Raw genomic sequence first — 55558 nt, forward strand, 5'->3', positions numbered from 1 at the left:
GCGATCTTTTGATCTTGATCTTAAAAACAAGATCAAAAGATCGCAGCCTGCGGCAGCTCCTACAAAGGAACGCAGCGCATGCTCAACTATCGACAATTGCATTACTTCTGGGTGGTGGCCAAGACGGGCAGCATCGTGCGCGCTTGCGAGCAACTGAACCTGACGCCACAAACCATCAGTGGGCAGATCTCGCTGCTCGAACAAACCTATGGCATTGAATTGTTCCGCCGGGTGGGTCGGCAGCTTGAGTTGACGGAGGCAGGCCGGCAAACCTTGCCTTACGCCGAGCAAATGTTTCAGTTGGGGGGCGAACTGGAATTGATGCTGCGCGCGCAGCCCAACGAGCAGCAGATCCTGTTTCGCGTGGGCGTGGCCGACGTGGTGCCCAAATCCATCGTCTATCGACTGATCGCGCCAACCATGGAGTTGAGTGAGCCACTGCGCATCACCTGCCGCGAAGACAAGCTTGAACGGCTGTTGGCCGACCTGGCCATCCAGCGCCTGGACCTGGTGATCTCCGACAGCCCGATGCCCTCACACCTGGATATCAAGGGCTACAGCCAGAAACTCGGCGAATGCGGGATCAGTTTCTTCGCCACTGCCGAATTGGCGGCGCGCTATGGCCAGGACTTCCCCCGTAGCCTGCACGGCGCACCCCTGCTGATTCCCGGGCCGGAAACCGTGGTGCGCAGCCGCTTGCAACGCTGGTTCGCCGAGCAGCAGATCCAGCCGCAGATCGTCGGCGAGTTCGACGACAGTGCCTTGATGCAGGCGTTCGGCCAATCCGGCAGCGGAATCTTCATCGGCCCGAGCGTGATCGCCGACGAAGTACAGCGCCAGTACGGCGTGCAAGTGATTGGCCAGACCGACGCGGTCAGCGAGTCGTTCTACGCCATTTCAGTGGAGCGCAAGGTCAAGCACCCCGGCATTGTCGCCATTACCGAAGGTGCCCGACGCGAGTTGTTTACCGAACTGTAAGGCCTCAGGCGCAGACTTCCCGGGGCTTGAACGTCATCAGGGCGATGGCCAGCAGGATCGAGGCGAGGATAAAAGCCGCCGCCGCGAAGCCAAGGCCTTGCAGCCCAACGCTGTCGATCACCCGCCCGCCAATCATCGCGCCCAGGCCAATACCCAGGTTGGCACCGGCAATGTTCAGCGAAGCGGCGAACGCTGGCGCTTCAGGCGCGGCCTTCATCAGGCGCACGTGACTGACCAGGAACATCGCCGCCTGGGTCACGCCCCAAATGCCCATCGCCGCGGCCAGACCGAGGGGCGAATGAATGTTCGGCACCAATGCCACCAGGCCGGCAATCATGAACGCACAGAACATCATCGACGCCATCAGCGGGTGACGATCCACCGCACGACCGCCCAGCGAGTTGCCGATCAACCCGACCGCGCCGAAACCCATCAGGCACCAGCCAACCACGGTGCCGTTGAACCCGGCCAAGCGCTCAAGGATATCGGCCAGATAGGTGTAGGCCGTGAACATGCCGCTGAACACAATCACCGAGAGCAACACATGACCCAGCATCAGCGGGCTACGCAGGATCTTCAATTGCGACAGCAAGCTCACCTGATGCTGGTGCAGGTTGGTTTTCGGCAAGTAGATAAACAGCAGCAGTGCCTTGGCAAAGGCGATGACCGCCAGAATGGCGAAAGCACTGCGCCAGCCGAACGCATCGGAAATCAACGTGCCCACGGGAATGCCGAACACCGTGGCACAGACAATGCCGAAGCCGATCTTGGCGATGGCGCGGCCGGCGTAATCGGGACCGACGATGTCCACCGCGGTCTCACTGGCCAGCGCCCAGAACACCGGCAACCCCAGCGCCGGAATCAGCCGGGCAAGCGCCATGACCCAGATGTTCGGCGCCAGTGCGGCCAGGGTGTTGGCCAGGCCAAACATGATCAACACCGAGATAAACAGCTTGCGCCGCTCGAAGCGGGCGAAGTATGCCGTGAGGAACGGTCCGAATGCGGCGACAGTGAAGGCGAACAGGGTGACCAGCAAACCAGCTTGCGGGATGCTGACGTCCAGGTCCCGGGCAATGGCCGGTAACAGGCCGACGATAACGAATTCCGTGGTCAGCACCGTGAAGCCGGCGGCAGACAACAGAAGAATGGGCAACAACATGTACAACTCCAGAAAACGACGACACCAGCGATAGCCCGAAGGCCCGCTGGCAGACATGAAAATGAGGATGGCGAATATTAACAGAGTGATAACGCACGCGGTTGCACGAACCTGCAAATCGCGTTGCGTAGCCGAGCGGCAGTTCGTCACAGGCCTGAAGGATTCTTCCTACGCTGTGATAAAGTCCGCGCCCTGCAAAACGTACACCCAGCGTTCATCGACCTTTCATGAAGTCGATGGCGCGACCCTCTTCGGTTTCCTGCCTGAAGCTGCTCAACAGCAGCGGTGAAACCTTGCACTTATAAAAATCCGAGATGCCGTTTTATGACTGCTTCAGCCCCTTCTATATTGCAACCCTTGAAACGCCTGAGCCTGGTCACGCAAATCGTGATCGGCCTGATCGCCGGTATCGCCCTGGCCTCGTTCGCGCCTGAAGCGGCGAAATCCACGGCGTTCATCGGCAAAGTCTTCGTCAGCGCGCTCAAAGCGGTCGCGCCGATTCTGGTGTTCGTATTGGTCATGGCATCGATCGCCAACCATAAGCACGGCCAGGAAACCCATATCCGGCCGATTCTGTTCTTGTATCTGCTGGGGACTTTCGCTGCCGCCGTGGTCGCGGTGGTTGCCAGCATGATGTTCCCGTCCAGCCTGGTGCTGTCGACCCATGACGTTGCAGTGACCGCGCCGGGCGGGATTGGTGAAGTGCTGCAAAGCTTGCTGCTGAGCGTGGTCGACAATCCGGTCAGCGCCTTGATGAACGCCAACTTCATCGGCATCCTGGCGTGGGCCATCGGCATGGGCATCGCCATTCGCCATGCGGGCGACACCACCCGTGAAGTGCTTGGGGACCTGTCCAATGGTGTGACCGTGATCGTGCGCCTGGTGATCTGCTTCGCGCCGCTGGGGATCTTCGGCCTGGTGGCCTCGACCCTGGCCACCTCCGGTTTCGGCGCCTTGATCGGCTATGCGCACCTGCTGGCCGTGTTGCTGGGCTGCATGCTGTTCGTGGCGCTGGTGATGAACCCGCTCATCGTGTTCTGGAAACTGCGCCGCAACCCGTATCCGCTGGTGCTGACCTGCCTGCGCGAAAGCGGCATAACCGCGTTCTTCACCCGCAGCTCGGCGGCGAACATTCCGGTCAACCTGGAACTGAGCAAGCGCCTAGGCTTGCACGAAGACACCTATTCGGTGTCGATCCCGCTCGGCGCCACCATCAACATGGCCGGCGCGGCGATCACCATCACCGTGCTGACCCTGGCGGCCGTGCACACCCTGGGCATCGCCGTGGACATCCCGACCGCCATCCTGCTGAGCGTTGTTGCGGCAATCTGCGCCTGTGGCGCCTCGGGCGTGGCCGGTGGTTCGTTGCTACTGATCCCGCTGGCGTGCAGTCTGTTTGGCATCCCGAGCGAAATCGCCATGCAGGTGGTGGCGGTCGGCTTCATCATTGGCGTGCTGCAGGACTCGGCCGAGACTGCGCTTAACTCGTCCACTGATGTGCTGTTCACCGCGGCGGCTTGCCTGGGCGAAGAACAGAAAGCCCAAAGATTGGCGTAACGCTGCAGATTCTGTGGGAGCGGGCTTGCTCGCGAAGGGGCCGTCAGCTTCAACATAAACGTTGCCTGACACACCGCCTTCGCGAGCAAGCCCGCTCCCACAGGTCCGGTGGTGAGCATGAAAAATGATCGCCCACGAAAAAGCCCGCCCAGGCGCAAACCTGGGCGGGCTTTTTTTGCAGCTGGACGGTTTAGAACGCGCCCATGTAGTCGCGCTTGCCCACTTCCACACCGTTATGACGCAGCAGCGCGTAGGCGGTGGTGACGTGGAAGAAGAACTGCGGCAGGCCGTAGGTCAGCAGGTAAGCCTGGCCGGAGAAACGCTTCTCTTTCGGCGTGCCTGGGCGGGTCACGATCTCGATGCCTTCCTTGCCGTTGATCTGCTCGGGCGTGAACTCGCCGATGTAGGCCAGGACCTTGGCGATCAGTGCTTGCAGTTCGGCGAAGGTGGTTTCGCTGTCGTCGTACTTCGGCAGTTCGACTTCAGCCAGACGGGAAGTCACGCCTTTGGCGAAATCAACGGCGATCTGCACCTGACGCACCAGTGGGAACATGTCCGGGTACAGGCGCGCTTGCAGGAAAGCGTTCGGGTCGATGTTTTTCGCAGTGGCGTGGGCCTCGGCTTTTTTCAGCACGTCGCTCAGGGCGTTGAGCATTTGCTGGAAAACAGGAACGGAGGCGTCGTACAGGGAAATGGTCATGGCAGTCTCGTGTGATGACAGGAGGAAAACGTCGGCCGATTATAGCCGTGCGCGGTCCTCCCGAGATCGCTCTTTTTGTTACTTGCCCGCACGCGCCTCCCTGGGCATGCCCAAGGCGCGCTCGGCAATGATGTTGCGCTGGATCTCGTTGCTGCCGCCATAGAGGGTGTCGGCGCGGCTGAACAGGTACAGGGACTGCAGCCGAGTCAGTTGATAAGGCGCGGCCTCGAGCAGTTCCGCCTCGGCGCCCAGTACGTCCATCGCCAGCTTGCCGAGGCTGGCATGCCAGGTCGACCAGAACAGCTTGTAGATGGTCGCCTCCTTGCGCAGAGAACCGTCCTGGCTACCCGAGAGCATGCGCAGCGAGTTGTAGCGCATGATGCGCAACCCGCTCCAGGCCTCGGCCAGGCGTTGGCGCAGGATCGGATCGCGGGCAGCCCCGTTGCGCTTGGCGATGGCGATGATTTCGTTGAGTTCGTTCTGGAACTGCATCTGTTGGCCGAGGGTCGACACACCGCGCTCGAACCCCAGCAACGCCATGGCGATTTTCCAGCCGTCGCCCGGCGCGCCGATAATATTGGCGGCGTCGGTGCGGGCGTCATCGAAGAACACTTCGTTGAACTCCGAGGTGCCGGTCAGTTGCTCGATCGGTCGCACGGTGATTGAAGCCTGGGCCATCGGAACCAGCAGGAAAGACAAACCGCGATGGCCGCCGCTGCCCGGTTCAGTGCGAGCAATCACAAAGCACCAATCCGATTCATGGGCCAGGGAGGTCCAGACTTTCTGCCCGTTGATCACCCAACTGCCGGTCGCTTCGTCCAGGGTTGCGCGGGTCTTGACGTTGGCCAGGTCGGAGCCTGCCCCAGGCTCGGAATAGCCCTGGCACCAGAAGCTCGTGCCGTTGACGATCCCTGGCAGAAAACGCTGTTGCTGCTCGACCGTGCCGAACGCGGCGATAGTCGGCCCGGCCAGGCCTTCGCCGATATGCCCCATGCGCCCTGGGCCGCCAGCGCGGGCGTACTCTTCGTGAAAAATCACCTGCCGGGTGATCGACAGCCCACGCCCGCCATGCTCTGGCGCCCAGCCAACACATGTCCAGCCGCCCTCGGCCAGTTTGCGCTCCCAGGCTTTGCGCTCCTGGGGAAACATGTGCTCATCGCCCGGGCCGCCGCGAAAGCGCAGGGACTCGAATTCACCGCAGAGGTTGACGCTCATCCAGTCGGCGACTTCCTGGCGAAAGCACTCGTCTTGCTCGCTGAAACTGATTTTCATGGTTGCTCTCCAAGAATTACCGCGGCGATCCGCTCGCGATGCCAGGCCGGCAGCCCGAGGAAGCTCTCGCTGGCGCGGGCGCGCTTGAAGTAGAGGTGTGGGTCATATTCCCAAGTGAAACCGACGCCGCCATGCAGCTGGATCGACTCGGACGCGCAGTGGAAAAAGGTTTCCGAGCACTGCGCCTTGGCCAGCGCTGCGGCCAGCGGCAGTTCGCCCGCCACGTCGGCATCGCCCCGGGGATCAAGGGCTTCCTGAGCGACGCACGCCGCGTAGTAGCAGGCCGAACGTGCGCATTCGACTTGCAGCATCATGTCGGCGGCACGGTGCTTGAGGGCCTGGAAACTGGCGATGGGGCGACCGAACTGCTGGCGTTCCTGCATGTAGGCCACGCTGAGGTCGAGCACCTGCTGCGCGCCGCCGGTCTGTTCGGCAGCCAGGCCGATGCAGGCCAGTTGCAGGACCTGCTCCAGGTGCGTCCAGCCGTTGCCGAATGTACCCAGCAGGCAGTCGGCTTCGAGGTACAGGCCCTTGAGCTCGATGCGAGCCTGGCGCCGGGTCTGGTCCATGGTCGGCAGCATTTGCCGCTCGATGCCCGCTCGCGCGCCGTCAACGGCGAACAGACTGATGCCCGCCGCGCCGGTCGATCCGGGTTGCCGTGCGGCAATGATCAAGAGGTCGGCACCATGGCCATCCAGTACATGCTTGAGCGTGCCGTCGAGGACAAAACCGTCGCCCTCAGCCACCGCCGTGGCCTGGACGTCGCCAGCCGACCAACCATTGGCACTGCTGAACGCCAGGGTCGCGGTCAGGCTGCCGTCAGCAATCGAAGGCAACCAACGCTGCTTCTGTTGATCGTTGGCAGCCAGCAATAACGCAGGTGTGGCCATGCAAGCCGTGGCGAAAAACGGCGAGCACAACAATCGCCGCCCCATCTGCTCCAGCAGGATTGCCAGCTCGACGAAGCCCAGCCCGAGGCCGCCATAGGCTTCGGGAATATGGATCGCCGGCCAGCACATTTCCTGGCATAACCGCTGCCAGAGGGCCTCGTCGAAACCCCGTTCGCTGACCATCGCCGCGCGCACGGCGGCCGAATCCGACACATCGGCGAGCAAGCCCTCGGCCGATGCGCGGATCATTTCCTGTTCGTCGCTGAATGCAAACTCCATCGCGGCGCCTTCTGTTCGTCTGGTGGGGCACGCGTGGCGCAACACCCCTTTGAACATGAAGTCTGCCGCTGTGCGGACGCGGTGAAATCGTCAGCCTTGCCTAGTCCGAACGAGCGATGCCGTGGACAATGAAGCGCTGCACGCAGGCAAGGCTCGACTAACCTCCATCAACGAGGTCTTATAAGCCGAGAAAATCCAGACCAACCCTTAGCGAGGTTCCAGACACTGTGAGTACTGAGCAAGAAACGACTTTCGACGAACCACGCCTGAACAGTACGGAAATCCGCATTCTGGGTTCCCTGATCGAAAAACAGGCCACCAGCCCGGAAACCTACCCGCTGACCCTCAATGCCCTGGTGATTGCCTGCAATCAGAAAACCAGCCGCGAGCCGGTGATGAACCTCACCCAGGGCCAGGTCGGCCAGAGCCTGCGCGCCCTCGAAGGACGCGGCTTCGCCCGACTGGTGATGGGCAGCCGTGCCGATCGCTGGGAGCACAAGGTCGACAAGGCACTGGAACTGGTGCCAGCGCAGGTGATCCTGACCGGGCTGATGTTTCTGAGGGGGCCGCAGACGGTCAACGAACTGCTGACCCGCAGCGGGCGCATGCATGATTTCGAGGATGCCGAGCAGGTCGTGCATCAGCTGGAACGCCTGATCGCCCGTGGCCTGGCAGTGCTGATCCCGCGTCAGGCCGGACAGCGCGAAGATCGTTATACCCATGCACTGGGCGATCCGGCAGATATCGAAGCGATCCTCGCGGCCCGCCAAAACTCGCCGGAGCGTGGTGCTGGCGGCGCTGTGTCGGTGGAGCGTATCGAGGAGCTCGAAGCACGAATTGCCGCGCTGGAAGAGCGCTTGGCACGCCTCGAATAAAGGGGCGAGCCTTTGCGGGCGGCGATTGCGGCTGCCCGTCAATCAATAGGCAAGGCTGCTGCGGGCAAATTCCACGGCTTTTTGAAACTGCTCATCGGTCGGGCGCACACCGGTATAAAGCACGAATTGCTCCAGTGCCTGGATCGCAATCACTTCGAGCCCGGTGATGACATGTTTGCCCTCGGTACGAGCGCGCACGATCAGCGGAGTTTCCGCAGGGACTGCGACGACATCGAAGACGATATCCGCAGCCGCAACGGCATGGGCATCGAACGCCAACTGCTCGGCATGTGGGCCGGTCATGCCGATGGGCGTGACGTTGATGAGCATTTGCGGACGTTGCTCACCGAGCTCGGCTTGCCACGGGTAACCCAGCGACTGGGCCAATGCCTGGCCCGCGCGCTCATTACGCGCCACGATCAAGCCGTTGCGGTAACCGCCATCGCGCAAGGCGCTGGCCACTGCCTTGGCCATGCCGCCACTGCCAAGCAACGCAAACGTGGTGTCCTTGGACACCTGGTGGGTCTGCAGCAACTGGGCAATGGCGATGTAGTCGGTGTTGAAGGCCTTGAGATGGCCGTCGGTATTGACGATGGTATTGATCGACTGGATGGCTGCGGCAGAAGGGTCCAGTTCATCGACCAGGGCTATGCAGGCTTCCTTGAACGGCATCGATACACCGCAACCGCGAATTCCCAGGGCGCGAATGCCGCCAACGGCGCCCGGCAGATCCTGACTGGAAAACGCCTTGTAGTAGAAATTCAGCCCCAACTGCTCATACAGGTGATTGTGAAATCGCAGGCCAAAGTTCCCAGGGTGTCCGGAGAGGGACATGCACAGCTGGGTGTCTCTGTTGGGGTTCATCTGCATATGAATCTCCTTGTGCTGCACTTTCGGATGGACGGGATTAGCCTGCCCATCGGGTTCTGATCAATCATATTTGCGTGCACTGGCGGACGCCGCGTGACCGTAAGGATGACGACACAGACCTTACACAAAATTTACCCGGCGGCTGTGCTGATTTTTAAAAAAAAGCTGTCTTAGAAGTATCCCCGCGACATTCCTTGAGTCTATTGCTGACACAAGCGCCGGGGCGAAGCACCGAGGAATCATCATGATCCGTAGAATCCCCACAGTGGCTTTGCTGATCGGCGCCTTCGCGGTCGCAGGCCAGGCAGAGGCCCATGGCGGTGGCGGTTGGGAAGGTCCGGCGGTATTTGGCGCGATCGTCGGCTCTGCCATCGTTGGCTCGGCAATCATCAACAGCAACCGGCCTGTGTACGTGACGCCGCAACCGGTCTACGCCCAGCCGGTTTATGCGCAACCGCAGCCGGTTTACATGGCGCCGCCCCCACCGGTCTACTACCAACCCGCACCGGTGTATGTGGGGCAACCGATCTACTACCGCCCGGCACCGGTCTACTACGGCCCACCCCGTGGTTACTACGGCCCACCTCGCGGCTACTACGGTCCGCCCCACGGTTACGGCCGCTGGTAATCCCGCGCGCGCAATCCGCCGTTCGTCGCCACAGGTCTGGAAAGATCCTGTCGGCGTCGTTCTCGGGACAGTGTCGACCGGTGAAGTCGGCAAGATTGACTCGCCCTTCCCTTTTGCGCCAGCAACAGCAATAACGGCGCCTGCAACGGGTCAATAACAACAAGGACGAGCTCATGCCCACGCAAAACCCGCACCGCATCAATGGCCTGTGCACTTGCAGCAAGGTCTACAACGCCCTGACGGAACTCAAGCAGCTCGAAGGTCATCGCAGCGCCAAGTTCCTTTCGCTGCTGACGCAGAACCTGGTGAGAAAGGGGCTGCTCAGCGAGCAGGAAGTGGTTCATATGCTCGACCAGGTGGTCGTCTGAGCGTCAGCCGGTGATCTGACCTCACTGGCATCAATGACCACTATTGAAAACGTTGATTTTCCCTCGACGCATGCGGACCGTAAGGTGACTCCACAGATTGATGGAGGTCCCTATGATGTCTCAGATTCAGATCATGTCCGTTATCGGCAGCGCCGTTCCCGCACCGCTCAGAGCGCTTGGGTTGCTCGCCTGCTGGTACCTGGTCCAGGACGGCGAACAAATCAGCGGCCCGCTGACCTCACTACCGGACGCCCAGGCGTTGTCCCTGCAAATCGGCACGGGACAGCCAGGCAAGCTCAGTGCCTAAGGCAACTGAACCCGCGGTTTTGTCTCGATGAAAATGGCCCAGCTCGACATGAACAGGGCCGCGATCAACGGACCGATGACAAACCCGTTGAGCCCGAACAACGCCAGGCCGCCCAGGGTCGAGATCAGGATCATGTAGTCCGGCATCTTCGTGTCCTTGCCCACCAGGATCGGGCGCAGCACATTATCCACCAGGCCGATCACGAACACCCCGAACAACCCCAGCACCACGCCTTGCCAGACTGCGCCGGTCAACAGGAAAAACGCCGCCACCGGCGCCCAGACAATCCCTGCCCCGACCGCCGGCAACAAGGACAGAAGCGCCATCAACACCGCCCAGACCAACGCGCTCGGAATGTCGAGAAACCAGAAAATTATTCCGCCCAATGCACCCTGGGTAATCGCTACCAACAGGTTGCCCTTCACCGTGGCTCGCACCACGCGATTGAACTTGAGCTGCAAACGGCGTTTCTGGTGTTCCTCCAGTGGCACGGCCATGCGTACCTTGCGCGCGAGTTCAGCGCCGTCGCGCAGGAAGAAAAACAACAGGTAGAGCATGATGAAAAAGCTGACGATGAACTCGAATGTACCCTGGCCAAGACTGAACACCCGATTTGTCACCTCGCCGCCTGCCATCGCGCTCTTGACGATTTTCTCCCGAAGCCCGTTCAACTCACCCACGCCGAACCGATCGAGCAAATGCTGGAAATACGGTGGCAAGTGATGCTTGAACTGCGTTACATACGCGGCAATGTCCAGCTCACCGCTCTCGATACTCTTGTACAGCGCCGTGCCTTCCTGAACCAGCAGGAAGCTGATGATGATCACCGGCAGGATCGCACTCACCAGGCAGATGCTTAACGTACAGAACGAAGTCAGGTTGCGCTCCCAGCCGAACTTTAGCTGCAGCCGGCGCTGCATGGGCGCAAAGACAATCCCCAGGATCACCGCCCAGAACACCGCACCGTAGAAAGGCAGCAGGATCCAGATGAACGCGATGCTCACCAACACCAGCAAAACCGCCAGCGATTTATCTTTTAGCGTCTCTTCGTTCATATCCGATCCTGGCCAGTCACCGGACGCAACGTTGCGCCCTGATGCTTAGGCCATCACAGCTCGCGCGAGTGCCGTAGGTTGTTCAAAAACATTGGAGGAAGGTGCCCAAGGGACCAATGGTAAATGTCCGGGCAAAAAAAAAGGGGAGCACATGCCCCCCCGAGGTTTAAAGCGTTGTATCGCGGCCGTTAACTCAGCCTTCGATCTCGATCAGGATCTCGCCCGGATTCACCCGGTCGCCCTTGGCCACGTGAATGGCGGTGACTTTGCCGGCGATGGCGGCCTGGACTTCGGTTTCCATCTTCATCGCTTCGGTGATCAGCACAGCCTGGCCCGCCTTGACGCTGTCGCCTTCCTTGACCAGCACATCGACGATGTTGCCCGGCATGGTGGTGCTGACGTGGCCTGGTGCGCTGGCCTGCTTGCGCTTGCTGCTGCCGCCGCCGACGAATTCGTTGAGCGGCTCGAACACCACTTCTTCCGGCATGCCGTCGATGGACAGGTAGAAGTGACGCTTGCCTTCAGCCTTGACGCCCACACCGGTGATGTCGACGCGGTAGGTTTCGCCGTGGACGTCGATGACGAACTCGGTCGGCACGCCTTCGCCGCCAGCCGAAGCGACGCCACCGGCTTCCGGAATCGGCAACAGCACTTCCGGGGTCAGGGTGCCCGCTGCACGCTCTTCGAGGAACTTGCGCCCGATGTCCGGGAACATGGCGTAGGTCAGCACGTCTTCTTCAGACTTGGCCAGGGCACCGATGTCGGCACGCAGCTTGGCCATTTCCGGCTTGAGCAGGTCGGCTGGGCGCACGTCGATCACTTCTTCGCTGCCGATAGCCTGGCGACGCAGTTGCTCGTTCACCGGGGCCGGCGCCTTGCCGTAGCCACCTTGCAGGTACAGCTTCACTTCGTTGGTGATGGTCTTGTAGCGCTCGCCTGCCAGCACGTTGAAAAACGCCTGGGTGCCGACGATTTGCGAAGTCGGGGTCACCAGTGGCGGGAAGCCGAGGTCTTCGCGAACCCGCGGGATCTCTGCCAGCACTTCGCTCATGCGGTTCAGGGCGCCCTGCTCTTTCAACTGGTTGGCCAGGTTGGAAATCATCCCGCCCGGCACCTGGTTGACTTGAACACGGGTGTCGACCGCGGTGAATTCGCTTTCGAACTGGTGGTACTTCTTGCGCACGGCGTAGAAGTACAGGCCGATTTCCTGGATCAGCTCGAGATTCAGGCCAGTGTCGTACTCGGTGCCTTTGAGGGCCGCGACCATCGACTCGGTGCCTGGGTGGCTGGTACCGGAGGCAAAGCTGGAGATTGCGGTGTCGATGTGGTCGGCGCCGTTTTCAATCGCCTTGAGCTGGCACATGGTTGCCAGGCCGGCGGTGTCGTGCGAGTGAATGAACACTGGCAGCGATTGCTCGGCCTTCAACGCCCTGACCAGTTCACCGGTGGCGTAGGGGGTCAGCAAACCAGCCATGTCCTTGATCGCCACCGAGTCGCAACCCATGGCTTCCATCTGCTTGGCCTGTGCCACGAACGCGTCGATGGTGTGCACCGGACTGGTGGTGTAGGCGATGGTGCCCTGGGCGTGCTTGCCGGCGGCTTTCACCGCTTCGATGGCGGTACGCAGGTTACGCACGTCGTTCATGGCGTCGAAGATGCGGAACACGTCGATGCCATTGACCGCTGCCTTGGCGACGAAAGCCCTGACCACGTCGTCGCTGTAGTGGCGATAGCCCAGCAGGTTCTGGCCGCGCAGGAGCATTTGCAGGCGAGTGTTAGGCAGCGCGGCGCGCAGTTGGCGCAGACGCTCCCACGGGTCTTCCTTGAGGAAGCGTACGCAGGCGTCGAACGTTGCGCCGCCCCAGCATTCCAGCGACCAATAGCCGACCTTGTCGAGCTTGTCGCAGATCGGCAGCATGTCTTCAGTGCGCATGCGGGTCGCGAGCAGCGATTGGTGGGCGTCGCGCAGGATGGTGTCGGTTACGAAAATCTTCTTGGACATTGTTCTATTCCTCACAGGCCTGCGTGGGCGGCAATGGCGGCGGCGATGGCCAGGGCCAGCTCTTCGGGTTTGCGCTTGATCGAGTAGTTGGTCAGTTCAGGGTGGCTTTCGACGAAGCTGGTGTTGAACTGGCCGCTACGGAATTCCGGGTTACGCAGGATTTCCTGGTAGTAGGCCGCGGTGGTCTTGACCCCTTGCACGCGCATGTCGTCCAGCGCGCGCAGGCCGCGGTCCATCGCTTCTTCCCAGGTCAACGCCCAGACCACCAGTTTCAGGCACATGGAATCGTAGAACGGTGGAATGGTATAGCCGGTGTAGATCGCCGTGTCGGTCCGTACGCCCGGGCCGCCGGGTGCGTAATAACGAGTGATCTTGCCGAAGCTGGGCAAAAAGTTGTTTTTCGGGTCTTCGGCGTTGATCCGGAACTGCAGCGCGAAACCGCGATGCTGGATGTCTTCCTGTTTCACCGAGAGCGGCAGGCCGGATGCAATGCGGATTTGCTCGCGGACGATGTCGATGCCAGTGATTTCTTCGGTGATGGTGTGTTCCACCTGCACCCGGGTGTTCATTTCCATGAAGTACACCTCGCCCTCGGCGAGCAGGAACTCCACGGTACCGGCGTTCTCGTAACCCACGGCCTTGGCTGCGCGCACCGACAGGTCGCCGATGTAGGCGCGCTGTTCCGGGGTCAGTTGCGGGCTCGGCGCGATTTCGATGAGCTTCTGGTTGCGGCGCTGGATCGAGCAGTCACGCTCGAACAGGTGCACAACGTTGCCAAAGCTGTCGCCGAGGATCTGCGCTTCAATGTGCTTGGGGTTGACGATGCACTTTTCCAGGAACACTTCCGCGGAACCGAACGCCTTGGTGGCTTCGGAAATGACGCGCGGGAACGCTTGTTCAAGTTCTTCACGGCTGTTGCAGCGACGGATACCGCGACCGCCACCACCGGAGGTAGCCTTGAGCATCACCGGGTAGCCGATACGGTCACCCTCGGTCAGGGCTTCTTCGATGCCCGAAACGTTGCCTTCGGTACCCGGGGTGACTGGGACACCCGCCTTGATCATGCTGCGGCGAGCTTCGGTCTTGTCACCCATGCGGCGAATGACTTCAGCCGATGGACCGATGAATTTGATCCCGCGTTCGGCGCAGATGTCGGCCAGTTCAGCGTTTTCCGAGAGGAATCCGTAACCGGGGTGCAAGGCATCGCAACCGGTTTCCACCGCCAGGTTCACCAGCTTGCGCGGGTTCAGGTAACCGGCCAGTGGCTCGGCACCAATACTGTGGGCCTCATCCGCACGTTTGACATGCAGGGCATGGCGATCGGCGTCGGAATAGATCGCGACCGAGCGAATGCCCATTTCGGCACAAGCGCGTACGATTCGTACGGCAATTTCACCGCGGTTGGCGATCAGGATCTTTTTTATCACTTGGAGTTTCCCTTGATCCGGTGGTACCCACGACCTGCTAGACCAGGTCGACGAGTGACCAAATGTTTCAATTTGGTCGCACCGCCACACTAGCGCTCACAAGGGATTAACAAAAATGAATAATTATTGGGTCATGCATAAGTAAAGACTTATAGTTGACACACCAGCCCGTGGCCAGAGTGTTCAAAAAATGCGTAAGTCCTTGATGCGTATGACATTACGTCAATTGCAGATCTTCAACGAAGTCTGTGACCTGAGGTCCTACAGCCGGGCAGCCGACGAAATGTCCCTCACGCAACCGGCCGTTAGCCTGCAGATTCGTCAACTTGAAGAGCTAGTTGGCCAGCCGCTGTTCGACTATGTCGGCAAAAAACTCTACATGACCGAGGCCGCAGAAGCGCTGCAACGAGCGAGCCGGGACATTTTCGGGCGCCTGGAAAACCTCGACATGCAACTGTCGGACATGCAGGGCTCCCTGCAAGGCCAACTAAAACTGGCGGTGGAATCGAGCGCCAAGTATTTCGTACCGCATCTGTTTGCCGCCTTCAAGCGCCAGCATCCGGAAGTGAACCTGCAACTGACGGTGGTCAATCGCGCCCAGGTGATTCGACGACTGTCGGACAACCGCGACGACCTGGTGATCATGTCCATGGTGCCGCAGGACATGGGGCTGGAGTTCCTGCCGTTCTTGAACAATCCGATCGTTGCGGTGGCCCCGCCGGACCACCCGCTGTGCCATCAGGGGCCGTTGCGCCTACAGGATCTTGAGCCTTACACCTTGCTGATGCGCGAGGTGGGTTCGGGCACGCGATTGGCCTGCGAAGAATACTTCAAGGAGAAACGTGTGCATTTCAACCAGACCCAGGAGGTCTCCTCGGCCGAAGCCCAGCGCGAATGTGTGCTGGCGGGCCTGGGCGTGGCACTGTTGACGCGCCACGCCCTGAACCTTGAATTGGCCACCGGCGGCTTGATCGAATTGCCGATCGAAGAACTGCCGCTCTACCGCAGCTGGTGCCTGGTACAGGCCAAGGCCAAGCGCCTGTCACCGGTGGCTCACGCCTTCCTTGCGTTCATTCGAAGCGAAAGAATTCAGATCAGCGCGCTGGTTGAGCGCTTCGACGGGAAGTTGTCGCTGCCGCCTGCCAGTAATTGAGCTCAAGGTCGCCAGTAAAATCGGCGATCTCGGCCAGAAGCTGACGCTGCTCACAACGATCTTCGATCGCACGGCGAAACGCCATGCGGCGCCGGTCTTCCTGCTGGCGACGGGTTTTGACGACACTGTTGCGCTCTTCGTAGGGCTGGGCCATTTGCGTTCTCCCAAGTCGAATACGGGAGTTTCAAGATAGGCGCGAGGGATGACGGTTTGGCGGCGGGTCGGTGACAGAGAGATGAACAATCAAAAGATCGCAGCCTGCGGCAGCTCCTACAGGGATTTGTGAACACCTGTAGGAGCTGCCGCAGGCTGCGATCTTTTGACCTTAGTCGTCCAGCGCTTTCACCGACTTGGGCGACAGGCGCAAGCTGCGCAGGCTGCGCTTGACGCTCTTGAGGTGGTTGACCAGGCTCGGCCCGCGGGCCATGGCCACGCCCATGGCCAACACATCGATCACCACCAGGTGGGCGATGCGCGAGGTCAGCGGCGTGTAGATTTCGGTGTCTTCATGCACGTCGATGGCCAGGTTGACGGTCGACAGTTCAGCCAAAGGCGTCTGGCTAGGGCACAAGGTGATCAACGAGGCGCCGCTCTCACGCACCAGGTTGGCGGTGATCAGCAAATCCTTGGAGCGGCCGGACTGCGAAATGCAAATCGCCACGTCGCTTGGTTTCAGGGTGACCGCCGACATCGCCTGCATGTGCGGATCGGAATACGCCGCCGCCGTGAGCAGCAAGCGGAAGAACTTGTGCTGTGCATCTGCCGCCACCGCACCCGAGGCGCCGAAACCATAGAATTCGACGCGCTGGGCCTGGGACATGAGCGTCACCGCACGCTGCAACTCCAGCGGATCGAGCTTCTCGCGAACCTCCATCAGCGTGTGCAGGGTGGTGTCGAAAATCTTCAGGCTGTAGTCCGCTACCGAATCGTCCTCATGGATCGCGAACTGCCCGAAACTCGCACCCGCCGCCAGGCTCTGGGCCAGCTTGAGCTTCAAGTCCTGGAAACCCGAGCAACCGATGGCGCGGCAAAAGCGCACGATGGTTGGCTCACTGATCCCCACGCTGTGGGCCAGGTCCGCCATGGAACTGTGCATCACGGCCGCAGGATCAAGCAAAACGTGATCGGCGACCTTGAGCTCCGACTTGCGTAACAGGTGGCGAGACTGGGCGATGTGTTGCAGCAGATTCAAAGGGCTGGACTCTTTTTTATTTGGCAGGCGCCGGGGATGTAGCACGCTTGTAGTTATACTACATGAATCGCCTTTTTGCCTGCTCAATAAGTAACTGAATTGTCTTCGTCACACCCTGTTTTGGCGGGATGGGCTTTATGTAGCAGCGGATCCGGCCTTTGCCACCCAGGATTTTTTGCGAAAAAAAGCCCGCAGTGTGAGCGGGCGAAAGACCAAAGAAGCTATATGCGCAGTCGCTTCCAGGTGGAGAAAGCTGTTTGGGGGATCAGCTTCCTCGGTACGTTGAATAGCTGTAGGGCGAAATGAGCAGCGGCACATGGTAGTGATCCTGCTCGGCAGAGATGCCAAAACGCAGCACCACCACATCCAGGAATGCCGGCTCCGGCAACTGGACACCACGGGCGCGGTAGTAGTCGCCCGCATGAAACTGAACCTGGTAGACACCGGTCCGGTACTCATCGCCTTGCAGCAGCGGCGCATCGACACGACCATCGCTGTTGGTTATCGCGCTGGCGACCAATTCCAGCTGCGAACCTTCAACGCGGTACAACTCGACCTTGATCGAGCTGCCCGGGCAACCATGTGCAGCGTCCAAAACATGTGTAGTCAAACGTCCCATTGATTCTGCGCACCTGCCTGCGTGGAGCAGCCAGGCTTCGCGCCTCCCGAAGTCAGATGAAAGGAGACCGCACCGATTCGGAGCACGAAAAGCTGCGGCGAGCGATTGATTAAGACACTTTTCAAAAAAATTGTACACAATAAAAACGACATTTTTGCGCCTGATGCCGCCAAAGATTAAAATCCCGCGAATTTCCTGCGAAGCCCGCCCCCTCCAAACCCTGCAATCATTAACTGACCAGCCAGGCAAGTTTCTTGCAGGTGCGTGTCGCTAACACGCAAAGATGACCGTTAACGAAAAATGCAAAAAATCAGGCTTACAAAGTGAATATAAAGTTGTATACAATCACCCCATCGCTGTGACGCCACCCAGTGATCCAACCTTTAGTCGCGTCACACCAACTGTCACCACGAATATAAGAAGGAAGACTGCAGTGAGCGCTGACTACCCTCGCGACCTGATCGGTTACGGCAGTAACCCTCCGCACCCACACTGGCCGGGCAATGCCCGCATCGCCCTGTCATTCGTTCTCAACTACGAAGAAGGCGGCGAGCGCAATATCCTGCACGGCGATAAAGAGTCCGAAGCATTCCTCTCGGAAATGGTGTCTGCCCAGCCGCTACAGGGCGCGCGCAACATGAGCATGGAATCGCTTTACGAGTATGGCAGCCGCGCCGGCGTCTGGCGGATTCTGAAGCTGTTCAAGGAATTCGACATTCCACTGACCATCTTCGCCGTGGCCATGGCCGCCCAGCGTCACCCGGATGTGATCCGCGCGATGGTCGATGCCGGCCACGAAATCTGCAGCCACGGCTACCGCTGGATCGACTACCAGTACATGGACGAAGCCCAGGAACGCGAGCACATGCTCGAAGCGATCCGCATCCTCACCGAAATCACCGGCGAGCGTCCGCTGGGCTGGTACACCGGTCGCACCGGCCCCAACACCCGCAAGCTGGTGATGGAAGAAGGCGGTTTCCTCTACGACTGCGACACCTACGACGACGACCTGCCCTACTGGGAACCGAACAATCCGACCGGCAAGCCGCACCTGGTGATCCCGTACACCCTGGACACTAACGACATGCGCTTCACCCAGGTGCAGGGTTTCAACAAGGGCGACGATTTCTTCGAATACCTCAAGGATGCGTTCGACGTGCTCTACGCCGAAGGCGCCGAAGCCCCGAAAATGCTGTCGATCGGCCTGCACTGCCGCCTGATCGGCCGTCCGGCGCGTCTGGCTTCGCTCAAGCGCTTTATCGAATACGCTAAAAGTCATGAACAGGTGTGGTTCAGCCGCCGCGTCGACATTGCACGCCACTGGCAGGAAACCCACCCGTACCAAGGGGCCGCGAAATGAGCGCCTTTCAAACATTGAAACCCTCGACCCTGAGCCGCGACGCCTTCGTCAAAGCCTTCGCCGACATCTACGAACATTCGCCATGGGTGGCCGAGAAGGCCTTTGACCTGGGCCAGGATGCCTCGATCGACCAGATCGAAACCCTGCACCAGCGCATGAGCGACATCCTGTTGAGCGCTGATCACGAAAGCCAGTTGGCCCTGATCAACGCTCACCCGGACCTGGCTGGCAAAGCTGCCGTCCAGGGCCAATTGACCGAAGCCAGCACCCATGAACAGGCTGGCGCCGGTATTCACCAATGCACGGCCGAAGAGTTCCAGCGCTTCACCGAGCTGAACGACGCCTACAAGGCCAAGTTCAAGTTTCCCTTCATCATGGCGGTAAAAGGCAGCAACCGGCATCAGATCCTCGCGGCGTTCGAAACGCGCATCCACAACCCGGTAGATACCGAGTTCAAGTGCGCGCTGGCGGAGATCAACAAGATCGCCCTGTTCCGATTACTGACCCTATAGCGAGTTTTGCCCGAGTGTTAAAAACGCTGAAGCACCCAGGGCACTGCAAGCATCCCAAGCCAACTTATTAAAGGCAGACAAGAAGAATGAAAGCTTACGCCGTACCTTTCGAGAAGTTCGTCAACCTGGCCGACGCCCGCCTGGGCACCAAGATCATCTCGGTCACCGATGACTGGTTCGCAGACGCCAACCGTCTGTTTCAACCGACCCCGGCCGTGTGGAAGGAGGGCGTGTTCGATGATAACGGCAAGTGGATGGACGGCTGGGAGTCGCGCCGCAAGCGCTTCGAAGGCTACGACAGCGCCGTGATTCGCCTGGGCGTGCCTGGCTCGATCAAAGGCGTGGACATCGACACTTCATTCTTCACCGGCAACTTCCCACCGTCGGCTTCCCTGGAAGCCTGCTTCCTGGCCGAAGGCGAGCCGAATGAAAACACCCAGTGGACCGAAGTGCTGTCGGCCGTCGAGCTGCAAGGCAACAGCCACCACTACCACGAAATCAGCAACGACCAGGCGTTCAGCCACCTGCGCTTCAACATCTACCCGGATGGCGGCGTGGCTCGCCTGCGCGTGTACGGCATCCCGTTCCGCGACTGGTCGGCGGTGGGTGACAACGAGCAGGTCGACCTGGCGGCAGCCCTCAACGGTGGCCGCGCCCTCGCCTGCTCCGACGAGCACTTCGGCCGCATGAGCAACATCCTCAACCCGGGCCGTGGCATCAACATGGGCGACGGCTGGGAAACCGCACGTCGTCGCACGCCAGGCAATGACTGGGTGATCGTCGCCCTGGGCCATCCGGGCGAGATCGAGAAAATCATCGTCGACACCCTGCACTTCAAGGGCAACTACCCGGACAGTTGCTCGATCCAGGGCGCGTTCGTGAAGGGCGGTACTGACAGCCAGATCGAAACCCAGTCGCTGTTCTGGCGTGAACTGCTGCCAAGCCAGAAGCTGGAAATGCACGCCGAACACACCTTCGCCGAGCAGATCAAGGCCCTGGGCCCGATCACCCACATCCGCCTGAACGTGTTCCCCGACGGTGGTGTGAGCCGCCTGCGCGTCCTCGGCAAGGTCGCTAAATAAGCGCTGAGGCCATTCGCGAGCAAGCCCGCTCCCACATTTGAAATGCATTCCCCTGTGGGAGCGGGCTTGCTCGCGAAGGCGTCAGATCAAACAACACAAATTTTGGATAAGAAGACCAGCATGCGCACACTGACGATTGAACCGCTGACCAAAGAAGCCTTCGCCCCTTTCGGTGACGTGATCGAAACCGACGGCAGCGATCACTTCATGATCAACAACGGTTCGACCATGCGCTTTCACAAACTGGCGACGGTGGAAACCGCCACGCCAGAGGACAAGGCGATCATCAGCATCTTCCGCGCCGACGCGCAGGACATGCCGCTGACCGTCAGCATGCTGGAGCGTCATCCGCTGGGCAGCCAGGCTTTCATTCCGCTGCTCGGCAACCCCTTTCTGATCGTGGTCGCGCCACTTGGCGATGAACCTGTATCAGGCTTGGTCCGCGCCTTCGTCACCAACGGCAGGCAGGGCATTAATTACCATCGCGGCGTCTGGCACCACCCGGTGCTGACGATCGAAAAGCGGGATGACTTCCTGGTGGTTGATCGCAGTGGCACAGGCAATAACTGCGATGAGCATTTTTTCAAAGAGGATGAGCGTTTGATCCTCGCCCCCCACCAATAAGAGAAGGTCTGATCACTCGACAACAGAGTGACAGGCGAGAGGTAAAGACTGTGGAAGCACATCTGTTGGAATGGCTGAACCTGAGCGTGCGCTGGGTTCACATGATTACTGGCGTGGCCTGGATCGGCGCATCGTTCTACTTCGTCTGGCTGGAAAACAACCTCAATCGGGTCAACCCGAAAAGCGGTCTGGCCGGTGATCTGTGGGCGATCCACGGCGGCGGTATCTACCACCTGGAAAAATACAAACTGGCTCCACCGACCATGCCGGACAACCTGCACTGGTTCAAATGGGAAGCCTACTTCACCTGGATGTCGGGTATCGCGCTGCTGTGCGTGGTGTTCTACTCCAACCCGACGCTCTACCTGCTGGCTCCGGGCAGCACCCTGAGCGGCCCTGAAGGCGTGGCCATCGGTATCGGCTCGTTGTTCATCGGCTGGTTCATCTACTCCTTCCTCTGTGACTCGGCCCTGGGCAAACGCCCTGCCCTGCTCGGTTTCATCCTGTTCGTACTAATCATTGGCGCCGCCTATGGCTTCAGCAAGGTGTTCAGCGGTCGCGGTGCATACCTGCACGTCGGCGCGATCATCGGCACCATCATGGTCGGCAACGTGTTCCGCATCATCATGCCGGCGCAGCGCGCACTGGTGGCGGCCATCGCCGAGAACCGCACGCCCGATCCGGCGCTGCCGGCCAAAGGCCTGCTGCGTTCGCGCCACAACAACTACTTCACCTTGCCGGTGCTGTTCATCATGATCAGCAACCACTTCCCGAGCACCTACGGCAGCCAATACAACTGGCTGATCCTGGCCGGGATCGCGGTACTGGCGGTGTTGGTGCGTCACTACTTCAACACCCGTCACGACAGCCACAAGTTTGCCTGGACCCTGCCGGTGGCAGCGGTGGGCATGATTTGCCTGGCCTATGTGTCTGGTCCGAAGCCGATGTCCAGCGCGCCTGAAGTGGCCAAGGCACCTGCCGCGATCGAGTACCAGCCTCTGCCGGAAACAGCAGTGGGTGGTGGTTTGAAACCGGCTGAAGCAAAACCTGCCGAAGCCCCTGCAGCCGCGCCAGCTCAGGCGTCCAACGCCGGCCCTGGTTTCGACAAGGTGCACAGCGTGATCCAGGAACGTTGCGCAGTCTGTCATTCGGCCAAACCGACCAGCCCGCTGTTCAGCGCCGCTCCCGCCGGCGTGATGTTCGACACCCCCGAGCAGATCCGCCAGAACGCGGCGCGCATCCAGGCCCAGGCCGTCACCAGTCAAATCATGCCTTTGGGCAACATCACCCAGATGACCCAGCAGGAACGTGACCTGATCGGCGCCTGGATCGTTCAGGGTGCCCCGACCAATTAAGCAATAAAAGCTTCGCGAGCAGGCTCGCTCCCACACAGACAATGCAAAACCTGTGGGAGCGAGCCTGCTCGCGAATGGCCGCACCGCGGTCGACCCTGATGCAAAAAATCACAAGAATAAAAATGATCCGAGGTGTTGCATGTCCGAGCTCTCCCCAGCACGCATCCCCGACGCACCCGCCATTCAGCGTTTGCCCCTTTTGCAACTGATCCTGGTCGGTCTGCAACATGTTCTGCTGATGTACGGCGGCGCCATTGCGGTGCCGCTGATCATCGGACAGGCCGCTGGCCTGAATCGTGAAGAAATCGCCTTCCTGATCAACGCCGACCTGCTGGTCGCCGGCATCGCCACCATCGTCCAGTCTCTCGGTATCGGCCCCATGGGCATTCGCATGCCGGTGATGATGGGCGCCAGTTTCGCCGCCGTCGGCAGCATGGTCGCCATGGCCGGCATGCCGGGCATCGGCCTGCAGGGGATCTTCGGCGCGACCATCGCCGCCGGGTTCTTCGGCATGCTCATCGCGCCATTCATGTCCAAGGTCGTGCGCTTCTTCCCGCCGCTGGTTACTGGCACGGTCATCACCTCGATCGGTTTGTCGCTGTTCCCCGTGGCCGTGAACTGGGCCGGCGGTGGTGCTCAAGCCGCTCAATTCGGCTCACCGATCTACCTGACCATCGCCGCATTGGTGCTGGGCACCATCCTGCTGGTGCATCGTTTCATGCGCGGCTTCTGGGTCAACATTTCCGTATTGATCGGCATGTGCCTGGGCTATGTGCTTTGTGGCGTGCTGGGCATGGTCGACCTCAGCGGCATGGCCCAGGCGCCATGGCTGCAATTTGTCACGCCGTTGCACTTTGGCATGCCGAAATTCGAGCTCGCGCCAATCCTCTCGATGTGCCTGGTGGTGGTGATCATTTTCGTCGAGTCCACCGGGATGTTCCTGGCCCTGGGCAAGATCACCGGCCAGGAAGTCTGCCCGCGCATGTTGCGTCGCGGCTTGTTGTGTGACGCCGGCGCCTCGTTCTTCGCCGGCTTCTTCAACACCTTCACCCACTCCTCCTTCGCGCAGAACATCGGCCTTGTGCAGATGACCGGCGTACGTTGCCGCTCAGTAACCATCGTTGCTGGCGGCTTGTTGATCGTGCTGAGCCTGCTACCCAAGGCCGCGTTCCTCGTGGCCTCGATTCCACCGGCGGTGCTGGGCGGCGCGGCGATCGCGATGTTCGGCATGGTCGCCGCCACCGGTATCAAGATCCTGCAGGAAGCCGACATCGGTGACCGACGCAACCAATTGCTGGTGGCGGTGAGCATCGGCATGGGCCTGATTCCGGTGGTACGACCGGAGTTTTTCGCCCACCTGCCGGTGTGGATGAGCCCGATCACCCACAGCGGTATCGCCATGGCCACGCTTAGCGCGCTGACCCTGAACTTGCTGTTCAACATCCTCGGTGGCGCCGAACGCGCGGCCATCAACGACTGTCACGCCCACTAAGACAGAAACGCCCCCCCACTGTAGGAGCGAGCATGCTCGCGATGGACGTAAAGACAACGCGTTTAACCAGATACCACGCGTAATCGTTAACGACCATCGCGAGCATGCTCGCTCCTACAGGGGTTGGGGTTTCCTGCGCCTTGAAAAATAAAAACAAGAGGGAGCAACAGATGATTCGGACACAGAAAAACATGCTGTTGGGTGCTGGCCTCCTGGCTGCGAGCCAAGCCATGGCCGGCGATTTGCTGCTGTGGCAAACCAACAGCCTGAGCTATCTGTACGGCAAGGATTTTGCGGTCAACCCGCCGATCCAGCAGACGATCACCTTCGAACACGCCGACCGCTGGAAGTATGGCGACAACTTCATGTTCATCGACAGCACCTACTACAACGGCGAGAAGGACCGCAACAAAGGCGTACACGCCTATTACGGCGAGTTCAGTCCGCGCCTCTCCTTCGGCAAGATTCTCGACCGCCGATTCGAACTCGGCCCGATCAAGGATGTGTTGCTGGCCTTGACCTACGAGAATGGCGAAGACGACAGCGAGGCGTACCTGATCGGCCCCGGTTTCGACCTCGCGGTACCGGGCTTCAACTTTTTCACCTTGAACTTCTACTACCGCCAGACCGAAGGCTCGCGCCCCGGTGATGACGTCTGGCAGATCTCGCCGGCCTGGTCCTACACCGTGCCCCTGGGCAACTCGAGCCTGTTGATCGACGGCTACCTGGACTGGGTCGTCGACAATGACCAGAACTCGCGCGGGACGTATCACGCCAACCTGCACTTCAACCCCCAGGTCAAATATGACTTGGGCAAAACCCTCGGTTGGCGGGAAAAGCAGGTGTATGTCGGCGTCGAATACAGCTACTGGAAAGACAAGTACGGCATCGAAAACAACAACAACCTCGATACCCACGAAAGCACCACCAGCCTGCTGGTGAAGGTGCATTTCTAAGATGATCCGCAACCGTGCCCCAAACCTGTCGTCGGTGCGCTGTTGCGGAGCACTTGAGACCTGGCCGAGGAGTCAGTATTCTCCGCGGCCGCCTGAATCCGCTTTAAAAAAAAGCCCGGATTTAATTCCTGACCAGAAAGCCAACTTATCCCGGCTCTGGACGGTACCAAGGCACCCCCAAACCACTCTCAATCGACTGCTCCAGAGCCGCCGAACGGGAGTTTTTTTGTTTTCTGAAAGCCTTGGCGCAGCTCTTGCTAACAGCATAAAGCTGACCGAATGGATGATTTTTTTGCAGCTACGGAAAAAGGCGCCACACCAGAGCGTCGACCTTAAAAAAATAACGTGAAACCACTACTTTTTGGGAGCAACCGAATGAAACGTACGTGCACTAGCCTGATGCTGGCAGGATCGTTGCTGGCGGGGGGTCAGGCCATGGCCGGCGACTTGCTGCAATGGCAGAACAACAGCCTGACCTACCTGTATGGCAAGGACTTCCAGGTCAACCCACGCATCCAGCAGACGGTGACCTTCGAACACGCCGACGGCTGGAAATACGGCGACAACTTCTTCTTCATCGACAAAATCTTCTACAACGGCAAGGAAGACGCCTTCGCAGGCAAGAACACTCACTATGGTGAATTCAGCCCGCGCCTGTCGTTCAACAAGATTTTCGATCAGAAGCTGGAGTTCGGTCCGATCAAGGACGTGCTGCTGGCCATGACCTATGAGTTCGGTGAAGACGATACCGAGTCGTATCTGATCGGTCCGGGTTTCGACCTGGCCATCCCCGGCTTTGACTACTTCCAGCTGAACTTCTACAACCGTCATACCGAAGGCGACCGCCCGGGTGACAACATCTGGCAAGTCACCCCGGTCTGGTCCTATACCCTTCCAGTGGGTGACTCGGATGTGCTGATCGACGGTTTCATGGACTGGGTCGTTGACAACGACGTCAACAAGAAAGGCGAATACCACGCCAACCTGCACTTCAACCCACAGATCAAATACGACCTGGGCAAGGTGCTGAACCTGGGCGCCAAGCAGCTGTACGTCGGTGTCGAGTATGACTACTGGAAAAACAAGTACGGTATCGAAGACAGCCAGGGCTTCAAGACCGACCAGAGCGTGACCAGCTTCCTGGTCAAGGTGCACTTCTGATGTAAAAGCTTCGCGAGCAGGCTCGCTCCCACATTTGATCTTTGTCGCACTGAAGATTCACTGTGGGAGCGAGCCTGCTCGCGAATGCCGCACCGCCAATCTCAAGCCGAAACCACAGGTTCCGCCAACCCGAGAAACCGGCAAATCTCCCCGCGCTTGGCCAACGCATCCCGCCGTCCCAGATCAATCAACTCGCTGCAATACCCCGCCTCGAACAGCAGATAACTCAACACCCCCGCCCCACTGGTCTTGGTCGCTCCCGGCCCACGCAAGAACAGGCGCAGCGCCGCTGGCAGTTCCTGGCGATGGCGTGCGGCGATTTCGTCGATCGGCTGGCTGGGCGAAATCACCAACACCTCCACTGGCGCCACCCCCAACGTACGGATCGGCGTGCCATCGGGCATGAGGCGACTGAACTGATTCAAGCGCTGCAAGAGTTCGATATCACTTTCCAGGCTATCGATGAACGTGCTGTTGAGCAAATGCCCACCGATCTGCGCCAAGGTTGGCTGCTGACCGGAATAGGCGCGTTGCAGCGGCTGCTCCGGGTCGATGCCGCGCGGGTTGCCGCTGACACCCACCACCAGCACCCGGTTGGCGCCCAGATGCAGGGCGGGGCTGATCGGTGCCGACTGGCGCACCGCGCCGTCGCCGAAATATTCCTCGCCGATTTTCACCGGAGCGAACAGCAGCGGAATGGCCGAACTGGCGAGTAAATGGTCGACCGACAGTTGTGTGGGAACGCCGATCCGCCGATGGCGCAACCAGGCGTCTATAGTGCCGCCGCCCTGATAGAACGTCACCGCCTGACCGGATTCATAGCCGAACGCCGTGACCGCGACGGCCTGCAACTGCTTCTGCTCGATGGCGTGGGCAATGTCGCCCATGTGCAGTTTGTCGTCGAGTAATCCGCGTAGCGGCGAGCTGTTGAGCAACGCCACGGGCACCGGGGCGCCAAGGCCCAACAAACTGTGACTGACGAACCGGGCAGCCTGGCTGATCACGCCCGGCCAGTCGCTGCGCAACACCAGATGGCTGCGAAAACCCTGCCAGAACGCCGTCAGCCGCTCGATGGCCGCGCGAAAATCCGTCGCCCCGCTGGCCAGGCTGACGGCATTGATAGCGCCGGCGGACGTGCCGACGATCACCGGAAAAGGATTGTCCGCACCCAATGGCAGCAACTCGGCAATCGCCGCCAGCACCCCCACTTGATAGGCCGCCCGAGCCCCGCCGCCGGAAAGGATCAAGCCTGTAACCGGTTCAGCGGGATTCATGAGTAACGCTCCATGCTCATTGATGGGGATCGTCCCTTGTAGGAGCGAGCATGCTCGCGATGGACCCGAGGACGCCGCTGGGTGTCAGGCTGCCAGCATTATCGTTGACGACCATCGCGACGGTGCGACGATTCGACATGCTCGCTCCTGCGGGGTGCGGCCGTTCAGCCGCGCTTTGGGTACAGCTTCGGTTCACCGGGCGGACGGCTCTTGAAGCGGCGATGGGCCCAGAGGTATTGCTCTGGGCAATCACGCAAGACGCCTTCTATCCACTGGTTGATGCGCAAGCAGTCGGCTTCCTCGGTTTCGCCCGGGAAGCCTTCGAGCGGCGCGTGGATGACCAGGCGATACCCACTGCCGTCCGCCAGGCGTTCCTGGGTGAACGGCACCACCAGCGCCTTGCCCAACCGCGCGAACTTGCTGGTGGCGGTGACGGTGGCGGCCTGTATGCCGAACAACGGCACGAAAATGCTTTGCTTGGCGCCATAGTCCTGGTCCGGCGCATACCAGATCGCACGGCCGGCGCGTAGCAACTTGAGCATGCCGCGCACATCCTCACGCTCCACCGCCAACGAATCCAGATTGTGCCGCTCGCGACCGCGACGCTGCACATAGTCGAACAGCGGGTTCTTGTGCTCGCGGTACATACCGTCGATGGTGTGTTGCTGGCCGAGCAGCGCCGCGCCGATTTCCAGCGTGGTGAAGTGGACGGCCATCAGGATCACGCCCTTGCCCTCACGCTGGGCATTCTTCAGGTGCTCCAGGCCTTCGACATGGGCCAGTTTCGCCAACCGCTCGCGTGACCACCACCAGCTCATCGCCATTTCAAAGAAGGCGATACCGGTGGACGCGAAGTTTTCCTTGAGCAGACGCTTGCGCTCTGCCGCGGATTTTTCCGGGAAGCACAGTTCGAGATTGCGCTTGGCAATGCGCCGCCGGTCGGCCGCTACCCGATACATCAAGGCACCCAGGACCCGACCGATCCACAGCAATGCAGGGTACGGCAGCTGGACAATCAACCATAACAGCCCCAGGCCGCACCAGAGTGGCCAGAAACGCGGCATCAGAAAAGTTGTTCGAAAACGCGGGCGATCCATTAAAGGTTCCGAAAAGACGTTGGCCGCGCATTCTACATCGTTCGACCCGGCTTGCGGCTCGCGGGCGTTCTCGTTATAAGTCTGGGCACTTTTAGTGACAAGTCGTTGTATGCCGACCATGAGCCAAACCGAACCGCTTGACCAAGATCCCGTGTTCCAGTTGAAGGGCAGCATGCTTGCCATAACGGTGCTGGAACTGGCCCGAAATGACCTTGAAGGCCTCGATCGGCAACTGGCCGCCAAAGTCGCTCAGGCGCCGAACTTCTTCAGTAATGCACCGCTGGTCCTGGCTTTGGACAAACTCCCGGCCAACGGTGGTGCCGTCGATCTGCCCGGCCTGATGCGCATCTGCCGCCAGCATGGCCTGCGTACCCTGGCCATCCGTGCCAGCCGCATCGAAGACATCGCGGCCGCCATCGCCGTCGACCTGCCGGTGTTGCCGCCATCCGGGGCCCGTGAACGGGCGCTGGACATGAACGAAGGTGTCGTTGCGAAAAAACCGGAAAAACCAGCGGAACCGACCATCAAGCCGACGAAAATCATCACTTCGCCAGTGCGCGGTGGCCAGCAGATCTATGCCCAGGGCAGTGACCTGGTAGTGATCTCCTCGGTCAGCCCGGGGGCGGAACTTCTCGCCGATGGGAACATCCATGTATACGGCCCGATGCGCGGTCGTGTGCTGGCCGGCGTCAAAGGCGACACCAAGGCACGGATTTTCTGCCAGCAAATGAGCGCTGAACTGATCTCTATTGCCGGACATTACAAGGTTTCCGAAGATCTGCGCCGCGACCCATTGTGGGGCTCGGGTGTGCAGGTCAGCCTGTCTGGCGACGTGTTGAACATCATTCGGCTTTAACGGATACTGCCGCATTTTCCAAGCATCTCTAAAACGTAGCGAAAACGGCTCAAACGAAGTAGGAAACAGGCTACAAACAGTGTTTACCGGGGGTAAATGCCGTCTGCGGCCATATTCCAGCCAAGGCTGTCCAACTGCTGTAGTTTTCAAGAGATGTTTTTCAGGGGCTAAAAGTCCTTTTTCCTTAGGGGTGAAACACCTTGGCCAAGATTCTCGTGGTTACATCCGGCAAGGGTGGTGTGGGTAAGACCACCACCAGCGCCGCTATCGGTACCGGCCTCGCTCTGCGCGGTCACAAAACAGTCATCGTCGACTTCGACGTCGGTTTGCGTAACCTCGACCTGATCATGGGTTGCGAGCGCCGCGTGGTGTATGACTTCGTCAACGTAGTGAACGGCGAAGCCAACCTGCAACAGGCCTTGATCAAAGACAAGCGCCTGGAGAACCTCTACGTACTGGCCGCCAGCCAGACCCGCGACAAAGACGCGCTGACAGTCGAAGGCGTGGAAAAAGTCCTGATGCAACTCAAGGAAGACTTCGAGTTCGTGGTCTGCGACTCCCCGGCGGGTATCGAAAAAGGTGCTCACCTGGCCATGTACTTCGCAGACGAAGCGATCGTGGTGACCAACCCGGAAGTCTCCTCGGTGCGCGACTCCGACCGCATGCTTGGCCTGCTGGCCAGCAAGTCCCGTCGAGCCGAGCGTGGCGAAGACCCGATCAAGGAACACCTGCTGATTACCCGTTACCATCCAGAGCGCGTGAGCAAGGGTGAAATGCTCGGCGTCGAAGACGTCAAGGAGATCCTCTCGGTGGCCCTGCTCGGCGTGATCCCTGAATCCCAGGCGGTGCTCAAGGCATCCAACCAGGGCGTTCCGGTGATTCTCGACGACCAGAGCGATGCAGGCCAGGCCTACAGCGATACCGTGGACCGCCTGTTGGGCAAAACCGTGGAACATCGTTTCCTTGATGTACAGAAGAAGGGATTCTTCGAGCGCCTGTTTGGAGGCAACTAACCAATGAACCTTTTTGACTTCTTTCGTGCCAACAAAAAGCAAAGCACCGCGTCGGTAGCGAAAGAGCGTCTACAGATCATCGTGGCGCACGAACGCGGCCAACGCAGTACCCCGGATTACCTGCCAGCCCTGCAGAAGGAACTGGTCGAGGTGATTCGCAAGTACGTCAATATCGGGTCCGATGACGTGCACGTCGCACTGGAAAGCCAGGGCAGCTGCTCGATTCTGGAACTCAATATCACCCTGCCAGATCGCTGAGTCGATCCGGGTGGAACCACGGCGGTTCAGGCCTGCAGGCCTGAGCCGCCGTTGGCGTTTGTAACGAGGCTGTTTGATGCCGCTGTCCAATATTCACATCATCCATGAGGACGCTGCTGTCCTGGTGGTCAACAAACCCACCCTGTTGCTCTCCGTGCCCGGTCGGGCCGAAGACAATAAGGACTGCCTGATTACCCGCCTGCAGGAAAACGGCTACCCGGAAGCGCGAATCGTCCACCGACTGGACTGGGAAACCTCCGGCATCATCCTGCTGGCCCGGGATCCCGATACGCACCGTGAATTGTCTCGGCAATTTCACGACCGCGAAACGGAAAAGGCCTACACCGCATTGTGCTGGGGCCAGCCGGAGCTCGACAGTGGCAGCATCGACTTGCCGCTGCGCTACGACCCGCCGACCAAGCCACGTCACGTGGTGGACCATGAATTCGGCAAACACGCCCTGACCTTCTGGCGCGTGCTGGAGCGCTGCGGCGATTGGTGTCGCGTCGAACTCACGCCGATCACCGGTCGTTCGCACCAATTGCGCGTGCACATGCTGTCGATCGGTCATCCATTGCTGGGCGACGGACTCTACGCCCATGAGCAAGCCCTGGACGCCTGGCCACGCCTGTGCCTGCATGCCAGCATGCTCAGCTTCACTCACCCGCAAAGCGGTGAGCGACTGCGCTTCGAGTGCCCTGCGCCTTTTTGAGTGGGCGACCACTGAAAGCCCATTGAAAACGCCCTTGCAATGAAGGGCGTTTTTCATTTGTTGTTACAACATTACTGAGAACAGTGCACCTGCATTGCCCCGGACCAATACGGTAAACTCGCGTCACTGTTGCCTGGAGCTACTTATGCGCGAAGCGCTGCCCCCCCTGGAAAAAACACCGCACCAGTTGCTCTACCTCATCTATGGCAACCAGGATGTCTACCGGCGCGAAGCCAAGTTCAGCATGCTCACCGCCCTGGCACAACTCAAACGGGGCGAGTCGCTGTGCATCAGGGTCATGACCGATCGCCCGGAAGATTATGCTGGCTGGCCGGTGGACACGATCGCCCTGAGCGAGCAGACCATGACCCAGTGGCAGGGCGAAAACGGCTATCACCATCGACGCAAGGCCTGCGCCATTGCCCAAGGGCTGAAGCTTGCGCAAAAGACGCTGTTCGTCGACACCGATACACTGTTCCTGGAATCGCCGCATCGCGTCTTCGACCGAATCGCGCCCGGGCGTTATGTCATGGACCGTTTCGAGTACGACTGGAGCTACGTCTGCGAACGCCCGGACTACGTCAAGCTCGGCCGCTGCCTGCAAGCCCATGGCATCTCGGCCAACAACAGTTTCAAGCTGTATAACAGCGGGCTGTGCGGTGTCACCGACGGTGATACGCGGTTGCTCGATGAATCAATCCGCCTGATCGATGAATGGACCCGTGACTCATTCGATATCCACACCATCGAGCAAATCGCCCTGTCGTTCGCGATGCGCAACCAACCGGTTCAGGAAGCAAAGAAGTTCGTCTATCACTACTTCGCTGAAAAACGCTTCTTCCATGCCATGCAGAAGCATTTTTTCTCCCGCCATGGCGAGCAATTCCGTGCCGAGCTGCCGGCGCTGTGCACAGAAGTCCCGCGCTGCAAGCCCGTGCCCTCACCCTGGCAGCGCCTGCGCATCAAGTGGAAGCTGCGCAACAAGCGCAAGAGCGTGAAAAAGGTCGGTCGCGACCTGCTGTACGGAAGCGCGGCGCCCGAACATCCGTATTACGAAGTGTGCCGCCATGAATGGTGGGAGTCCGCCTCCCGCGAAATCTTGCGCTGGGACGAAGACAAACAAAGAAGGTTTTTCGGCACGGAAAAGGGTCGCTGGCCAAAACATCTGCCGCGACCGGCAAAATCCGGGGACGAACAAACCATCATTGCCTACCTGCGCGAGCGAATGACCCATTGAGCGCCCGACCAGGCCCGGTGCTGCAAGCTCTTGTCCAATGCACCGGGCCAATACGTTAAACTGGCGCCATTGCTGTCTGGAGCTACTTATGCGCGAAGAGTTGAACCAAGGCCTGATCGATTTCCTCAAGGCCTCCCCTACCCCGTTTCATGCCACCGCCAGCCTTGTTCAGCGACTGGAAGCGGCGGGATTCCAACGCCTGGACGAACGCGAGCCATGGAGTACCGAAGCCAATGGTCGCTACTACGTCACCCGTAACGACTCCTCGATCGTCGCGATCAAGATGGGCCGGCACTCGCCACTGCACGGCGGCATTCGCCTGGTCGGAGCCCACACCGACAGCCCGTGCCTGCGGGTCAAGCCGCAGCCGGAACTGCAACGCCAGGGTTTCTGGCAACTGGGCGTCGAAGTCTATGGCGGCGCCCTGTTGGCCCCCTGGTTCGACCGCGACCTGTCCCTGGCCGGCCGCGTCACCTTCCGTCGTGATGGAAAGGTCGAGAGCCAGCTGATCGACTTCAAGGCACCGATCGCGATCATCCCCAACCTGGCCATTCACCTCAATCGTGAAGCCAACATGGGCTGGGCGATCAACGCCCAGACCGAACTGCCCCCGGTACTGGCGCAATTCGCCGGGGACGAGCGCGTGGATTTCCGCGCGGTGCTCACCGACCAGTTGGCCCGCGAACACGGCCTGAACGCCGACGTCGTGCTGGATTACGAATTGAGTTTCTACGACACCCAAAGCGCGGCCGTCATCGGCCTGCATGGTGATTTCATCGCCGGCGCGCGCCTGGACAACCTGCTGTCATGCTATGCCGGCCTGCAAGCGCTGCTGACCACGGACACCGACGAAACGTGCGTCCTGGTCTGCAATGACCACGAGGAAGTCGGGTCCTGCTCGGCCTGCGGTGCCGACGGCCCGATGCTGGAGCAGACGTTGCGCCGCCTGCTGCCAGAAGGTGATGAATTCGTACGCACCATCCAGAAATCCCTGCTGGTCTCGGCCGACAACGCCCACGGCGTGCACCCCAACTACGCCGACAAGCACGATGCCAATCACGGCCCGAAACTCAACGCCGGCCCTGTGATCAAGGTCAACAGCAACCAGCGCTACGCCACCAACAGCGAAACCGCCGGGTTCTTCCGCCACCTGTGCATGGCCGAAGAAGTGCCGGTGCAGAGCTTCGTGGTGCGCAGCGACATGGGTTGCGGCTCGACCATCGGCCCGATCACCGCCAGCCACCTGGGGGTGCGTACCGTGGACATCGGCCTGCCGACCTTCGCCATGCATTCGATTCGCGAATTGTGCGGCAGCCATGACCTGGCGCATCTGGTCAAGGTGCTCAGCGCGTTCTACGCCTGCCGCGAATTGCCATAACCGCGCATGAATCTGCATCTGCATCTGTAGGAGCGAGCATGCTCGCTCCTGCAGACAGCACCCTGCAAAAAGCCACCTAGACTTCAACCACTCCTTTGACAAGGCAGTCGCCATGATCACAATGTCTTCATTTCACGCCATGCTCATCCCCATTCTTATCGGGATGATCATGCTGGCAGTCGGTTTCAATTTTCGCGACAAGAACGCCGGCGTGCTCGCCATGTGGCTCGGCATGCTGTTGATCCTGGCCACGGTGATCTTCAAGATCCTCGCCAAACTCAACGAATAAAATCCCCACCCCGCTCGCATTGGTTTTGACGGGCTCGTACACTCGGTCGACCTGCCCATTTCGAGGTTGACCGCCTAGTGTTCGCTCGCCTGCTCGCCCTGCCATGTCTTTTCCTTATCTGCCTGATGACCCTGATGGCATCAGCGCCTGCCCAGGCTGTCGGGTTGCCGGGCCTGCTTGGCAGCCCGGCAAAAACCCAACCCGAGGCGCAGGAACCCCTTGGGCAATCCCTCGACGAAGTCATCAAGTCACTGGAGAACGATCAGCAGCGCAGCAAGCTGCTGGCTGATCTGAAGAAGCTGCGCGACGCCACAAAAAAAGCCCAACCGGTCGCAGAGGAAGGCGTGCTGGGCCTGATTGGCGGGACCCTGGCCAGTTTCGAAAAGCAATTCTCCGGCGCCGACAGCCCAATCACTCGCTGGTCCGCCGAATTCGACCTGGCCAAGGATGAATTGGCGGCACTGGTGCTGCCGGCCAGCGAGTGGCTGCCGATCATCTTCGCCTTTGCCATGATCCTGATGGTCTGGAGCCTGCTGGCGGCGGTGCTGATCTGGGTCAGCCATCGGGTACGGATGCGCTTCGGCCTGACCGAGGAATTGCCGCAACACCCCCGGGCCGTGGATATGCTGCGCTTTGCCCTGCGCAAGCTGGGGCCGTGGTTGATTGCCTTGGTCATCACCGTCTACATGAGTTACGCCCTGCCATCGTCACTCGGTAAAAGCCTGGCCATGGTGCTGGCCTATGCACTGGTGGTCGGCACCTGTTTCTCAGCAATCTGCGTGATTGCCTTTTCCCTGCTCGACGGCCCACACCGCCACCGGGCCCTGTACATCCTGCGGCACCAGGCCTTCCGACCACTATGGTTGATCGGCAGTTTCGCCGCTTTTGGTGAAGCCTTGAGCGACCCACGCCTGGTTGAAAGCCTTGGCGTACACCTGGCGCACACGGCGGCGACGGTGGCCAATGTGTTGGCGGCGTTGTCCACGGGGCTGTTCATCCTGCGTTTCCGGCGCCCGATTGCCCACCTGATCCGCAATCAGCCACTGTCCCGGCGCCTGACCCGCCGCGCCCTCAGCGACACCATCGAAATTCTCGGCACCTTCTGGTTTGTACCGGCACTGGTGCTGGTGGGGATCTCGCTGTTCGCCACCTTCGTCTCGGCAGGCGACACCAGCACCGCGCTGCGCCAGTCGCTGATCTGCACCGTGTTGCTGGTGTTGTGCATGGTCATCAATGGCCTGGTGCGCCGCCACGCCCTCAAACCGCAACGCGGCGCGAAGCGTCACGCGCTGTATTCGGAACGCCTGAAAAACTTCTTCTATACCCTGGCCCATCTAGTGGTATGGCTGGCATTCATCGAACTGGGCCTGCGGGTGTGGGGCATGTCACTGATCGGCTTTACCGAAGGCGAAGGACATGAGGTCAGCGTCAAGCTGTTCAGCCTTATTGGCACCCTGATCTTTGCCTGGCTGATCTGGATCCTCAGCGACACTGCCGTGCATCACGCCCTCACCCGCTCGCGCAAAGGCCTGGCCAACGCCCGCGCGCAAACCATGATGCCGCTGATCCGCAACGTGCTGTTCGTGGCGATTTTCATCATCGCGCTGATCGTCGCCCTGGCGAACATGGGCATGAACGTAACGCCACTGCTAGCCGGTGCCGGTGTGATCGGCCTGGCCATCGGCTTTGGCGCCCAATCGCTGGTCGCCGACCTGATCACCGGCCTGTTCATCATCATCGAAGACTCCCTGGCCATCGACGACTACGTGGACGTCGGCGGTCACCTGGGCACCGTCGAGGGCCTGACCATCCGCACCGTGCGCCTGCGGGACATCGACGGCATCGTCCACACCATTCCGTTCAGCGAAATCAAGAGCATCAAGAACTACTCCCGGGAATTTGGCTACGCGATATTCCGGGTCGCGGTGCCTGCCAGCATGGACATCGACAATGCGATCAAGTTGATGCGCGACGTCGGCCAGAAAATGCGCACCGACCCGCTGCAACGACGCAATATCTGGTCGCCCCTGGAGTTTCAGGGCGTGGAGAGCTTCGAGTCCGGCAACGCGATTCTGCGGGCTCGATTCAAGACCGCTCCGATCAAGCAATGGGAAGTTTCACGGGCATTCAACCTGTCGCTCAAACGGCATCTGGATGAAGCCGGACTGGACCTGGCAACACCGCGCATGAGCATCCAGGTGGTGACGGCGGGTGGCGGGCCAACTGCCGAATAACCCCATAATGTAGGAGCGTCGACCGGCTGCTCCTACAACAACAAATCGCAGACATAAAAAATCCCCGAACCAGTCGAGGATTTTTTATGTTCGATCAATCAGCCCGAGAGCGGATCAATCTTCGCGGTAGCGACGCAGCTTCAACTGCTTACCGGCAACGCGAGTGTCCTTCAGCTTGCTCAGCAACTTCTCAAGACCGTCTTCCGGCAATTCGACGAGGCTGAAGCTGTCACGCACCTGGATGCGACCGATGGCTTCACGCGCCAGACCACCTTCGTTGAGGATCGCGCCCAGCAGGTTCTTGGCAGCGATACCATCACGCGCACCCAGCGCGGTACGGCAACGAGCACGGCCTTCGGCCAGAGGGATTGGTGCGCGACGCTCGCGGTCACCACGCTCAGGACGATCACCGGAACGCTCTGGACGATCGCCACGCGGTGCGTTGTTCGGCACCAGTGGACGCTCTTTCTCGATAGCGGCCAGGTTCAGCGCTTGGCCGTTGGTTGCCTTGCGCAGCAGGGCTGCGGCCAGGGCACGCGGGCTGCAACCGATGTCGGCGGTCAGGCGATCGAGCAGATCACCGTGAGTCGATTCGGCTTCAGCCACCAGCGGCGACAGGCTGTTGGTCAGTTTCTTGATGCGCGCATCCAGAACGGCTTGAGCGTCCGGCAGGCGAACCTCAGCAACCTTCTGACCGGTTACACGCTCGATCACTTGCAGCATGCGGCGCTCACGTGGAGTCACCAGCAGCAAGGCACGACCTTCGCGACCGGCACGGCCGGTACGACCGATACGGTGAACGTAGGATTCCGGATCGTACGGCATGTCAACGTTGAACACGTGAGTGATGCGCGGAACGTCTAGGCCACGAGCGGCAACGTCGGTCGCCACAACGATGTCCAGACGGCCATCCTTGAGGGAGTCGATCACGCGCTCACGCTGGTTCTGGGCAATGTCACCGTTCAGCGCAGCGGCTTTGTAGCCTTTGGCTTCCAGGGCGCTGGCCAGGTCCAGGGTCGCTTGCTTGGTGCGCACGAACATGATCAGGGCGTCGAAGTCTTCCACTTCCAGCAAGCTGAGAACGGCGGAAGTCTTCTGGTCAGCGTGAACCAGCAGGTGAGCCTGCTCGATCGCGGTAACGGTCTGGGTCTTGCTCTGGATCTTGACGTGTTTCGGATCGCGCAGGTGGCGCTCAGCGATGGCACGAATCGATTGCGGCAAGGTGGCCGAGAACAGTACGGTCTGACGGGTTTCCGGCATGGCCTTGAAGATGACTTCCAGGTCGTCCATGAAGCCCAGCTTGAGCATTTCGTCTGCTTCGTCGAGAACCAGGTGGTTCACGGTCGCCAGAACTTTTTCGTCGCGACGCAGGTGGTCGCACAGACGGCCCGGAGTGGCGACAACGATTTGTGCGCCATTACGGATTGCTTTCAATTGTGGGCCCATCGGCGCGCCGCCGTAGACAGCCACAACAGTTACGCCCGGCATTTGCTTGGCGTAGGTTTCGAAAGCGGTTGCAACTTGTAGCGCCAACTCACGAGTTGGGGCCAGGATCAGAGCTTGCGGCTCGCGCTTGGACGGATCAATGCGGTGCAGGATAGGCAGGGCAAAGGCAGCGGTTTTACCGGTACCGGTTTGCGCCTGGCCAATCATATCGTGACCGGCGAGAATGATCGGAATCGACTGCTGCTGAATGGCCGAAGGCTCTTCATAGCCGGTAGCGACTACTGCAGCGACAATATTAGGGTGAAGTTCAAGAGCGGCGAAGCCGCCGATTTCCTGGGTCATGGGTCTGCCTCTAAGTGCATCCGCAAAGACCCATGCTCCAAAGCTGCGCATGCCGTGTTGAGACTCAAGAGTCGCCCTGGCAGCTTTGTCGGCGGGGATTTGCGAAAACGAATGAATGAAAGAATCGTTTAGGAAGAGTTCGCTGGGCGAACGTGCAACCGAATCTGACTTCGGGGAATTGCGCCACCTAAACGCGGCCCGGCTAAAGGCCGGCGCGCACTATACCGGAATTTGCCGAAAAAGGGAGCTTTTTTTATCGCAAAACTCCTGCGCACGGCGTTCTATCGCAGGCTTTGCGGATAATCGCTCGAGCGTCTACTTTTCAAAGGCCCTGCCCCGTGGGCGATGACGCTAAAACGGTTCACCCACCCGCCACAGACCTTGAGTCTGCGCGCCCTCAGCCGCTCGAGGAAATGCACCATGAAAGAGCTCAATACCAGCCGTGTGAGTCGGGAAAAGCGTGGTCATGTCCTGTTGATCGGACTGGACCGGGTGGCCAAGCGCAACGCCTTTGATATCGACCTGCTCAACGAGTTGAGCCTGGCCTACGGTGAATTCGAAGCTGACAGTGAAGCACGGGTGGCCGTGGTCTTCGGGCATGGCGAGCATTTTACCGCCGGCCTGGACCTGGTCAGCGCCAGCGCGGCACTGTCCGAAGGTTGGCAAGCCCCACCCGGTGGCTTCGACCCCTGGGGGGTCTTCGCCGGGCCCAGGGTCAGCAAACCGGTGATCGTCGCCGCCCAGGGCTACTGCCTGACCATCGGCATCGAGTTGATGCTGGCCGCCGATATCAACCTGTGCGCCAGCAACACCCGCTTTGCGCAAATGGAAGTGCAACGCGGCATCTTCCCCTTCGGTGGTGCCACCTTGCGCCTGCATCAGGTGGCCGGCTGGGGCAATGCCATGCGCTGGATGCTGACCGGCGACGAATTCGATGCCCATGATGCCTTGCACCTGGGCCTGGTGCAGGAAGTCATGGCCAGCGAGGATTTGTTGCCGCGGGCTTTTGAACTGGCCGAGCGCATTGCCCGGCAGGCGCCGTTGGGGGTTCAGGCAACATTGATGTCTGCCCGACAGGCCCGCTACGAGGGCGAAACCGCCGCAGCGCAAGGGTTGCCGGCGCTGGTGAAGAAATTACTGGCCAGCGAGGATGCACAGGAGGGTGTGCGGTCACTGGTGGAGCGCCGCCCCGGAATTTTCAAAGGTTGTTGACCCCTGTAGGAGCTGCCGCAGGCTGCGATCTCTTGATTTTGTTTTTAAGATCAAAGGATCGCAGCCTGCGGCAGCTCCTACATGGGGATTTGTGTTCTCAGGTCGCCGGGCGAATCGCCTTGATCAGCGACTGCAACGAATACCCCAACCGCGGCGCCAATGCTTCGGCTCGTGCGGTCAGGCTTTCCATGTCCAGCGTCTGATCCAGTTCCGACGGCACGATCAGGATCACGTTGCCCTCCTTCACCGGCAGCTCCCAGTAATGCCGATGGTAGAGCCCGCGCAGCAACGCGGCGCCCAATGGCTTGCCATCGTCGGTGGCCCATTGGTTGATCACCAGCCAGCCTCCCGGATTCAGGCGCTTCTGACAGTTCTCCAGGAAGGTCCAGGCCAGATGCCCGACACCCGGGCCGACGTCGGTGTAGAGATCGACAAAAATCAGGTCCGCAGGCTCGGCGGTGTCGAGCAGCTCCAGCGCGTCGCCCACGCGGATATACAGGCGTGGGTCGTCGTCCAGCCCCAGGTACTCGATGGCCAGGCGCGGCACATCCGGGCGCAGCTCAATGGCTTCGACATCTTCCAGGGGCAGGAACTTGAGGCAGGCCTGGGTCAGCGTTCCGGCGCCAAGCCCCAGGAACAGCGCGCTTTCCGGCTGCTCATGGCACAGTGCGCCAATCAGCATCGCCCGGGTATAGTCGTACTCGAGCCAGCTCGGATCGGCCGTGAACACGCAACTTTGCTCGATGGCATCACCGAATTCGAGGAAGCGGTAATCGGCCACTTCCAGCACGCGAATCACGCCATATTCGTCCTGCACCTCGGCGAGCAGATGCTCGACGCGCTCCTCAGTCATTTCGTCTCCTGATCGTTGCCGGGCCTTCTTGGGCAAACAGCAACGCGATAAACCGCAGCATGAAGCGGCAAAGGCGCGATTGTCCGCGAAGCGACGGGAACAGGTCACGCACTAATTGCTGATAACATGGACGTCCGAGCGGAAAACACTAGAGATCATGATGAGCCAACCCTGGAGCCCTGACAGCTGGCGCGCCCTGCCGATCCAGCAACAACCTCAATACCCCGACGCGGCGCATCTGCAGCACGTCGAGCAGACCCTGGCCAGCTACCCGCCGCTGGTGTTTGCCGGGGAAGCCCGGGAATTGCGCCGTCAGTTCGCCGAAGTGACCCAGGGACGAGCGTTTTTGCTGCAGGGCGGCGATTGCGCCGAAAGTTTCGCCGAATTTTCCGCTGCGAAAATCCGCGACACCTTCAAGGTGCTGCTGCAAATGGCCATTGTCATGACGTTCGCGGCCGGCTGCCCGGTGGTCAAGGTCGGGCGCATGGCCGGACAGTTCGCCAAGCCTCGCTCGGCCAACGACGAGACCATCGACGGCGTGACATTGCCGGCCTACCGTGGCGATATCGTCAACGGCATCGGTTTCGATGAAAAAAGCCGCGTACCGGACCCGGAACGCCTGCTGCAGTCGTACCACCAGTCCACCGCCACCCTCAACCTGCTGCGCGCCTTCGCCCAGGGCGGGTTTGCCGACCTGCACCAGGTGCACAAATGGAACCTGGACTTCATCGCCAACTCGGCCCTGGCGGAAAAATACAGCCACCTCGCCGACCGCATCGATGAAACCCTGGCGTTCATGCGCGCCTGTGGTATGGACAGCTCGCCGCAACTGCGCGAAACAAGTTTTTTCACCGCCCACGAAGCGCTGCTGCTCAATTACGAGGAAGCCTTCGTCCGTCGCGACAGCCTGACCAACGACTATTACGACTGTTCTGCGCACATGCTGTGGATCGGCGACCGCACCCGCCAGCTCGATGGCGCGCATGTCGAATTCCTGCGCGGGGTGAACAATCCGATCGGGGTCAAGGTCGGCCCGAGCATGAATCCCGAGGACCTGATTCGCCTGATCGACGTGCTCAACCCCGACAACGATCCGGGGCGCCTGAACCTGATCGCACGCATGGGCGCGAACAAGGTCGGCGATCATTTGCCACAACTGATCCGCGCCGTGCAGCGAGAAGGCCGGCAGGTGCTCTGGAGTTCCGATCCGATGCACGGCAACACGATCAAGGCCAGTAGTGGCTACAAGACCCGCGACTTTGCGCAGATCCTTGGGGAAGTGAAGCAGTTCTTCCAGGTTCACGAAGCGGAGGGCAGTTACGCGGGCGGCATTCATATCGAGATGACCGGGCAAAACGTCACCGAGTGCATCGGCGGTGCGCGGCCGATTACCGAGGACGGCCTGTCGGATCGCTACCATACGCATTGCGACCCGCGGATGAATGCCGATCAGTCGCTGGAACTGGCCTTCCTGATTGCTGAAACCCTGAAGCAAGTTCGGCGTTAAATAGCGCTGAATTCTTTCCGAGCAGGCTTGCTCCCACAGAGGACCGCGCCCTACAGGGCAACTCGGTTTACTGTGGGAGCGAGCCTGCTCGCGAAGGGGTCGGCTCAGGCACCATCAATACTGGCCAATGCCACCCTCAACCTCGCCGCACTCGCCCGCGGGCAGTTCAACTGGACTTGCGCCAGTCCCAGCCAATCCGCCATCCGCCGAAGATTCACCGCCAACGCCAGCATTCCCTCGTCATCCAGCCCCGACGCTTCCTCATGCACCGCATGCACCGCCAACCGCCCGGCCGCCCTCTCGGCACGCAGGTCGACCCGCGCGGCAATCCGTTCATTGTGTAAGAACGGCAGGACGTAATAGCCATAGACCCGCTTGTCCGGCGGCGTGTAGATCTCCAGCCGATAACGAAAATCAAACAGCCGCTCGGTACGGCTGCGCTCCCAGATCAGTGAGTCGAACGGTGAAAGCAAGGCACTGGCCTCGACCTTGCGCCGCAACTTTGGCTCAGGCAGGCAATAGACAGGTTGCCGCCAGCCCTCGACTTCGCAGCAGAGCAACTCGCCTGCCTCGACCAACTCCGCCAGGCGCGGACGACTGTCAGCAGGACCCAAGCGAAAATAGTCTCTCAGGTCTTTCTCGGTGCCGACGCCCAAGGCCGACGCAGCATGCCGTATCAGCCCGCGCTGGGCCTCAGCCTCGCTCAGAATTGGCTGGGCCAGTATTGCCGAAGGAATAACCCGCTCCGGCAGGTCATAGAGGCGTTCGAAGCCGCGCCTGCCTGCCACTGTCACTTCGCCGGCGGCGAACAGCCATTCCAGTGCGTGCTTTTCCGCACTCCAGTCCCACCAGGGCCCTGCCCGTTCCTGGCGGGTCGACAGGCTGCCAGCGCCCAACGCGCCCTGCTCCTGAACGCAGGCCAGCACCCGGCGAACCGTGTCCTGCTGTTCACGACCGAAACGCGCCAGTTGCTGATAAATGTCTTCGCCACGGCTTGCCCGCTGCATGCGCCAGCGCATCAGTGGATACATCGACAAGGGCAGCAAGGACGCTTCATGCCCCCAGTATTCGAACAAGGTACGCTGTCGCCCCTGGCTCCAGGCGGCCTGGTCGAGCAGGTCGGCGCGATACTGGCCAAGCCGGGAAAACAGCGGCAGGTAGTGCGAACGCACCAGCGCATTGACCGAGTCGATCTGCAAAATGCCCAGGCGATCGATCAATCGATTGATCCGGGCAGGCTTGACCGGAACAGGGGGCTGGCGCCCGCCAAAACCTTGTGCGGTCAGCGCCAGGCGTCTGGCTTGTTTCAAGGAAAAAGACAGGGATGCAGGCATCTGGCGGCTCTTCGGCAAGGGTCTTCCCACCTTAGCGGCAGGCGGGAAAAACGCCACTACCAACGCCTCATCGCTTGAGAGGATCATTCCAGAATGGCCGGGCAGACTCCCTGCGGACATCGGCTCGACTCAAGCCAATATCACGCAGGCAGTCATCGCTCAGTCGCGCCAGTTCTCTTCGATCCCTGTTCAGTTTGCGCCAGCGCTGCAATCGCGTGACCACCGCCCAAACGGGCTGTCGGAGCCTGAGCAGCGCATCGCGCACCCCATGCCTCGCACGCCTTCGTTCAATGCCTTGTCGTTCCATGACACCACTCCTCAATGTTGGGGAGGGGATCTTCGGCCAGTGCAGAAACAGGCTCCAGCAAAGCTCTATGACCATCTGTTTCGGACTCGCGCCTACCCCACCAGCCCGGGGTTTGGCCGGGATAATGGGGTAGTGACAGGACATTTCCATGGGTCGTCGAGCCTATTTTCCGTTGCTCATCGGGTCTTGCCAGAAGTGCAGTTCAGCTTCGTGGGCGACGTCGGCACGACTCAAGCCGATGTCCTTCAACGCCTCATCACTCATGCTCGCCAGCATTTCGCGCTCACGGTGCAGTTCGTACCAGCGACTGAACTTGTGCAACAGGTCGGATATCAGGTGAACCGAATGTTTTTCAGTGCCGTGAATTTCATGATGACCTTTCATCTTGTTGCCCTCCGTTTGGATGGCTCAAGTCTCTGCCCAGGTCTAAGATCAATCCAACGAATGTTTCTGATGGTAACCATCTCGGAGATTGATGAATGTCTGCCTACCCGAGTATCGATACCGAAGTGCTGCGTACCTTTGTCGCCATCGCCGACCAGGGGGGCTTCACCCGTGCCGGTGAATTGGTCAACCGTACCCAGTCAGCCGTCAGCATGCAGATGAAGCGGCTGGAAGAAGATGTGCTGCAGCGCCAATTGTTCCAGCGCGACGGACGCCAGGTGCGGCTCACGGCCGAAGGCCAGGTACTGTTGGGTTATGCGCGGCGAATCCTCAAGCTGCACAGCGAGGTATTCAACACGCTGCGCGAGCCACACATGGTCGGTACGGTTCGCATTGGCACCCCGGACGACTACGTGATGCGTTTTCTGCCGGGGATCCTGCGTCAGTTTGCCCAATCCTATCCGCTGGTCCAGATCGAAGTGCATTGTGAATCATCAAAACAACTGCTGATGCGCCAGGACCTCGACCTGTCCATCGTCACCCGTGAGCCGGGCAGCGAAATCGGCCAGTTGTTGCGCAAGGAGCGTTTGGTCTGGGCCGAGGCGCAATGCTACAGCGCCCACGAGCAGACGCCGTTGCGCCTGGCGATGTTCAACACCGATTGCTTCTGCCGGATGTGGGCCTGTAACGCCCTTGATGCCCAAGGGCGCGACTATCGTGTGGCGTATAACAGCGACAGTCTGTCGGCGATCATGGCGGTGGTCAGCGCTGGCCTGGCTGTCACCGCGCAACTCGAAAGCCTGATCACTGCGGACATGCGCATCCTGGGTGAAGCCGAGGACCTGCCAGTGCTTCCCGAGGCCAGCATCATGCTGTTGCGCAACCTGCATAATCCGTCACCGATCACCGAGTGCCTGGCGGAGCATATCGTCGAAGGCTTCAAGCTTTAAATACAAGCATGACCGCACAGCACAGCAGGAAGCCGCAAAACAAGGCGCGCAACAGGCGCTCCGGCAGGCTGTGGGCGATCTTCACGCCCCAGCTGATACTCATCAGCCCGCCGATCGCCAGTGGCACTCCGATTATCCAGTTCACCTGGTGATGCACGCCGTAGGTCACCAGCGTCACACCGGTGCTCGGCAGTGCCAGTGCCAGGGATAGGCCCTGGGCAACCACCTGCGTAGTGCCGAACACGCTGGTCAACACCGGTGTGGCCACCACCGCCCCGCCCACGCCAAACAGCCCGCCCATGGTGCCGGATGCGGCACCGAGCACGCCCAGCCATGGCCATGAATGGTTCATCTGCGTTGAAGGCGCTGCACTGGCGAAGAACATCCGCACCAGGTTGTAGGCGCACAGCACGATCAGGAACGCGACAAAACCGATGCGCATGCTTTGTGCATCGATACCCACCGCCCAGATCGATCCGAGCCAGGCGAAGCAAAAGCCCATCGAGGCCAGCGGCAGCGCGTAGCGCAACTCGATCTTGTTGCGCTGGTGGTAGCGCCACAGCGCCAGCATCACGTTCGGCACCACCATCACCAATGCGGTACCTTGGGCAATCTGCTGATCGAGACCGAACAACACGCCCAGCATAGGAATGGCGATCAATCCCCCACCGATGCCAAAGAGGCCGCCGAGGGTTCCCAAGGCGGCGCCGAAAACCAGGTACAACACAAACTCAATCACTGTGTGTCTCTCCCAAACGTCAGGCGATTCATCCTACGCAACTGGTTCTGGCGGCGAAACGCACAGCAACGCACAATGGCTATGCCAAACTCGCACAAGCATCGAGCCACTCATGAACCCCAACCAACTGACCGATCAACTGGGCCTGTTTCTCGACGTTCTGGAAACCGGCAGTTTTTCCGCCGCATCACGCCGTCATCCCCTGACGCCTTCGGCCGTGGCGCGGCGCATTGACAGTCTGGAAGGCGCCGTCGGCAGCCAATTGTTCATTCGCAGCACCCATGCGGTGCGCGCGACACCCGCGGGCATGGCGTTCGCTGAGCGCGCACGCAGGATCGTCGCCGAATTGCGCCTGGCCCGGGCCGAAGCGGTGTCCCTGAGCAGTGCTCCGGAAGGTCTGATTCGTATCGATGCACCGGCCGCGTTCGGGCGGCGTCACCTGGCACCGGTGATTGCGGATTTCCTGCTGCTCTATCCCGGCCTCGACGTGCAATTGCAGTTGATCGACAGCTTTGTCGACATGCAGGGCTTGAACCTGGGCAAAGTCGACCTGGTGTTGCGCGCCGGGCAATTGGCCGATACGCGGTTGGTGGCCACGCCGCTGGCGAGCATGGTGCGCATCGCCTGCGCCAGCCCCGCCTACTTGCAACGCCGCGGCGTGCCGAATGATCCGGCGCAACTGGTCGAGCATGATGGCCTGGACTGGGCCGGCCTGGCCCCTCCCTTCGCCTGGCGCTTTGAACGGGACGGCCAGATGCAATTGCATCGGCCGTCGCGCGTGCGCATGAGCGCCAACAATGCCGAAGCGTTGATCTACAGCGCACTGGCCGGCCTGGGCATTGCCCATTTGCCGACCTGGCTCGTCAGCGAATACCTGTTGCGCGGCGAATTGCTGCCGTTGTTCTGCGAGAACGGCCTGCCAAAGCCGGAAAGTTCCGGGATCTACGCCTTGCGACTGCAGCAACAACCCAACTCACGCAGTCGCCTTCTCCTGGAATACCTGAAAACCCGTTTCAGCCCCATTCCGCCCTGGGACCTGGAGCTGCAAACCCATCTGGGCCGGCACTAGCCCAGAATTGTCTGGCGCGTTAAAGATTTGCCCGCTAGATTCATGAAGATGACTGATCAAGGCTCCCCAATGACCACCAAGCGCGACACACCGGACAATTGCGACGACCTGCTGCTCGACAACCAGGCCTGTTTCGCCCTGCATTCCACCTCGCTGATGATGACCAAGGTCTACAAGCCCTTGCTGCAGGCGCTGGGCCTGACCTATCCGCAATACCTGGCGATGATGGTGCTGTGGGAGAAGGACGGTTTGACCGTAGGTGAAATCAGTGCGCGCCTGTTGACCGATCCCGGCTCGCTCACGCCACTGCTCAAGCGTCTGGAGGCCGAAGGCCTGCTCAGCCGCACCCGCAGCCGTGAGGACGAGCGCGTGGTGATCGTCGAACTCACCGAACAGGGCCGCGCCTTGCGCGACAAGGCCCGTGACATTCCGCAATGCATCCTCGGCGCCAGCGGCATGACGCTGGAGCGACTGCAGAAACTCCAGGCAGAACTGCAGGAACTGCGTCGGCATCTGCAAGACAGCCTCTAATTTTCAAACCTCCCGAAAATCCTCCCCTGTGGGAGCGAGCCTGCTCGCGATGAGGGCATGTCAGGCGATATTGATGTTGCCTGACACGCCCTCTTCGCGAGCAGGCTCGCTCCCACAGTCGTTCTGCGTTTGCGGTGAAAATTCAACTGATCCGAATTTTTTCATAAATATATCTTGCGCACTAAACATTAGCGCGATACATTTATCTCGCACTTACTTAGCGCGCAAACATTTAGCGCAAACAACCAAACCCGAACGAGGCTTTCACCATGCAAACTCTCTACACCGCCATCGCAACATCCACCGGTGGCCGCGACGGTCGTGCGATCTCCAGCGACAACATTCTCGACGTCAAGCTCGCCACCCCAAAAGAACTTGGTGGTGCTGGTGGGGCGGCGACCAACCCTGAGCAACTGTTCGCCGCCGGTTACTCCGCCTGCTTCATTGGCGCGCTGAAATTCGTCGCCAGCCAGACCAAACGCAAAATCCCGGATGACGCGTCGATCACGGCCCACGTCGGCATCGGCCAGATCCCTGGCGGTTTCGGCCTGGATATCGACTTGCACATCAGCTTGCCGGGTCTTGAACAAGCCGACGCACAAACATTGGTCGAGGCTGCCCACCAGGTCTGCCCGTACTCCAACGCCACCCGCGGCAACGTCGAAGTGCGTCTGCACGTAACGGTCTAACGTCGCTTTCCACTCAGGCCCGAACAGGAAATGAACATGAACACTTTCAGCAAAGTCTTGACCGGCACCCTTCTCGCCCTGTCTGTCCACAGTGCATTCGCCGGCGACGTTGAACACAACACCCAGGCGTTTCTCGATGTGCTGAATGCCGGCACTGGCAAACCGATGGAACAGCTGACGCCCAAAGATGCTCGCGCCGTGCTGGTGGGCGCGCAATCCGGGGTGAAGCTGACGTTGCCAAAAGCCGATGTCAGCCAGAAGACCATCCAGGTCGATGGCCAACCGCTGGACCTGACCATCGTCCGGCCGGCCGGGGTCAAGGGCGAGCTGCCGGTGTTCATGTTCTTCCACGGCGGCGGCTGGGTACTGGGGGACTTCCCCACCCACGAGCGACTGGTTCGGGATCTGGTGGCGGGCTCGGGGGCGGCAGCGGTTTTCGTCAACTACACGCCGTCACCGGAAGCGCACTACCCGGTGGCGATCAACCAGGCTTACGCCGCGACCCGATGGGTGGCCGAGCACGGCAAGGAGATCAACGTCGACGGCAAACGCCTGGCGGTGGCCGGCAACAGTGTTGGCGGCAACATGGCGGCAGTGGTCGCGTTGATGGCAAAAGACAAAGGTACACCGGCAATCAAATTCCAGGTCCTGTTGTGGCCGGTGACCGATGCCAACTTCGACACTGGTTCCTATAACCAGTATGCCGAAGGGCATTTCCTGACTCGCAACATGATGAAGTGGTTCTGGGACAACTACACCACCGACGCCAGGCAGCGTAACGAGATCTACGCTTCGCCGCTGCGGGCGACCCCGGCGCAACTCAAGGGCCTGCCACCTGCGTTGGTGCAAACCGCCGGAGCCGACGTACTGCGCGATGAAGGCGAGGCCTACGCCCGCAAACTCGACGAGGCCGGCGTGGCGGTAACCTCGGTACGCTACAACGGCATGATCCACGACTATGGTTTGCTCAACGTGGTCAGCCAGGTGCCGGCGGTGCGTTCGGCGATGCTTCAAGCGTCTGAAGAGCTCAAGCAACACCTGAAATAACACCACCCTCCTACAAGGCACAAAAAAGCCCGACTCGATGGTCGGGCTTTTTCATTCCTGAAGCAGTGCTTATTTAGCACGGCCTTTGTAGGAACCGCCTTCGCGGGTATCGATCTCGATCATGTCGCCGATTTCGATGAAGTCAGCAACCGACAGCTCGGTACCGTTCTTCAGTTTGGCAGGCTTCATCACCTTGCCGGAAGTGTCGCCGCGAGCGGAACCTTCGGTGTAGTCAACCTGACGCACGATGGTGGTCGGCAGCTCTACGGAAACCAGGCGGCCTTCGAAGAACACGGCTTCGCAAACGTCGGTCATGCCTTCTTCGATGAACGGCAGAACGCTTTCGATGTCTTCGGCATTCAGTTCGTACATGGTGTAGTCGGTGGTGTCCATGAACGTGTAGCTGTCACCGCTGATGAAGGACAGGGTCGCTTCTTTGCGGTCCAGGATCACGTCGTCCAGCTTGTCGTCGGCGCTGTAGACGGTTTCGGTCTTGTAGCCGGTCAGCAGGTTTTTCAGCTTGGTCTTCATGATCGCGCTGTTACGGCCCGACTTGGTGAATTCAGCTTTCTGAACCAGCCAAGGATCGTTGTCGATACGGATCACGGTACCGGGTTTGAGTTCTTTACCAGTTTTCATTGCGAATATCCGAATTTGGATGGGATTTACAAAAATCTAGGCCGCGTATCATATCCAATTTACATAAAACTGTACCAGCGCTGCGGCAAGATCGGTGTGCAAGGCCTGTTCCAGACACCACGTCTCGGCGTGTTTTTGCAGCTGTGGCCAGTGTTTGCGCGTTGAATGCCAATGGTCGGTCATTGTCTCACCGGCATTCCAGGCCCGCCAGAGACCGCTGATCGCCTCGCCAGCCGCAGGTGTCAGGTCCTTGGTATAGAGCGCGAGGAAGGCTTCGAGCTTGTCCAGATGAACATCTTCCTCCTGCTGATAGATGTGCCACAACATCGGCCGTCCCGCCCATTGCGCGCGGACAAAGGAATCTTCGCCGCGTACGGCGTTGAAATCACAGCACCAGAGCAACGGGTCATACTGGTCCTGTCGGACGAACGGCAGCACCTGCACGGTCAAGGCATCGCGCACATGCAGTGCCCCCGCCTGCAGGTCCCTCACGCCCAGCCAACGCTCGACGTCACCCAGGATACGCCCTTGCGGCACCAGCAGATGAGTGGGCATCGAGTCGCTCGCCAAGGTGTCCAGCCAGCTGGCCAACCCGGCATTTTCATAGGCAAACAGCGAAATCAGTAGCGCACCGGGCACCCGATCGACTCCCAGGCCTTGCAGGAAGGTTTGCTGAGCCTCGGGACTCTGCTGGAATTGCCGGCGCCGTTCGAGTAATCCGCTTTCACGCAGCAGGCCGCCCGTACCTTTTTGGAACCCGGGGAAGAAAAAGTGCTTCTGGACGTGTTTATATTTTACCGACGGCAAGCCGTGGCAGCCGATCACCCAATCCTCGGCGCTCAGGTAATCGAGGTTCATCCACAGCGGCGTTTTGTCCCGCTGCGCCATGGCGTCCATGTAGGCGCCTGGCAACTGGCAGGCGAACGCGGCGATCACCACATCGGCCGCTTCGACCGGTTGCCAGTCGGCCGACCATTGACATACCTCGACACCCTGGTGCCATTGCCGGCCAGCGTGAATGTCGATCTGCGGACACAGGCGCTCGAAGGCGCGCAGATCGTCGACCCACAAACGCACCTCCACCCCGTGCTCGGCCACCAGTTGCCGGGACAGCCGCCAGGTCACGCCGATGTCGCCAAAATTGTCGACCACGGTGCAAAAAATATCCCAGCGGGTTTTCATATCAGGCATTCCAGGCTCCCGTTGGCAAAGGTGCCAATTGTCCGCATAAATCAGCCCGCGCAGAAGAGCCGACGCCGATTAATCTTCGTGCGACAATCGGCACTCGCCCGCGACCCCTCGCCAGGAGGCAACCATGCCCTACCGCCCTACTCCGCGCCGACCCATTGCGATTCACCTCAGCGCCCTGCAACTGACCGGCAGCATCGCCCTGGGCCTGTGGCTGGGTTTCATCGCCATCGCATTGACCGGCTGGCTGGTGTCCCGGCTTTTTTTCAGCGAGCAACTGGCGCCGGTCGCTGCCGCGGTGGAACAACTGGCCAAGCCGGCGGTAGTGGCACCTCCGGTGCCGGACATCCCCGCACAGAGTCCGTTGTTCGAGCAGTATGAAGAAAACCTGCGCAAGAACGAGCAGGCGCAACGACTCGACCAGGCGCGCGGCAGCAACCGCAACCTGTCGAACCCCCGCTGCCAGTTCTGGTTGCAACAGGACCAGACGGCACCGAGTGAAAAAAGCCGCGCCAACGTCCTGCAATTCTGCGATTGATCATGAATAAGCACACTGTCCACCAACTGATTCTCGACAAACTGCGGGTCGATCTCGACATTGCCGAGCGCGCGGCGCAAACCGCTTACGAAACCGCGACCCACGAAGAAAACATCGCTGAAAACAAGTACGACACCCTGGGGCTGGAGGCGTCTTACCTGGCTGCAGGCCAAGCCAGGCGGGTCGAGGAGATTCGCCAGTCACTGGCGCTTTGCCAGAACCTGCCATTGCGTGCGTACGACGAGCAACGGGGTATCGAGATAGGTGCGCTGCTCGGCCTGGAGGACGAAAAGGGCCGCGAGCAATGGTTGTTCCTGGCGCCGGATGCGGCGGGCCTGAAGGTTGACCTGGTGGGGCAACTGATTACCGTCATCACCCCGCGCTCACCGCTGGGCAAAAGCCTGCTGGGCAAGTTCGCAGGCGACGAGGTGGAGATTCTGGTGGCGGGCGCTCGGCAACAGTTTGCTGTCACCGAGGTGATTTGACCGGCTGCCCTGCCAACGCGGCCGGGCCGCTCTATCAGTGAACCGGCAGTTCGACGCCGTCGAACAGCTCTTCCAGCTCCTGTTTGTTGTGGCACTGGATGGCCTTGGCCATGACTTCGCGGGTCAGGTGCGGGGCGAACTTCTCGATGAAGTCACACATGAAACCGCGCAGGAAGGTGCCGCGACGGAAACCGATCTTGGTCACGCTGGATTCGAACAACTCGCTGGCATCGAGCACCACCAGGTCGTTGTCGAGCTTGGTATCGACCGCCATTTTCGCCACGATACCCACACCCAGGCCCAGGCGCACGTAGGTCTTGATCACGTCGGCGTCCGCGGCGGTGAATACTACCTTGGGCGTCAGGCCACGGTGGCTGAAGGCTTCGTCGAGCTTGGAACGGCCGGTGAAACCGAACACATAGGTCACGATCGGGTATTCGGCCAGGGCTTCGAGCGTCAACTTCGAGAGTTTGGTCAGCGGATGCCCTTGGGGCACGACCACACAGCGATTCCAGCGATAGCAAGGCATCATCACCAGGTCGCCAAACAGTTCGAGGGCTTCGGTGGCAATGGCGAAATCCACGGTGCCATCAGCGGCCATCTCGGCGATCTGCATCGGCGAGCCCTGGTGCATGTGCAGGGCAACGTCCGGATACTGCTTGATGAAATTGCTGATCACCGGCGGCAACGCGTAGCGCGCCTGGGTGTGGGTGGTAGCAATCGACAGGGTGCCTTTTTTCTCGTTGGAGAATTCCTGGGCGATCTGCTTGATGCTTTCGACCTTGCGCAGGATCTCGCCAGCGGTGGTGATAATGCGCTCACCGGCCGGGGTAACGCGCGTCAGGTGCTTGCCGCTGCGGGCGAACACTTCGACGCCCAATTCGTCTTCCAGCAAACGGATCTGCTTGCTGATGCCCGGCTGAGAGGTGTAGAGACTTTGGGCGGTAGCGGAAACGTTGAGGTCGTGGTGCGCCACTTCCCAGATGTAGCGCAATTGTTGGAGCTTCATATGAATCCCTCAAAGCAGGTAGACGCCACGGGCATCAGCGACGGTATATAACTATATTAATGGTTTGAAGAATAAATCTAGAACTTTTTGTTAAAATGCCATTATTCGTGTTCTAGCGATCCCCTTGGCGACGACGCTGCACCAGCGGCACCAGGTAGACCGGTACCTTGGCCAGTTGCAACACACGCGCTGCGGTCCGGCCCAAAGGCGTTTCAGCACCCGCACCATGGCTGTGGCTCCCTACGATGAGCAAATCCACCGAGAGTTTCTGCGCCTGGTCGAGAATCACCTGCGATGGATCCCCCTGCAGCACCCGTACCGCCTTGATCCGCTCAAGGTCCTGCTCCCCCTCGTCACCCAACTCTTCGCGAAAATTGTCGAGCACCCGTTGCTCGATGCTGGCAATCACCGTGTTAAGACCCTGGCTGTGAAATTCGTTCAATGCCTGCTCATCGAGATAACTCTGCAGCACCGATTCGGCAAACAGCCCCATGGGCTCGACGGCGTGCACCACATACAGGTCGGCATTGAATGTTCGGGCCAATTCCAGGGCATGCTGCATCACCACAGGTGCGTACAGCCCGAGGTCAGTGGCATACAGCATCGAACGAATCATATGACCTCCTCGCGTGCCAACATGGCGGAGATTGATTCAGCTTAGCAGTGCCTTGGCGAGAGCGACATCTGGCGTAACACGTTGAACGGCGGGCTTAAACCTTTTGCTCGTTGCTTATGCCATGCGGCACATGGCCGGTAGCAACCACTTCGCGGGCCAACTCGCAGTGACCCGCCTGATCGTCGAAAAACACATCGGCGGCAAAGGCTTCGAGAAAGGCCGACTTGGTCAGGCCACCGAGAAACAGCGATTCATCCAGGCGAATATCCCACTCCCGCAACGTACGGATCACCCGCTCATGGGCCGGCGCCGAGCGTGCCGTGACCAGTGCCGTGCGAATCGGACAAGCATCATCCGGGAATTCGCGCTGCAACAGATTGAGGGCAGCGAGGAAGCCCTTGAACGGCCCGCCGCGCAAAGGCTCGCGGGCCGCTTCGCGCTCGCTGGCCTGAAACGCTTCCAGGCCACCGGCTTGGTAGACCCGCTCGGACTCGTCGGAAAACAGCACGGCATCACCGTCGAAGGCAATGCGCAGTTCATCGCTGGCCGCACGGCTGGCGCCGCCGGACAGAATGGTCGCCGCGGCGAATCCGGCGTCCAGTGCACTGCGTACGTCATCGGCGTGGGTTGAAAGAAACAGATCGCAGCCAAAGGCCTTGAGGTACGGATACGGACTGCGTCCTCCGACAAACGCCGCACGGGAAATCGCCAGTCCATAGTGATGGATCGAGTTGAACACGCGCAGGCCGGTGTCGGCGCTGTTGCGCGACACCAGGATCACCTCGACCCGGGCCCGGCCGAGGTGGGCATTGAGGTTGAGGAGTTTTTGCACCAGCGGGAAGGCGTCACCGGGCTCGAGGATTTCTTCTTCGTGTTCAATCTGATATTGCCGGTAGGCCTCGACGCCACTCGACAGGTAGACCTTGTGGCTTTCACTCAGGTCGAACAACGCTCGCGAAGAAATCGCCAGCACCAACTTGTCGTCTATGGACTTTGGCATCCCCTTCCCCCTCCGGTTGATCGACTCAGGTATTACGTCGATCGATGAAACTCAAACTGCGATACATCGCCTCGATCCGTGGCAATTCACAGCCGACGGCCTTCGCCGCGGCCAGTGGCCGGGCGTAGATGGCCTCCAGTTCCAACGGACGCTTGTGCAAAAAATCGTGGTACATGCTCGGCCAGTAGTCCGGCATTCTCTGCGTCACCTGCAAAAGCTGCTCGGCATAACCGGCGGGCACTTCGTGACCGCAGGCGGTTGCGCCCTGGATCACTTCGGCCATTAGCGAGCTGATCAGCTCACGGCTGTCGGCGTCGGCCATCAGCGGCGTGGTACTCGCCCCGAGCAGCACGGACAGGCCGTTGTAAGGAATATTCCAGACCAGTTTCTGCCAGCGCGCCTGATGCAGGTTAGCCATGGCCTGGGCGTCGATGCCAGCCGCGCGAAACAACCCGGCCCCCTCCTCGACAATCGCGGCACGCGATGGATCATCGGACGCCGGCCCGCTGTGATAGCCGACATGTACCGCCCCCAGCGCCTGATGAGTAATGACACCGGGGCCCTGGCGATGGACGCAGATATAACAGAGCCCGCCCAGCACATGCAGCGCATCGGGCAGCAGTTCACGCAGGCTGTCTTCGACATCCAGGCCATTTTGCAATAGCAGCACCCTGGCATTCGGTGCGGCGGCCTGCACGATGGCGGGCGCGAGATCGTGGTTACTGGTGGTTTTTGCGCCAACCAGCAACCAGTCGCAAGGTGGCATGTCTTCGGCCGCCGAGTAAGCCTGCACCGGATTCAGCGTCAGCGCTCCATGTACAGCGCTGTGCAGTTGCAGCCCGCGCTCGGCCACCGCACGAAACTCGCTGCGCAACAGAAAATGCACATCGTAGCCGGCCTGAGCCAGCATCATCCCGTAGAACCCGCCGATGGCCCCGGTCCCGATAATTCCGATTTTCGGTTTCGCAACTGCACCCGTCATGGCAACTCCTCTGCTGTTCGACCCAATGCCCGCCCCAGAGCGGCGTTGAGCTCGGCGCCGGTCAGGCGCGATTTTAGTGCCCCGAAGAATTCGCCGTCGCGTACGACAAACAGCGCCGGCAAGTGAAAGACCTGATATCGCTCGACCACCCCTCCATTGTTGCCGGCATCGATCCAGCACAGGCGATCGACGTCCAGGTCGAGCGCAGGCAGCTGCTCACGGGCAAAACGACAGGAGGCGCAGCCGACACTGGTGAAAATCACCAGCGATACGCCGCTCATTGCCAACAGCCGTTGGTCGGCGTCGAAATCGGTCAGTTCCAATTCGACCACTATACTGGGTGGAACAATGTCAGATGGCCGACACATGGAGTCCGTGCTCATGGGACGTTTTCTTCCTCATCCTGACGATATACCTGTCGAGTTGACGTTGCTCAAACCTGAGTGCATCTCCAGGCAACAGCTGCACAC

At 60.2% G+C, this 55558-nt stretch carries 60 protein-coding genes (1 of these 60 cut by a window edge); 33 read left to right on the forward strand and 27 right to left on the reverse strand.

Annotated elements, in window-relative coordinates:
* Window positions 1–78 precede the first annotated feature (78 nt).
* Window positions 79–978, forward strand: coding sequence for a transcriptional activator NhaR (gene nhaR, locus QLG10_RS10430; protein ID WP_110749098.1), 900 nt, complete (start codon window positions 79–81; stop codon window positions 976–978).
* A gap of 4 nt (window positions 979–982) precedes the next feature.
* Here nhaR and QLG10_RS10435 read toward each other — a convergent pair whose 3' ends face one another.
* Complete coding sequence (locus tag QLG10_RS10435; RefSeq protein ID WP_110749100.1) at window positions 983–2137, reverse strand: MFS transporter; 1155 nt, start codon at window positions 2135–2137, stop codon at window positions 983–985.
* 324 nt (window positions 2138–2461) lie between these two features.
* Here QLG10_RS10435 and sstT point away from each other — a divergent pair, with 324 nt between their 5' ends.
* Window positions 2462–3694, forward strand: a complete 1233-nt coding sequence (gene sstT, locus QLG10_RS10440) for a serine/threonine transporter SstT (protein ID WP_110749104.1) — start codon at window positions 2462–2464, stop codon at window positions 3692–3694.
* 190 nt (window positions 3695–3884) lie between these two features.
* Here sstT and QLG10_RS10445 read toward each other — a convergent pair whose 3' ends face one another.
* The 3 genes from QLG10_RS10445 to QLG10_RS10455 form a co-directional block, all read right to left on the reverse strand.
* Window positions 3885–4394: a DUF1993 domain-containing protein gene (locus QLG10_RS10445; protein ID WP_020800435.1), complete on the reverse strand. Its 510-nt coding sequence runs from the start codon at window positions 4392–4394 to the stop codon at window positions 3885–3887.
* 78 nt (window positions 4395–4472) lie between these two features.
* A complete protein-coding gene (locus tag QLG10_RS10450) occupies window positions 4473–5666 on the reverse strand; it encodes an acyl-CoA dehydrogenase family protein (RefSeq protein WP_110749108.1) in 1194 nt (397 codons plus the stop codon).
* Window positions 5663–6835 carry an acyl-CoA dehydrogenase family protein gene (locus tag QLG10_RS10455; RefSeq protein ID WP_110749110.1) on the reverse strand — a complete coding sequence of 391 codons (1173 nt, stop codon included), beginning with the start codon at window positions 6833–6835 and terminating at the stop codon, window positions 5663–5665. Before QLG10_RS10455 ends, QLG10_RS10450 begins: the two co-directional genes overlap by 4 nt.
* A 227-nt stretch (window positions 6836–7062) precedes the next feature.
* On the opposite strand from QLG10_RS10455, the gene QLG10_RS10460 reads away from it, so the two are divergent.
* A complete protein-coding gene (locus QLG10_RS10460; protein WP_282487315.1) occupies window positions 7063–7710 on the forward strand; it encodes a DUF480 domain-containing protein in 648 nt (215 codons plus the stop codon).
* A gap of 42 nt (window positions 7711–7752) precedes the next feature.
* Here QLG10_RS10460 and QLG10_RS10465 read toward each other — a convergent pair whose 3' ends face one another.
* Window positions 7753–8580, reverse strand: coding sequence for a shikimate 5-dehydrogenase (locus QLG10_RS10465; RefSeq protein WP_282487316.1), 828 nt, complete (start codon window positions 8578–8580; stop codon window positions 7753–7755).
* 244 nt (window positions 8581–8824) lie between these two features.
* Here QLG10_RS10465 and QLG10_RS10470 point away from each other — a divergent pair, with 244 nt between their 5' ends.
* The 3 genes from QLG10_RS10470 to QLG10_RS10480 all read left to right on the forward strand — a co-directional run bounded on the left by QLG10_RS10470 (window position 8825) and on the right by QLG10_RS10480 (window position 9883).
* Entirely contained in the window at window positions 8825–9208 is a 384-nt protein-coding gene (locus tag QLG10_RS10470; protein WP_110749113.1) for a hypothetical protein, read from the forward strand.
* Between the two features lie 173 nt (window positions 9209–9381).
* Entirely contained in the window at window positions 9382–9576 is a 195-nt protein-coding gene (locus tag QLG10_RS10475; RefSeq protein ID WP_020800429.1) for a hypothetical protein, read from the forward strand.
* 115 nt (window positions 9577–9691) lie between these two features.
* Window positions 9692–9883: a hypothetical protein gene (locus QLG10_RS10480; RefSeq protein ID WP_032831464.1), complete on the forward strand. Its 192-nt coding sequence runs from the start codon at window positions 9692–9694 to the stop codon at window positions 9881–9883.
* Here the strand turns inward: QLG10_RS10480 and QLG10_RS10485 are convergent.
* The 3 genes from QLG10_RS10485 to QLG10_RS10495 form a co-directional block, all read right to left on the reverse strand.
* Window positions 9880–10938 (reverse strand): AI-2E family transporter, encoded by a 1059-nt coding sequence (locus tag QLG10_RS10485; protein WP_110749115.1) that lies wholly within the window; start codon window positions 10936–10938, stop codon window positions 9880–9882. The genes QLG10_RS10480 and QLG10_RS10485 overlap by 4 nt on opposite strands.
* Window positions 10939–11131: 193 nt before the next feature.
* Window positions 11132–12940: a sodium-extruding oxaloacetate decarboxylase subunit alpha gene (oadA, locus tag QLG10_RS10490; protein WP_020800427.1), complete on the reverse strand. Its 1809-nt coding sequence runs from the start codon at window positions 12938–12940 to the stop codon at window positions 11132–11134.
* 11 nt (window positions 12941–12951) lie between these two features.
* Window positions 12952–14367 carry an acetyl-CoA carboxylase biotin carboxylase subunit gene (locus tag QLG10_RS10495; RefSeq protein WP_008056950.1) on the reverse strand — a complete coding sequence of 472 codons (1416 nt, stop codon included), beginning with the start codon at window positions 14365–14367 and terminating at the stop codon, window positions 12952–12954.
* A 190-nt stretch (window positions 14368–14557) separates the two neighbouring features.
* Here QLG10_RS10495 and QLG10_RS10500 point away from each other — a divergent pair, with 190 nt between their 5' ends.
* Window positions 14558–15520, forward strand: coding sequence for a LysR family transcriptional regulator (locus tag QLG10_RS10500; RefSeq protein WP_110749117.1), 963 nt, complete (start codon window positions 14558–14560; stop codon window positions 15518–15520).
* Here the strand turns inward: QLG10_RS10500 and QLG10_RS10505 are convergent.
* The 3 genes from QLG10_RS10505 to uraH all read right to left on the reverse strand — a co-directional run bounded on the left by QLG10_RS10505 (window position 15462) and on the right by uraH (window position 17331).
* Window positions 15462–15674 (reverse strand): hypothetical protein, encoded by a 213-nt coding sequence (locus QLG10_RS10505; protein ID WP_110749119.1) that lies wholly within the window; start codon window positions 15672–15674, stop codon window positions 15462–15464. The two genes, QLG10_RS10500 and QLG10_RS10505, sit on opposite strands and share 59 nt — an antisense overlap.
* A gap of 171 nt (window positions 15675–15845) precedes the next feature.
* Complete coding sequence (gene hexR / locus QLG10_RS10510) at window positions 15846–16712, reverse strand: transcriptional regulator HexR (protein ID WP_008056956.1); 867 nt, start codon at window positions 16710–16712, stop codon at window positions 15846–15848.
* Between the two features lie 265 nt (window positions 16713–16977).
* A complete protein-coding gene (gene uraH, locus QLG10_RS10515) occupies window positions 16978–17331 on the reverse strand; it encodes a hydroxyisourate hydrolase (protein ID WP_020800424.1) in 354 nt (117 codons plus the stop codon).
* Window positions 17332–17764: 433 nt separating this feature from the next.
* Between uraH and puuE the strand changes: the two genes are divergently transcribed.
* From puuE to QLG10_RS10555, 8 genes are all read left to right on the forward strand, one after another.
* On the forward strand, window positions 17765–18691 hold the full coding sequence (gene puuE, locus QLG10_RS10520; protein WP_020800423.1) for an allantoinase PuuE: 927 nt from the start codon (window positions 17765–17767) through the stop codon (window positions 18689–18691).
* Window positions 18688–19203 carry a 2-oxo-4-hydroxy-4-carboxy-5-ureidoimidazoline decarboxylase gene (uraD, locus tag QLG10_RS10525; RefSeq protein WP_020800422.1) on the forward strand — a complete coding sequence of 172 codons (516 nt, stop codon included), beginning with the start codon at window positions 18688–18690 and terminating at the stop codon, window positions 19201–19203. Before puuE ends, uraD begins: the two co-directional genes overlap by 4 nt.
* An 86-nt stretch (window positions 19204–19289) precedes the next feature.
* Window positions 19290–20285 (forward strand): allantoicase, encoded by a 996-nt coding sequence (alc, locus tag QLG10_RS10530; RefSeq protein ID WP_056853842.1) that lies wholly within the window; start codon window positions 19290–19292, stop codon window positions 20283–20285.
* Window positions 20286–20405: 120 nt separating this feature from the next.
* The gene (locus QLG10_RS10535; RefSeq protein ID WP_007988150.1) at window positions 20406–20909 is read left to right on the forward strand and encodes an ureidoglycolate lyase; all 504 of its coding nucleotides are present in this window, start codon (window positions 20406–20408) and stop codon (window positions 20907–20909) included.
* A 50-nt stretch (window positions 20910–20959) separates the two neighbouring features.
* Window positions 20960–22264: a urate hydroxylase PuuD gene (locus QLG10_RS10540; protein ID WP_179056115.1), complete on the forward strand. Its 1305-nt coding sequence runs from the start codon at window positions 20960–20962 to the stop codon at window positions 22262–22264.
* 139 nt (window positions 22265–22403) lie between these two features.
* A complete protein-coding gene (locus QLG10_RS10545; RefSeq protein ID WP_110749123.1) occupies window positions 22404–23756 on the forward strand; it encodes a nucleobase:cation symporter-2 family protein in 1353 nt (450 codons plus the stop codon).
* A 170-nt stretch (window positions 23757–23926) separates the two neighbouring features.
* Complete coding sequence (locus QLG10_RS10550; protein WP_020800417.1) at window positions 23927–24712, forward strand: outer membrane protein OmpK; 786 nt, start codon at window positions 23927–23929, stop codon at window positions 24710–24712.
* A gap of 375 nt (window positions 24713–25087) precedes the next feature.
* Window positions 25088–25873 carry an outer membrane protein OmpK gene (locus QLG10_RS10555; RefSeq protein ID WP_110749125.1) on the forward strand — a complete coding sequence of 262 codons (786 nt, stop codon included), beginning with the start codon at window positions 25088–25090 and terminating at the stop codon, window positions 25871–25873.
* 101 nt (window positions 25874–25974) lie between these two features.
* Here QLG10_RS10555 and QLG10_RS10560 read toward each other — a convergent pair whose 3' ends face one another.
* From QLG10_RS10560 to QLG10_RS10570, 3 genes are read right to left on the reverse strand one after another with little or no spacing between them, the layout of a single operon-like run.
* Complete coding sequence (locus QLG10_RS10560; RefSeq protein WP_110749127.1) at window positions 25975–27147, reverse strand: patatin-like phospholipase family protein; 1173 nt, start codon at window positions 27145–27147, stop codon at window positions 25975–25977.
* A gap of 16 nt (window positions 27148–27163) precedes the next feature.
* A complete protein-coding gene (locus QLG10_RS10565) occupies window positions 27164–27286 on the reverse strand; it encodes a hypothetical protein (protein WP_020800413.1) in 123 nt (40 codons plus the stop codon).
* A gap of 25 nt (window positions 27287–27311) precedes the next feature.
* Window positions 27312–28244, reverse strand: coding sequence for a lipid A biosynthesis lauroyl acyltransferase (locus QLG10_RS10570; protein WP_020800412.1), 933 nt, complete (start codon window positions 28242–28244; stop codon window positions 27312–27314).
* Window positions 28245–28362: 118 nt separating this feature from the next.
* On the opposite strand from QLG10_RS10570, the gene minC reads away from it, so the two are divergent.
* From minC to QLG10_RS10610, 8 genes are all read left to right on the forward strand, one after another.
* Entirely contained in the window at window positions 28363–29100 is a 738-nt protein-coding gene (gene minC / locus QLG10_RS10575; protein WP_110749398.1) for a septum site-determining protein MinC, read from the forward strand.
* Window positions 29101–29300: 200 nt separating this feature from the next.
* On the forward strand, window positions 29301–30113 hold the full coding sequence (gene minD, locus QLG10_RS10580; RefSeq protein WP_008056976.1) for a septum site-determining protein MinD: 813 nt from the start codon (window positions 29301–29303) through the stop codon (window positions 30111–30113).
* 3 nt (window positions 30114–30116) lie between these two features.
* A complete protein-coding gene (gene minE, locus QLG10_RS10585; RefSeq protein ID WP_007974947.1) occupies window positions 30117–30371 on the forward strand; it encodes a cell division topological specificity factor MinE in 255 nt (84 codons plus the stop codon).
* Between the two features lie 76 nt (window positions 30372–30447).
* Window positions 30448–31083: an RluA family pseudouridine synthase gene (locus QLG10_RS10590; protein WP_110749129.1), complete on the forward strand. Its 636-nt coding sequence runs from the start codon at window positions 30448–30450 to the stop codon at window positions 31081–31083.
* A gap of 145 nt (window positions 31084–31228) precedes the next feature.
* Window positions 31229–32320 carry a hypothetical protein gene (locus QLG10_RS10595; protein WP_188264723.1) on the forward strand — a complete coding sequence of 364 codons (1092 nt, stop codon included), beginning with the start codon at window positions 31229–31231 and terminating at the stop codon, window positions 32318–32320.
* A gap of 88 nt (window positions 32321–32408) precedes the next feature.
* Window positions 32409–33698: a M18 family aminopeptidase gene (locus QLG10_RS10600; protein ID WP_110749133.1), complete on the forward strand. Its 1290-nt coding sequence runs from the start codon at window positions 32409–32411 to the stop codon at window positions 33696–33698.
* 112 nt (window positions 33699–33810) lie between these two features.
* A complete protein-coding gene (locus tag QLG10_RS10605; RefSeq protein WP_008056983.1) occupies window positions 33811–33987 on the forward strand; it encodes a hypothetical protein in 177 nt (58 codons plus the stop codon).
* A gap of 77 nt (window positions 33988–34064) precedes the next feature.
* Entirely contained in the window at window positions 34065–36221 is a 2157-nt protein-coding gene (locus tag QLG10_RS10610) for a mechanosensitive ion channel family protein (protein ID WP_188264722.1), read from the forward strand.
* Between the two features lie 114 nt (window positions 36222–36335).
* Here QLG10_RS10610 and QLG10_RS10615 read toward each other — a convergent pair whose 3' ends face one another.
* Window positions 36336–38009: a DEAD/DEAH box helicase gene (locus tag QLG10_RS10615; protein ID WP_020800404.1), complete on the reverse strand. Its 1674-nt coding sequence runs from the start codon at window positions 38007–38009 to the stop codon at window positions 36336–36338.
* A 420-nt stretch (window positions 38010–38429) separates the two neighbouring features.
* On the opposite strand from QLG10_RS10615, the gene QLG10_RS10620 reads away from it, so the two are divergent.
* The gene (locus QLG10_RS10620) at window positions 38430–39221 is read left to right on the forward strand and encodes a crotonase/enoyl-CoA hydratase family protein (protein WP_282487317.1); all 792 of its coding nucleotides are present in this window, start codon (window positions 38430–38432) and stop codon (window positions 39219–39221) included.
* A 97-nt stretch (window positions 39222–39318) separates the two neighbouring features.
* Here QLG10_RS10620 and QLG10_RS10625 read toward each other — a convergent pair whose 3' ends face one another.
* Window positions 39319–40074: a spermidine synthase gene (locus tag QLG10_RS10625; protein ID WP_110749136.1), complete on the reverse strand. Its 756-nt coding sequence runs from the start codon at window positions 40072–40074 to the stop codon at window positions 39319–39321.
* A 160-nt stretch (window positions 40075–40234) separates the two neighbouring features.
* Between QLG10_RS10625 and QLG10_RS10630 the strand changes: the two genes are divergently transcribed.
* On the forward strand, window positions 40235–41581 hold the full coding sequence (locus QLG10_RS10630; RefSeq protein ID WP_110749138.1) for a 3-deoxy-7-phosphoheptulonate synthase class II: 1347 nt from the start codon (window positions 40235–40237) through the stop codon (window positions 41579–41581).
* Window positions 41582–41685: 104 nt separating this feature from the next.
* On the opposite strand, the gene QLG10_RS10635 is transcribed toward QLG10_RS10630, so the two are convergent.
* From QLG10_RS10635 to QLG10_RS10645, 3 genes are all read right to left on the reverse strand, one after another.
* A complete protein-coding gene (locus tag QLG10_RS10635; RefSeq protein WP_282487318.1) occupies window positions 41686–42915 on the reverse strand; it encodes a winged helix-turn-helix domain-containing protein in 1230 nt (409 codons plus the stop codon).
* Window positions 42916–42982: 67 nt separating this feature from the next.
* Window positions 42983–43222 carry a DUF1127 domain-containing protein gene (locus QLG10_RS10640; RefSeq protein WP_110749142.1) on the reverse strand — a complete coding sequence of 80 codons (240 nt, stop codon included), beginning with the start codon at window positions 43220–43222 and terminating at the stop codon, window positions 42983–42985.
* Window positions 43223–43384: 162 nt separating this feature from the next.
* Complete coding sequence (locus QLG10_RS10645) at window positions 43385–43606, reverse strand: DUF1127 domain-containing protein (protein ID WP_020800398.1); 222 nt, start codon at window positions 43604–43606, stop codon at window positions 43385–43387.
* A 95-nt stretch (window positions 43607–43701) separates the two neighbouring features.
* Here QLG10_RS10645 and QLG10_RS10650 point away from each other — a divergent pair, with 95 nt between their 5' ends.
* Window positions 43702–44556 (forward strand): LysR substrate-binding domain-containing protein, encoded by an 855-nt coding sequence (locus tag QLG10_RS10650; RefSeq protein ID WP_110749144.1) that lies wholly within the window; start codon window positions 43702–43704, stop codon window positions 44554–44556.
* Here QLG10_RS10650 and QLG10_RS10655 read toward each other — a convergent pair.
* On the reverse strand, window positions 44546–45295 hold the full coding sequence (locus QLG10_RS10655; protein WP_282487319.1) for a sulfite exporter TauE/SafE family protein: 750 nt from the start codon (window positions 45293–45295) through the stop codon (window positions 44546–44548). The genes QLG10_RS10650 and QLG10_RS10655 overlap by 11 nt on opposite strands.
* A 112-nt stretch (window positions 45296–45407) precedes the next feature.
* Between QLG10_RS10655 and QLG10_RS10660 the strand changes: the two genes are divergently transcribed.
* The 4 genes from QLG10_RS10660 (at window position 45408) to QLG10_RS10675 (ending at window position 48631) form a co-directional block, all read left to right on the forward strand.
* A complete protein-coding gene (locus QLG10_RS10660; protein ID WP_188264720.1) occupies window positions 45408–46364 on the forward strand; it encodes a LysR family transcriptional regulator in 957 nt (318 codons plus the stop codon).
* Window positions 46365–46433: 69 nt separating this feature from the next.
* On the forward strand, window positions 46434–46895 hold the full coding sequence (locus tag QLG10_RS10665; RefSeq protein WP_020800394.1) for a MarR family transcriptional regulator: 462 nt from the start codon (window positions 46434–46436) through the stop codon (window positions 46893–46895).
* A gap of 269 nt (window positions 46896–47164) precedes the next feature.
* Window positions 47165–47584: an organic hydroperoxide resistance protein gene (locus tag QLG10_RS10670; RefSeq protein WP_110749149.1), complete on the forward strand. Its 420-nt coding sequence runs from the start codon at window positions 47165–47167 to the stop codon at window positions 47582–47584.
* A 36-nt stretch (window positions 47585–47620) separates the two neighbouring features.
* Window positions 47621–48631, forward strand: coding sequence for an alpha/beta hydrolase (locus QLG10_RS10675; RefSeq protein WP_188264719.1), 1011 nt, complete (start codon window positions 47621–47623; stop codon window positions 48629–48631).
* 69 nt (window positions 48632–48700) lie between these two features.
* On the opposite strand, the gene efp is transcribed toward QLG10_RS10675, so the two are convergent.
* Together efp and earP are read right to left on the reverse strand one after the other, a co-directional pair.
* The gene (gene efp, locus QLG10_RS10680; RefSeq protein WP_008057003.1) at window positions 48701–49270 is read right to left on the reverse strand and encodes an elongation factor P; all 570 of its coding nucleotides are present in this window, start codon (window positions 49268–49270) and stop codon (window positions 48701–48703) included.
* A 48-nt stretch (window positions 49271–49318) separates the two neighbouring features.
* Entirely contained in the window at window positions 49319–50461 is a 1143-nt protein-coding gene (earP, locus tag QLG10_RS10685; RefSeq protein ID WP_282487320.1) for an elongation factor P maturation arginine rhamnosyltransferase EarP, read from the reverse strand.
* A 124-nt stretch (window positions 50462–50585) separates the two neighbouring features.
* Here earP and QLG10_RS10690 point away from each other — a divergent pair, with 124 nt between their 5' ends.
* Both QLG10_RS10690 and QLG10_RS10695 read left to right on the forward strand, forming a co-directional pair.
* Window positions 50586–50996: a hypothetical protein gene (locus QLG10_RS10690; RefSeq protein ID WP_110749155.1), complete on the forward strand. Its 411-nt coding sequence runs from the start codon at window positions 50586–50588 to the stop codon at window positions 50994–50996.
* A gap of 2 nt (window positions 50997–50998) precedes the next feature.
* Window positions 50999–51481 carry a GreA/GreB family elongation factor gene (locus QLG10_RS10695; protein ID WP_110749157.1) on the forward strand — a complete coding sequence of 161 codons (483 nt, stop codon included), beginning with the start codon at window positions 50999–51001 and terminating at the stop codon, window positions 51479–51481.
* 34 nt (window positions 51482–51515) lie between these two features.
* Here the strand turns inward: QLG10_RS10695 and cysB are convergent, their stop codons facing one another.
* From cysB to QLG10_RS10720, 5 genes are all read right to left on the reverse strand, one after another.
* Window positions 51516–52490: an HTH-type transcriptional regulator CysB gene (gene cysB / locus QLG10_RS10700; RefSeq protein WP_008057010.1), complete on the reverse strand. Its 975-nt coding sequence runs from the start codon at window positions 52488–52490 to the stop codon at window positions 51516–51518.
* A 112-nt stretch (window positions 52491–52602) separates the two neighbouring features.
* Window positions 52603–53106, reverse strand: a complete 504-nt coding sequence (locus QLG10_RS10705; RefSeq protein WP_110749159.1) for a universal stress protein — start codon at window positions 53104–53106, stop codon at window positions 52603–52605.
* 94 nt (window positions 53107–53200) lie between these two features.
* Window positions 53201–54106: a 5'-nucleotidase gene (locus QLG10_RS10710; protein ID WP_110749161.1), complete on the reverse strand. Its 906-nt coding sequence runs from the start codon at window positions 54104–54106 to the stop codon at window positions 53201–53203.
* Window positions 54107–54131: 25 nt separating this feature from the next.
* Window positions 54132–55088 (reverse strand): putative 2-dehydropantoate 2-reductase, encoded by a 957-nt coding sequence (locus QLG10_RS10715; RefSeq protein WP_282487321.1) that lies wholly within the window; start codon window positions 55086–55088, stop codon window positions 54132–54134.
* Entirely contained in the window at window positions 55085–55471 is a 387-nt protein-coding gene (locus tag QLG10_RS10720) for a thioredoxin family protein (RefSeq protein ID WP_083349446.1), read from the reverse strand. The genes QLG10_RS10715 and QLG10_RS10720 overlap by 4 nt, the downstream gene beginning before the upstream one ends.
* Between QLG10_RS10720 and QLG10_RS10725 the strand changes: the two genes are divergently transcribed.
* A protein-coding gene (locus QLG10_RS10725) for a PilZ domain-containing protein (protein WP_020800384.1) crosses the window boundary here: on the forward strand, window positions 55470–55558 show its 5' portion. 355 nt of this gene lie beyond the right edge of the window; the window shows 89 of its 444 coding nt (coding positions 1–89); it begins with the start codon at window positions 55470–55472; its stop codon lies beyond the right edge, outside the window. The two genes, QLG10_RS10720 and QLG10_RS10725, sit on opposite strands and share 2 nt — an antisense overlap.

Origin of the sequence: Pseudomonas sp. V98_8 (genome assembly GCF_029967975.1) — a bacterium.
GTDB lineage: Bacteria > Pseudomonadota > Gammaproteobacteria > Pseudomonadales > Pseudomonadaceae > Aquipseudomonas > Aquipseudomonas umsongensis.

Bases quoted from the DNA above. Each gene is read 5' to 3' on its own strand.
- QLG10_RS10710 (WP_110749161.1), bottom strand. From the start codon at position 54,106: ATGCCAAAGTCCATAGACGACAAGTTGGTGCTGGCGATTTCTTCGCGA.
- QLG10_RS10565 (WP_020800413.1), bottom strand. From the start codon at position 27,286: ATGTCGAATCGTCGCACCGTCGCGATGGTCGTCAACGATAATGCTGGC.
- QLG10_RS10500 (WP_110749117.1), top strand. From the start codon at position 14,558: ATGCGTAAGTCCTTGATGCGTATGACATTACGTCAATTGCAGATCTTC.
- QLG10_RS10620 (WP_282487317.1), top strand. From the start codon at position 38,430: ATGAAAGAGCTCAATACCAGCCGTGTGAGTCGGGAAAAGCGTGGTCAT.
- QLG10_RS10465 (WP_282487316.1), bottom strand. From the start codon at position 8,580: ATGCAGATGAACCCCAACAGAGACACCCAGCTGTGCATGTCCCTCTCC.
- earP (WP_282487320.1), bottom strand. From the start codon at position 50,461: ATGCCTGATATGAAAACCCGCTGGGATATTTTTTGCACCGTGGTCGAC.
- nhaR (WP_110749098.1), top strand. From the start codon at position 79: ATGCTCAACTATCGACAATTGCATTACTTCTGGGTGGTGGCCAAGACG.
- QLG10_RS10690 (WP_110749155.1), top strand. From the start codon at position 50,586: ATGCCCTACCGCCCTACTCCGCGCCGACCCATTGCGATTCACCTCAGC.
- QLG10_RS10630 (WP_110749138.1), top strand. From the start codon at position 40,235: ATGAGCCAACCCTGGAGCCCTGACAGCTGGCGCGCCCTGCCGATCCAG.
- QLG10_RS10535 (WP_007988150.1), top strand. From the start codon at position 20,406: ATGCGCACACTGACGATTGAACCGCTGACCAAAGAAGCCTTCGCCCCT.
- QLG10_RS10615 (WP_020800404.1), bottom strand. From the start codon at position 38,009: ATGACCCAGGAAATCGGCGGCTTCGCCGCTCTTGAACTTCACCCTAAT.
- QLG10_RS10715 (WP_282487321.1), bottom strand. From the start codon at position 55,088: ATGACGGGTGCAGTTGCGAAACCGAAAATCGGAATTATCGGGACCGGG.
- QLG10_RS10675 (WP_188264719.1), top strand. From the start codon at position 47,621: ATGAACACTTTCAGCAAAGTCTTGACCGGCACCCTTCTCGCCCTGTCT.
- QLG10_RS10635 (WP_282487318.1), bottom strand. From the start codon at position 42,915: ATGCCTGCATCCCTGTCTTTTTCCTTGAAACAAGCCAGACGCCTGGCG.
- efp (WP_008057003.1), bottom strand. From the start codon at position 49,270: ATGAAAACTGGTAAAGAACTCAAACCCGGTACCGTGATCCGTATCGAC.
- uraD (WP_020800422.1), top strand. From the start codon at position 18,688: ATGAGCGCCTTTCAAACATTGAAACCCTCGACCCTGAGCCGCGACGCC.
- QLG10_RS10505 (WP_110749119.1), bottom strand. From the start codon at position 15,674: ATGGCCCAGCCCTACGAAGAGCGCAACAGTGTCGTCAAAACCCGTCGC.
- QLG10_RS10590 (WP_110749129.1), top strand. From the start codon at position 30,448: ATGCCGCTGTCCAATATTCACATCATCCATGAGGACGCTGCTGTCCTG.
- QLG10_RS10705 (WP_110749159.1), bottom strand. From the start codon at position 53,106: ATGATTCGTTCGATGCTGTATGCCACTGACCTCGGGCTGTACGCACCT.
- sstT (WP_110749104.1), top strand. From the start codon at position 2,462: ATGACTGCTTCAGCCCCTTCTATATTGCAACCCTTGAAACGCCTGAGC.
- QLG10_RS10665 (WP_020800394.1), top strand. From the start codon at position 46,434: ATGACCACCAAGCGCGACACACCGGACAATTGCGACGACCTGCTGCTC.
- QLG10_RS10600 (WP_110749133.1), top strand. From the start codon at position 32,409: ATGCGCGAAGAGTTGAACCAAGGCCTGATCGATTTCCTCAAGGCCTCC.
- QLG10_RS10475 (WP_020800429.1), top strand. From the start codon at position 9,382: ATGCCCACGCAAAACCCGCACCGCATCAATGGCCTGTGCACTTGCAGC.
- QLG10_RS10445 (WP_020800435.1), bottom strand. From the start codon at position 4,394: ATGACCATTTCCCTGTACGACGCCTCCGTTCCTGTTTTCCAGCAAATG.
- QLG10_RS10720 (WP_083349446.1), bottom strand. From the start codon at position 55,471: ATGAGCACGGACTCCATGTGTCGGCCATCTGACATTGTTCCACCCAGT.
- QLG10_RS10625 (WP_110749136.1), bottom strand. From the start codon at position 40,074: ATGACTGAGGAGCGCGTCGAGCATCTGCTCGCCGAGGTGCAGGACGAA.
- QLG10_RS10555 (WP_110749125.1), top strand. From the start codon at position 25,088: ATGAAACGTACGTGCACTAGCCTGATGCTGGCAGGATCGTTGCTGGCG.
- QLG10_RS10550 (WP_020800417.1), top strand. From the start codon at position 23,927: ATGATTCGGACACAGAAAAACATGCTGTTGGGTGCTGGCCTCCTGGCT.
- QLG10_RS10485 (WP_110749115.1), bottom strand. From the start codon at position 10,938: ATGAACGAAGAGACGCTAAAAGATAAATCGCTGGCGGTTTTGCTGGTG.
- QLG10_RS10695 (WP_110749157.1), top strand. From the start codon at position 50,999: ATGAATAAGCACACTGTCCACCAACTGATTCTCGACAAACTGCGGGTC.
- QLG10_RS10640 (WP_110749142.1), bottom strand. From the start codon at position 43,222: ATGGAACGACAAGGCATTGAACGAAGGCGTGCGAGGCATGGGGTGCGC.
- QLG10_RS10455 (WP_110749110.1), bottom strand. From the start codon at position 6,835: ATGGAGTTTGCATTCAGCGACGAACAGGAAATGATCCGCGCATCGGCC.
- QLG10_RS10435 (WP_110749100.1), bottom strand. From the start codon at position 2,137: ATGTTGTTGCCCATTCTTCTGTTGTCTGCCGCCGGCTTCACGGTGCTG.
- QLG10_RS10595 (WP_188264723.1), top strand. From the start codon at position 31,229: ATGCGCGAAGCGCTGCCCCCCCTGGAAAAAACACCGCACCAGTTGCTC.
- QLG10_RS10450 (WP_110749108.1), bottom strand. From the start codon at position 5,666: ATGAAAATCAGTTTCAGCGAGCAAGACGAGTGCTTTCGCCAGGAAGTC.
- alc (WP_056853842.1), top strand. From the start codon at position 19,290: ATGAAAGCTTACGCCGTACCTTTCGAGAAGTTCGTCAACCTGGCCGAC.
- QLG10_RS10670 (WP_110749149.1), top strand. From the start codon at position 47,165: ATGCAAACTCTCTACACCGCCATCGCAACATCCACCGGTGGCCGCGAC.
- QLG10_RS10560 (WP_110749127.1), bottom strand. From the start codon at position 27,147: ATGAATCCCGCTGAACCGGTTACAGGCTTGATCCTTTCCGGCGGCGGG.
- QLG10_RS10545 (WP_110749123.1), top strand. From the start codon at position 22,404: ATGTCCGAGCTCTCCCCAGCACGCATCCCCGACGCACCCGCCATTCAG.
- minE (WP_007974947.1), top strand. From the start codon at position 30,117: ATGAACCTTTTTGACTTCTTTCGTGCCAACAAAAAGCAAAGCACCGCG.
- QLG10_RS10570 (WP_020800412.1), bottom strand. From the start codon at position 28,244: ATGGATCGCCCGCGTTTTCGAACAACTTTTCTGATGCCGCGTTTCTGG.
- cysB (WP_008057010.1), bottom strand. From the start codon at position 52,490: ATGAAGCTCCAACAATTGCGCTACATCTGGGAAGTGGCGCACCACGAC.
- oadA (WP_020800427.1), bottom strand. From the start codon at position 12,940: ATGTCCAAGAAGATTTTCGTAACCGACACCATCCTGCGCGACGCCCAC.
- QLG10_RS10480 (WP_032831464.1), top strand. From the start codon at position 9,692: ATGTCTCAGATTCAGATCATGTCCGTTATCGGCAGCGCCGTTCCCGCA.
- uraH (WP_020800424.1), bottom strand. From the start codon at position 17,331: ATGGGACGTTTGACTACACATGTTTTGGACGCTGCACATGGTTGCCCG.
- QLG10_RS10605 (WP_008056983.1), top strand. From the start codon at position 33,811: ATGATCACAATGTCTTCATTTCACGCCATGCTCATCCCCATTCTTATC.
- QLG10_RS10650 (WP_110749144.1), top strand. From the start codon at position 43,702: ATGTCTGCCTACCCGAGTATCGATACCGAAGTGCTGCGTACCTTTGTC.
- QLG10_RS10470 (WP_110749113.1), top strand. From the start codon at position 8,825: ATGATCCGTAGAATCCCCACAGTGGCTTTGCTGATCGGCGCCTTCGCG.
- minC (WP_110749398.1), top strand. From the start codon at position 28,363: ATGAGCCAAACCGAACCGCTTGACCAAGATCCCGTGTTCCAGTTGAAG.
- QLG10_RS10660 (WP_188264720.1), top strand. From the start codon at position 45,408: ATGAACCCCAACCAACTGACCGATCAACTGGGCCTGTTTCTCGACGTT.
- QLG10_RS10645 (WP_020800398.1), bottom strand. From the start codon at position 43,606: ATGAAAGGTCATCATGAAATTCACGGCACTGAAAAACATTCGGTTCAC.